The sequence below is a fragment of the Lysinibacillus fusiformis genome (assembly GCF_016925635.1).
GTDB classification, from domain to species: domain Bacteria; phylum Bacillota; class Bacilli; order Bacillales_A; family Planococcaceae; genus Lysinibacillus; species Lysinibacillus fusiformis_F.
Genome location: NZ_CP070490.1, coordinates 3114257 through 3170970 on the forward strand (window position 1 = coordinate 3114257; position 56714 = coordinate 3170970).

Below are 56714 nucleotides of genomic sequence, written 5' to 3' on the forward strand. Positions count from 1 at the left end.
TCTCTAATAATACGTGCAATCGTCTCTTCATAGCCTCGATGACACCGATTGGATAATGACTTTTGAAAATTGGTTATTGCTTTAAAGATAATAACGAAAGCTTCTTCATTAAGTTCATTATGTTGAAGGAAATCATCATTCAAATTAACTAACAAAACTTCTGATAATACCTTCTCTAACAAATCATATATATCTTCGAAATGATAATAAAAAGTCGCACGATTAATCATGGCCTCTGTCGTAATATCCTTAACCGTAATATCCTTGAATTCTTTTTTACTAGAAAGTTCAATGAAAGAATCCATAATTAATTTACGCGTACGTATAACGCGAAGGTCTGTCTTAGGTGAGGTCATTTTATTGTCACTCCTTTTTTAAACAATTTCTTAAATGTGTTGTATAAACAACGCATCAAATAGATTATTGGTTTCTTGATGATTTTATTATGAATAAAATACAAGTGTAAGGCAAATGAGAGAGTAATAATTCTATGCTTAATTCAAGTAAGAAAAGAGGAAAATAAAATGAAGAACAATCCTATGATTTGTGATTTAGAGACAGGTGTATGTGGAGTAGCTGGAGAGGAGGAATTCGGAATGATTGATTTTAATCAACCAAAGAAATCCGTTGAAGTATATTATGTAACTGATCCGATTTGCTCTCATTGTTGGGCGCTTGAGCCTGTTCTTCGCCGTTTTATCGAGCAGTACGGCCACTATTTTAACTTTCATACGATAATGGGAGGATTACTAGAAAAATGGGGTGATGGTCCAGTTGATCCTGCAAATGGAATATCAGGACCTGCCGATGTTGTGGGACACTGGAGAGAAGTTGGTGCATATTACCGCATGCCAATTGATGGAACAGTCATGATTGACAATCCAGTTCAATCATCCTACCCACCATCTCGGGTATTTAAAGTGATTCAAAAAAATCATCATGATGCTATAGCCTATGAATATTTGCGCAGAGCAAGAGAAGCGCTATTCATATTCAATCAAAATATTGCAGAAAAATCCGTTATGATTGACATTGTAAATAAACTTGGTCTTGATGGAGAGGCCATTGTAAACGAATCACAACAAACAATCGGACAGCAGTTATTAAATGAAGATTTTGACCGTGCAAGAAACCTAGGTGTTAGAGGGTTTCCAACTATTATTATGATGAATGAGGACAATAAAGGCTTAAAAATTGTTGGTGGGCGTCCATTTGTAAACTATGTGGATGGACTAAAACAGGTTCTTAATATCGAGGAACTGCAACCAAGACAACAGCCATCTCTTTTAAGCTTGCTCGAAAAAGAAAAACTTCTATTTTCGAAAGAAATTGAAGTCATGTATGATCTGGAAAAGTTAGAGGTTACGTCTTATGTGAAAAAAGAGCTTTCATCAGATCAATATGAAATGAAGGAAATGCTTGGTGAATGTTATATTACGACTAAATAATAAGGAGAATGGCAATGACATACGTATTACAGGTGGATTTTAAAATGGATGGACCATTTGGAGAAGACATGGCGGACGCATTTTTGGATCTAGCAAGAAGTATTAAGGAAGAGAAAGGACTTTTGTGGAAAATTTGGACGGAGAGCCCTGAAACAAACGAAGCAGGCGGAATCTACATGTTCGAAACAAAACACACTGCTGAACAATATATAGAAATGCATTCAAAAAGATTAGCTGAATTTGGAATCACAAATATCAACGCAAAGATCTTTGCTATCAATTCAAAACTGACTGAAATCACGAAAGGTCCAGTAAAACATTAAAAAATCGTTGATGCAATAATTGAATTGCTATCTAAATCAAGGAGTCTAATTTCTTATAAAGAAGTTAGGCTTTTATATATTATGGATGGTCAGTAAATGTAAAAACAATGGATGTATAAATATTCATAATATTGCGAGGTTGAACCAACTAGCGTGTAGCGTTTACAATAGTTTTATAACAGATTTATGTTATAAAAACATGAATAATTTGAGTGTTTTTCTGTTTAATGCTCCATACTTCAAAGCTTTTAAAAACGTTCTATAACAGAAGGAGGAATGAGGTAGTGAATGAAAACAACATATATTTGTTTGTATAGTAGTACAACGATGGACAAATAAATGCTTCTTATAAACACTATTCGAATTGTTGTAATGAAAAATACATAAATTATTGAGATTAATAGAGATGAGGCTTTATAAAAAATGAAAAAATATTCTGTTTCTACATATTTTTATTTCATTATTCCTTCTTTAATTGGTATCTTCCTATTTATGACCCCCATTTTAACGGTAGAGGGCTGGAAAGTGCCTATTGCCATTTTAGCCAATATTTTAGCGGGTAATGTGGCTCCAGTCATTAGTTATTTTACAATTATAATGTTTGCAATATCTGCAATTGGTGCACTTATAGCGAAATTTATACCTCGTAAAAATGCGAAAGAACCTAGTATTTTAGATACATTGTTTTATGTTAATTGGTTTTGGACAATTACTCGTTTTATCGGTTTAGTCTTTGCTTCAATGGTGGTCTTCAATTTTGGACCTTCTGCCATCAATAATGAAAATACGGGTGGACTCCTAATGGATCCAAATGGGGGACTTGTGACGTTTTTGTTTACCATTTTTTTGTTTGCAGGTTTTCTTTTACCATTTTTAACAAACTTCGGTTTACTTGAATTTTTCGGGACAATGATGGTGAAAATTATGCGACCTCTTTTTAAAAGTCCAGGACGTTCATCAATTGATGCTCTTACGTCATGGGTTGGCGATGGCACAATAGGTGTGTTAATGACAAGTAAACAATATGAGATGGGGAACTACACAAAAAAAGAAGCTGCGATTATTGCTACAAGTTTCTCGGTAGTGTCTATCACATTCTGTATCGTTGTATTGGATACGGTACATTTGGCACGCTATTTTATTCCTTATTATTTGACAGTAGTCCTTTGTGGAATTGTATTAGCCATTATTATGCCTCGAATCTATCCACTTGCGAAGAAGGAGGATACGTATATAGATGGGACACCAGTAGATTATTCACGTGAGAAATTACCTGAGGGCTATAATTCCGTCTCACATGGCTTAGAAAATGCACTTGCTATTGCGCATGCAAATCGTGATCCTCGAAAATTTTTAAAAGATGGCTCTAGAAACGTAATTGATTTATGGGTAGGTGTTGCGCCTATCGTTATGGCTTTTGGGACAATTGCCTTAATGCTTGCTGAATTTACAAGTATTTTTGCGATTTTAGGAAAGCCGTTTGAGCCAATTTTAACCGTACTTGGCTTGCCTGAAGCCGCTGAAGCAGCGCAAACAATGGTCGTTGGCTTTGCCGATATGTTTCTACCTTCTATTTTAGGTGCGGGCATTGAATCGGATGTTACTAGATTTGTCATTGCTGTTGTTTCTGTGTCACAGCTGATCTATATGTCTGAGGTAGGTGGACTTATTTTAGGTACAAAAATTCCATTGAAGTTTTTCGATTTAGTCGTCTTATTTATACTACGTACGCTCATTTCTCTTCCAATTGCCGCATTGGTTGGTCATTTACTTTTCTAACTAAAATGCCAAGTCTTAAATGGACTTGGCATTTTTCGTAAACGGATTGTGATTGGTTTTCTTTACACGTTTCCATAACAGAAGCATATAGATAAAGAGCACAAAAATGATAAGATAGGCACTTAACATGGAGCCTTCCATATTCCCCATAAAATTGAAAAAATTATTCAAGCCATGGAAAAGAATCGTCACGATAATCGACTGACCATCTAATACAAGCAATGCTAGAACAAGGCCAACTAAAAGGGCATAGATGATTTGAACAATCGTATCTTCTAGAGATTGACCACCTAGTAATTGTAGCGCATGTGTGATGCCAAACAATATACTAGAAACCCAGACAGCAGTGAATGTTCCTTTTGTTAATAGCATTCGTAGCATAATGCCTCTAAATACAGTCTCCTCTATAAACGCTACAATGAAGATTTGCATGATAAACATGACAATGAAATCACTAATAGATGTCATATTCAATCCTTTTGTACTCACTAAAATGATACATAAAATAATAAGGAGCGGTAAGGTGATGAAGAAATGATTCTTTTTAATAGGAAGAAAGAAATATTTTTGCCAGTTCTTTTTCATTCCTGTATAGATGAAGAGACCCAATGCGAATGGGATTAACAGTGCAAACTGTAGAAAAGGGCTTGTAGGTTGTTTAATGGAAACAAAGGCACCGTTTAAAACATAGAAAAATATGAGCAGAAACTCTAAGGCAATTATTTTCATCAGCACATTTTTATTCATTCTATTACCTTCTTCCTTTTCTGTATTTATACAGGATTCACAGAAATCTTTCGCATGTTAGCTGCAATAACTAAATAGAGTAAGATACTAAAAATAAACAGGCTACCTAAAATGCCTAATATGGATGATTGGGCTAAAAGCTCATACAACGGAGAATACCATTCAAAGATCACCATTAATATAGGAATCAATGCTAGTAAACCAATTAAGCTATAGCCACCAAGTATGCCTAAGCGATAAAAAACAACGTTAAGGAGAAGGCCAGAACTAAGACAAAATAGTAGTAAGACCGTATCCAATACTACGGTTTGTAAAAATGAATGGGTGATATCAAAAAATAGGATAGGGTGGATAATTATAATATCCTTGATATTGAATAGCGTAGAAACATAGGAAATGATTTGATGTGCACTCGCAATAATGAAGGCACCGATTAGACTCCAGCTAATGAAAAATAGTCCGACATATAACATATATTGCTGGCGACTTAATCCTAGCTTTAAAAAATAGGGTAAGGTTTTATTTAGAAGCTTTGTTGCCATCGTACTGTAAAAAATATAGACTGGAATCGAAATAGTCATAGCAAAAGATACATATTGACCAAAAAATGCATCTAAGAAAAATGACAAAAGCACGATAGAAAATAAAATGCTCCAAAAAATAATATTTTGCTTCTTATAGCTTTGAAATAAGATATAAAAACTGCCGCTCATTGTGTTCATCGTCCAGACCTCACTTTCTGTTTACTTAAATAGACAAGCATATCTTGAAGAGAAACCGATTCAATCGTGATGTTTTGACCTTCTATGGATTGACCATTTGCAAAAACAACAACTGTCATTTCTTGCATAAATGTATGCTGATAGATTACTTGTAAGTCGCCAATTGCTACAGCAACATCTGAGGCATTGCCTTTTACAGCCACAATATGCTCTCGCCATTCATCAGTGGTCTTTTGGAGCAAAAGCTCGCCCTCATGTAGAATAAAAATTTCCTCAAATAGCTCGCTCGCCTCATCAATTAAATGTGTGGATAAAATAAATAATCGCGGATTTTCTGTTTGCTGCTCAATTAACAAATCATAAAACATATTACGTGCAGCTACATCTAAACCAATATACGGTTCATCAAAGATAGTAATGGATGCACAACTCGCAAAGCCCGTAATAATTCCAAGTGCAGATACCATTCCTTTTGAAAGATTCCGCACTTTATCTTTTGGATTCAGGGCAAAAACTTGTAGCAGTTCATGAGCTAGCTCTTCATCCCATTTTGGATAAAAGAAGCGATTGGCCTTTAATGTTTGGGCAATGGTCATTTCTTCTTGAAAATTACCACTTTCAGCGATAAAGCAAATATCACGTAATGTAGAAGGGGCATTGAAAACATTTTCTCCGTTAACTAAAATTTCACCACTTGTTGTAGTGATGAGTCCTGATAATAGATTTAAAAAAGTCGTTTTGCCAGCTCCGTTATGGCCTAAAAAGCCAATAATTTTTGGACCCTCCATAGTGAAAGAGACATTTTTCAAGGCTGATTTATGCTTATAGGATTTCGTGACATTGTTCACATTGATTTTCATTCATGATCCCCCTTGTAGTAGTTGTTGTAACTCTTCATCTGAAATGCCTAGACGTCTCGCTTCTTTTTTCAATGGTTCAATGTGTTGCTGGAAGAAGCTTGCTTTACGCTCAGTAATTAAAATATCTTTGGCGCCCTCATGTACAAACATGCCGACACCCCTCTTTTTATAAATGACACCCTTATCCACTAATTCATTCACGCCTTTCCCAGCAGTTGCAGGATTAATCTGATATTCTTTGGCAAAGTCATTCGTAGATGGAATGCGATCTTCAGGCTGTAGCTGTCCATCTAGAATGGCATCTTCTATTCTTTCGCGAATTTGTTGGAAAATGGGCTTTTCGTTATTTAAAGAATGAATCACAATCCACCTCACTTGTTAGTTGGTTAATTACTTGTGTAACTAACCATATAACTTATGGCGTCAACTGTCAATCACTTGGCAAAAAAATTCTGTACACAATCATCAAAAAAGCCTTCTCATTCTTGAGAGGGCTTTTGATGAGATTTTCCTATCAGATAGGCACTGAAAGGAATAAAAGAAATGATTTTGATGAGCAACATACAGACAAGTAAACTGGATAAAAAAAGAGAAGTGACTTGAAGGAAGGGAGTGGGTAGTAATGCGCTATAGGGTGCTATATATTCTTGAATTAGCCAGTGAATTAAAAAGATCCCAAAGGAATAGCGACTTAAAATAGGGATAAAAGGGAGTTTGGGCAAAACTTGTGCAAACGCTAGGATGCAAAATGTCATCGCCAATACGAATAGCATCATATCAATTCTTCTTGATGTAATCTGTTGGGCACCTAAATAATAATTTGTATATAAAATAGCCATTGCAAGTAGGACAGCTAGCACTGTGAAAAATTTATATCGGACGAGATAGTGGGCGATTTTTTCATAATGACTGCCCATCATATAGGCTAGTGCAAAATAAGGGAGCCAGCCCACAAAAAGTAGGCGCATAAAATGTTCATTCTGGATGAAATAATCTATCTTTACATTTGCCAGTGTCATATAGAAAATACCAAGCAAAAACATAATAGGCGTGAACCAGATACTAGATAGCTGAAATTTTTTGACTAAAAAAAAGAGTATATAGAGCTGAAAGATAGTCATGACAAACCAACCCGAAAAATCTCCTAACACAATATGACGATATAATGCATCCCAAAAGCTTTCATCATAATGAAAGGCTGCGTTAGCGGCATATAAAATGCCAGCTGCTACAAACGGTATGACAATAAACTGAAAACGACGCCATAAAAAATGGGGAGGAAGCTGGTGTTGATAGCGTTTCGCTAAAATTAAAATGGATAATAAGATAAAAGTCGGTGTAGCGAAACATAACAATAATCTAAAAAACTGGTAGTATGGCTGTTCTATATAGCCATTCATAATTTCAATATTGGTTGTAGCATGTAATAACACAATACTTAAGCAAGCCATTACCCTTACTGCGTTCCACTCATACACCATCTCCATCACCCTCATTTTCAGTAAATTGGTGGACATCTCGCTACAGCGATGCAACCTAACTAAATATATGAACATGTCATTCATGATAAAACCTGTCTTTCTTTCAACGTCTGAAAATAGTTTGCATCACAAAATATTATTAAAAAATCCTAGTAACATGGCGAGAGTTCCATTTTTGCATATGTGTCACATAACCATTATGCATATACTGTGGCAAGAGGGGGGGAGGTGAGCTTTTATGAGAATCAATTGGAAGGTTCGTCTTCAACATATTCCATTTTTACTAGGGCTATTTTCATTGTTACTCCTACTCGCACAACAAGTAGCAGCGATTTTTGGCTATGATTTTACAGGGGTGATGAGTGAGCAAATGTCATCTATTTTAAATACAGTTTTATCGATTCTTGTGTTAATGGGTGTCATTGTAGATCCAACCACACGGGGCACCAGTGATAGTGAGCGTGCCTTAATGTATCGGAGACCGAGATAAAATAAACGAAAAGTGTAATTTTACAATAAGGATAAATATGTTATACTGTTAGAAAATTGATAAAGTGGGGAGGATGATTGAATGTCTGTTGAATTGGAGCGAAGAATTGCTAAGCTTGAGGAGGAAATGGCAGATTTACGTCAGGAGTTGTCTTTATTAAAAGGCTCACAAAGCGCTGAAAAAATAAATACTCTTGATGCCAGACAGTCGATGATCAAGCAATCAGAACCAATAAAACCAAAACCAGTACTGGAGTCGAAGCCTATCCCGACTAAAGTAACGGAAAAAGAAGTGCAACCACAGCCATCGATGGAGGAACGTGTTATGTGGGCACTTCCAAAAGTATTCATGGTTATTTTAGTAATGGGCGTACTTTGGGGTCTAAAACTTGTAAGTGATTATGGTTATTTATCGAATGGCGTGAAAATCATCCTTGCCTATGCACTATCGGTAGGGTTAGCGGTTATAGCCTATGCACTAGAACGTAGAAAAGTAGGCTCAACGGCGATAACGATTTCTTTATACGGTGGGGCATTTATTGTTGGTATTTTAACAACTGCAGCGAGTGCCATTTTATACGAAATCATTGGTCTTACCCCAGCACTAGGCATTACGCTACTTTATATAGCCTATGGTATCGCCATTAGCTATTTGAAGAAAAATGAAGCACTAACTGTTTTTGTTGCCTTTACATCATTATTACTGCCTTATTTACTAGAATATATGGATTTTAGTGCCGTCATTATCTTACTATTTGTGATTGTCTTGTTTGCTGCATTGCAATGGGTCATTTATCAGCACAAGCAAAAGCTAGCCCTTTATATTGCCACATTCTTTTCGGTGCTAGCGGTGAGCGTTGTAGCGTTTATGAATAGTGATCAGCAAGTAGTTTTCGCACTTGGTTTGATTGCGATTTTGGCAATCTATTACGCAATTTGGTGCCTACTGTATAATGCACAATCAAAATGGAAGCCGCTTCACATCGGTGTCCAATTTTCTTTAGGCTCATTTAGTTTATTACTGCTGAATCTGATCATTCGTTCTCTTGAAAATGGAGAAATGCTACTCCTTATCTTAATAGTTTTATTTGGAGCACTAGCGTTTTATAGCTATCGTCAAAAATGGCAGGAAGTATTGGATAGTGCTGTGACACTTGCGTTTATCACCTTCTGCAATATGATACTTCTATTGAACATACCGAATAAAGTGGATGATTTATTGTATCCACTGATTGCATTTGCAGGTGTGATGATGAGTTTACGAATACGTGCAAGTATAATGAAGGTCGTCACTTCGCTTTCTCTTGTGATGACATTTACACTAAACTTTTTCTTTCATGAACCGAGTCCGTTTTTCAGCATAGATCATTTAAGCTTATTTATGCCAATCATCTATTTCATCATTATTTATTTATATGCAAGACGTCCAAAAGAGACACTCTCACCTTTTGAAAAGGTCATGAAGGATTTGTATGTAATCGATATTTTAGCAGTGGTCACAACTGGCTATTTCTTAGCCTATATTAGCAAACTAGATACCGTTTATTTTGCAGCAACAAATGACATTCCATACATGGTGTGTATCGTATTAGCTGCCTTATTTACTGGCTCTCTATTTGTAGAGGAAACCTATAAAGGACGTGCTTTAACGCCAGTTCTCGGCGCATTTTTCCTACTAGTCTCCTTGATGATTGGCACGAGACTGTCAATGCTGGAAAGTTTCAATAGTATTACTAGATTAATTTATATAGCAGTCATTGTAGCAATCATCGTGGATGTGCTTGTAAAAGGAATTATTTATCGATTGTACGAGGAGCGTCTAGGGAAATATGTGGACGCCATTGTAAGCGGTGGTATCGTGCTCACGATGATTTCAATATGGGGGCTAATCCATCAATTCACGTATAATAACGTGCTTGATTGGAAGCTAAGCATCGCCCTTGCAACCATTACATTATTCTTAACAGCCAGTGTCTCACTATGGATTAGTTCCACACATCATTTAAAAACACTGCGCACAACAGGCTTTATTATTTTAGTCATCGCATTTATTAAGCTAATTTTCTTTGACTTATCTGCCCTTGATTTATTGATTAGAGCTATTCTGTTTATTACCATTGGTGGTATTGGGATGCTGCTGTCGGGTAGGTTGTTGAGGAAAAAGGAATAAAATAAGAGGATATGGTTATCAGTAAAAGGTAGCCATCAAATACAAAATACCAAAGCGTATACCTTTTATTGTAACGATGTCAATAGGAAAGATGAAAAAACAGCCAAATGAGAGTTGAATTTCTCATTGGCTGTTTTCAATTGTCTAGAAAATCATAAAGATTCGCATTATGAATTATTTTCGTTGTTGTATATCAAATTATTAGTTTTCTATAATAGAGCCTTCTTCAAGAGGTAATCTTCTACCATCAGGATTAGGTAATTCTTCGAAATCATCAGATGGTCCTACACCCGGTGGGAGAGGAGGTAAATTAGAGCCCTTGTAAATTCTACCATTACCAATGAAATTAATGGAGTCAGCTACAACTGAACCTCTAATAGAAGCACTCCCGTCAATAATGAACTCAGCATTTGGTGCAATAACATATTGACCTGTAGAAGGTGTATTCCCAGAAAAAGTGATTTTGCTTCCTCCTGAAATAATATTACCATATACTTTAGAGCTCGCACCCAACGACATATTAGCACTTTGGTTAAATAATGTTGCATAAAATGGTGTAATACTATTTAAAGTGAATTGTGATGAGCCTACGTAATAGAAATTTACTTTTGAAGGGTCTGCTGTATTTGCGTTAAAGCCAATATCAGATTTAAGCGCAGTGAATTTTTTTACATATAAATTCAACTTTCCATTCCCTGTAACATTTATAGTTCCTTGTTCCATATCAAAATCATCTACTAATAAATTTGCTTCACTGTTTACGTTAATAGTAATTGTTCGATTGGAAGTAATTCTAATTTTAGATAGATGTGTATCTGATGTTAAATTGAATGTTGCATTATTTTTCAAATCGCCATTAGGATTTTCAGTTGATAATAGACCATTAGAAACTAGATCTACTTTATTAGGTAATGTATACTTTGGTAATAATGGAAGTATTGATAACTGGTTTAATTTATCCGTTGTACTTTTCCAAAAATCATTCGGTAAAAAGCTTTTTGGGTCAATGGCGAGTGGTGGTAATATTGTTTTAGGGTAATGCCATTCTTTCTTTTGTTGTTGATTATAAGGGGTAATTGATTGCTTTGTACTATCTATATTGATATTTCCACCAGTTGAACCATTTTCAGTAAGAATCTTGCCTGAATAGTTATTAAAAATAATATTCCCATATTTTAAAGATGTGTCCCCATGAATTTCGCCACTACTAGTAAATACAATATCTCCAGATGTTAAAACGGTATGATTTTCCCAACCTCCAGGTACAGTAGGTGGAGTAACATTACCGTTGCCATCTTCCTCATCATCACCGTCATCTAAATTAATATATAGGGAAGGTATAAGTTTGATTTCTTGATCAACTACACGCTTCCTAGCAGAATCAATGGCCCCAGATGAAATGATTTTGACTTTAAAATCTACACTTGTTGGTTGTAGCTTAATAGATGCTACTTTATCTGTAGAGATAGTAAACGATGTGTCAGAAAAATATCCCTCATCAATTGCCTTATCAAATTCCTTTTTTAGAACAACATCTACATAATGCTGCATTGCCATTTGCTTTGTTAACTTTGGTAATTTATTAGCTTTACGATAAATATTTTGATCAGTAATCCAGTTCGTCATTTCTTGAATTGCGTCATCCTCAATTTTTCTTAATTTAAATTTTACTTCCTCTTTAGCTAAATTAACCCCAGCCTCAGCAATATAAAACACCGCCTGATCTTTTCGCTCATAGTCTACTTGTTTTAGACTGTTAGAAGAGACACTGAGTAAAGAAATACCAAGGATTGAGATAATCACAACTAAAAATAACGCAAGCGCAAGCGCTGAACCTCGTTGATTTTTAATTTGTTTACTCATTATTTTCCTCTCCTTTGAGTAATATCTGTTGTAGCTGTTCGACCATCTTCACTTATAATTTCAATTTTACCTCCGCGGATCGTAAAGTCGGAAATTTTATAAGCAATGACTTCTTCACTACCATTTGAATTTCGAATAATTTGATTATTTTCTAATCTATAAGTTGATACAATTTCTTCACCTAACCGTAATATGTGTAATTCTGTCGGAGGGTCTGTTGTTTCATCAGGTTCTGTTTTAAGGTCATCACTCTTCCGAAAATCCTTCGTAATTATTTTTAATGCAAAAGATAAATCCTTAATATCACGATTATGTGTACTTTGCTCGAGTTGTTGTTTTGTAGCAGTTGTTACAATACTAATACTCAGCATTGATACGATAGCAAGAATAACAACGACTGTAAGCACTTCGAATAATGTAAGGCCTTTGCTATTTCGGAGCCACTTCATCTTTTGCACCCCCTAGTATATACACATTTTCCATAGTTGCTTTGCTATTTGTACTGTTTTCAATAACTTCTAGATGCACATAAACCGCATTTTTATAAGTGTCACCTGCAGGGAATGTTTCTAATGTTAAATAGTAAGTAAAACGATCTTCTTCATGTGGTAGATATTTATACACTTGGTTAGTCGGTAGAGAAGACAAGGATGTTCCAGGGTTCTCTTCATCCAATGTATAGCCCCCTGCTAATTCTTTATAAGAAATAGCTCCACCAGACACATTATAAATCTCCTCCATCTTTTCTTGTGCCGCATAAGTAGCATCCATAATATCATTTGATTTATGCGTTGTTTTATTTGACTGAACGAGTAAGCCAAAAAATGAAATTAACACAATGCCTATTATTAAAAGGGCTGCGACAACTTCAATCAAAGACATGCCTTGATTGTTTTTAAGGTATTTTTTCAAATGATTTCCCTCCCTATACAACTAGTGATATATCAATAGTTTGATCTATTTTGAGTATCCGAAAAATATTTTTTACATCTATATCTTATTCTATTTTGTTTTATTGATTTCTTTGCCCATTCCTATATAATGAGGACTTCTCAGAGCAATGCTTTATCAGCCGTTTGAAAACTAACAAATCTTTCGTCATTTGGTGTTCATAAACATAGATTTCATGTAAGGTATGAAAAACCTCCTAAATGTCATGATTATTGTTAATGCTAAAGATATAGTTAACTTCAATTTATTATAAAATAAAATTTTCTGCCTATGTAAGTAAATTCATAAAGATGATGAATTATAAGTAGTTGATTAAGGCTATTATAACAAATTCCAAATATATATTGAATGAATTTTAAGGTTATGTATAGTTCTTTATGACTAATAGTTGAATTATTTTTGAATTTTCGCGTGAATTATCTAATCAAAATCGGAACAAAGTTGCATTTTGGTAGTGTCAGAATACCATAGTTGTAGTATCATTTGTATATAAATAGAAAAACCACTAAGTAAAATAAAGGATGATGTGGATGAAAACATACATAAAAATAATTAGCTTGTTTTTGGTAATTGTTCTAATTGTGGGATTTTTTGTTCCATCATTTGTGCTAAATGACACAGTTTTTGCTAAAGAAGGTCCCGAATCTTCAACCATTGGAGGGATTGAGATCAATGATGTGAAAACATCAGATTTAGCCACAACTTTACAAAATGCAATCTCAGAATGGCAAGGTGAGGAAATAGAAATTGTTAGTGATGGTATTTCCAAAACCATAGACCCAAAACAATTTGTTTTTGACACATCAGCAGCTATTGCTCAGTACGAAATGCTGACAAAAAAGCCTTGGTATGCATTTTGGCAAAAAGAGAAAATTGTTCATATTCCCATTCCTGTTACCGTTAATGAAGTAATTACACAGCAAATAGATGAAGCAGGTATTTGGGATACAGATAAAACACTTCAGAAATTAATCTTACAGGCCAGCTATTTGAAGGAGCATAAGGTTGAAGCCGTGATCAATGAAGATTCCATGCAAACCGAGGAAAGGATTGCCTTTCAGATTGCCGAGCTACCAGCAAATAGTCAAGGGGTAGCGAAAATCATTCCGTTATTAAATGATGTTAATCTTGTTCCAAATCAATCAATCTCGTTGCTTACACTTTTAGGTGAACAGGCTGGGGTTGTCAATGATGCAGGTTTAGATTTTGTCGCGTCTATCCTATATAGTGTCATTCTTCAAACGGATTACGAAATTCTTGAAAGACATTCTCAGGAAATCAATCCAAGCTATTTACAGCAGGGAATTGAAGCGGATATCAATGCAGCATTAGTAAAAGACTTACAATTTATTAATCGTTCCGAACAGCTTGGTAAAATGAAAGCATCTATGGAAGGTAATCAATTAAAGATAGAAGTTTTTGCAGCAGCGAAAGACAAGGACATTACAGTTCGCGTCAGCAAGGATAAAATCGTGAAGCCACGAATTATTTATCGCTATTCGGAGGATTTAAAAGCTGGACAAGAACGAGTGGAGCAAGAGGGTAAAGAGGGTTCAAGAGTGGAAGTGTATCGTTCCATTGTAGAGAACGGAGCAACAGAAGAACAATTCATTAGTAGAGATTATTATGCACCTCAAAATCGAATTGTTACGCGTTCATCGCAGGAGCCTGTTACGATCACAACACCTACTCAAAACGTAGGGGCAGGAACATCAGATCCTGATTTAGAAGTGGATTTAGATGGGAATGGCTTGCCTGACGTGAAACCTTCAACACCAGAGGAAACAAAGCAAGAAGATGGACCAGAAATTGTCTATGGCTACTATGACAAGGGTGGCAATTTTGTACAAACAAGTCCATAACGATTGGAGGTATGTTTATGGCAATGAAGCCAGGGCGTAAACGTTTAGGGGATTTACTGGTTGAATCAGGTGTTATCACAGCTGACCAGCTAGAGTACGCATTAACTACTAAGATGAAAAATGAGAAGCTTGGAGATTTCCTTATTAAAGAAAACTTCCTAACAGAGCAGCAGCTTATTGAGGTCTTAGAATTCCAGCTGGGTATTCCTCATATAAGCTTGAATCAGTTTTCAATTAGTCCCGAATTATTACAGCTAATTCCTGCGGAGCTGGCAAAGCGGACAAATATTATGCCGATTCGCAAAGAAAAAAATAAATTGTTTATTGCAATGGAAGACCCGATGGATTATTTCGCCATTGAGGAAGTTCGTATGACGACGGGCTGCCAAATCGAGACAAGTATTGCAGCAAAAGATGATTTATATCGGACGATAACAAAATACTATGATTTGCAGGAATCAATGGATGCGGCCATGTTGGATTTGGCTGCCACAAGTACGGAAACACAAGACGAAATTGAGAATGAGGATTCACCTATTGTTCGTTTAGTGAATCAAATAATTGCCAATGGTGTCGCACAGCGCGCAAGTGATATCCATTTTGATCCACAAGAGACAGAGCTACGTGTCCGCTATCGAGTAGATGGTGTGCTTCGTACTGAACGATCCTTGCCCAAGCATATGCAAAATGTCGTATTGGCTCGTATTAAAATTATGGGTAATTTAAATATTACAGAAAATCGTATCCCACAGGATGGACGTATTAAAACCAATGTTAATTTTAGACCTGTCGATATACGTTTAGCCACATTACCAACAGTCTATGGTGAAAAGGTTGTTATGCGTATTTTAGATTTAACCAATTCAGCCAATGATATTGATAAATTAGGCTTTAGTGCAAGTAATGAGGCACTTTTTAGGAAAATGATAGCCCATCCAAACGGTATGATGTTGATTACTGGTCCAACAGGCTCAGGGAAGTCCTCTACGTTATATGCGGCACTTTCTCATTTAAATGAAGAAGGCGTCAATATTATTACGGTTGAGGACCCAGTGGAATATCAATTAGATGGTATCAACCAGATACAAGTAAAAGAGGAAGTCGGCTTAACATTTGCGGTAGGTTTACGATCGATTTTACGACAGGATCCTGACATTGTGATGGTGGGGGAAATTCGTGACCTTGAAACAGCTCAAATTGCTATTCGTGCTTCACTAACAGGCCATCTAGTGTTAAGTACGCTGCACACTAATAGTGCCATAGAATCTATTTCAAGACTACATGATATGGGAATTGAGCCATTTCTACTATCCTCTTCCCTTGTAGGAATCATGGCGCAACGTCTTGTACGTAAAGTTTGTCGTGATTGTGCTGAGCCATATGTATTCACTTCTCGTGAACTTGAAATACTTGAAGAAAATGGGGTGGAGGGCGTAACGCATGGAAAAAAAGGTCGTGGATGTCCTGCCTGCAACCATACAGGCTACCGAGGGCGTATGGCGATTCATGAAATCCTCCCTGTTGATCGCCAAATAAAGGATATGATTTTAAATCGTGTTGGTGATAGCGTTCTACGTGATTATATGAATGAGAAAGGCTTCCATACCTTATTAGTAGATGGATTACTAAAGGTTGTAGCTGGCAAAACAACCACATCAGAAATATTACGTGTTGCAAGTGCAGACTAGGGGTGAAAGAAATGACAGCATATTCAATCGTTGAATTATTAACACGTGCATTTGAAGAGAAAGCATCGGATCTACATCTAACAAAAGATATTCCACCAGTATATCGTATTCATGGGCAACTGGAGCATTATGGCACAGTGCCGCTAGAAACAGAAGATTTAAAGGAAATGGTAAAGGTCATTCTCCCTGTCCATAAACAACAGGAGTTTGAGGACAAAGGTGAAACTGACTTTAACTTTTCATTGCCTGGGAAATGTCGATTCCGTGTCAACGCATATCATCAGCGAAATGAAGTAACGATTGCGGCTCGTTTAATTGAGGCTAAAATTCCTTCTATTGAAGCGCTCAATATGCCACAAGTGTTATATAAGCTTGCGGAAAAACCACAAGGCTTAATTTTAGTGACTGGCCCAACAGGCTCAGGGAAATCAACTACCTTGGCAGCAATGATTGATCATATTAATGAAACGAGATCAAAACATATTATTACGTTAGAGGATCCAATCGAATACTTGCATACACATAAGAAATCTGTCATCAATCAGCGTGAGATTGGTGTCGATACGATGAGCTTTGCAAATGGTTTACGTGCATCACTACGTCAGGACCCAGATATTATTTTAGTCGGGGAGATGCGAGATTACGAAACCATTTCAACGGCTATTACGGCTGCTGAAACAGGGCATTTAGTCATGGCTACACTTCATACAAGTAGTGCACCAACAACGATCGACCGTATTATAGACGTATTTCCACCACATCAGCAAAGTCAAATTCGTGTGCAGCTTGCGAATGTACTGCAAGGTATTGTTTCTCAGCGTTTATTTGTACGTAAGGATGTAAAAGGGCGTATTGCTGCGACAGAAATTTTAGTACAGGCACCTGCCATCTCGAATTTAATTCGTAATGAAAAAATCCATCAAATTCCAAGTGTGATGCAGACAAGTAAAGCATTAGGTATGCACACATTGGAATATTCGATGCAACACCTAATTACGACGGGTAAGATTTCACTAGAGGATGCACGACCATATATGAACGCTGGTGATTATAGTTGACGATATTTCGTTATAGTGGTCGTACCAAAACAGGAGCACCTAAAAAGGGCATTATCGAGGCACCGAATAAAAAGGTAGCCATGGAAAAGCTTCGAGCACAAGGAATTAATGCACGAGAACTTCAGGAATCAAATAGCATTTTACATAAAGATATTGCTTTTGGGACAAAAGTGAAGCACCAGGAATTTGTTATTTATTGTCGGCAATATGCGACATTAATTCGTGCGGGCGTTCCTGTCGTTGAAGCAACCCATATTTTGGGTGAGCAAACGCGGAGTAAACCACTGAAACGAGCATTGATGCAGGTTGAAGAGGATATTCGAAATGGGATGGCATTTTCAGATGCAGCAGGTAAACATCCAAAAGTGTTTCCATTGCTATTTGTCAATATGATGCGTGCTGGTGAGGCTACAGGAAACGTCGATGATACATTAGATCGTCTTGCAAGCACACTAGAGAAGCAATATAACATCAAGAAAAAAATTCAATCTGCCATGACCTATCCAGCGATTTTATCACTTTTAACACTGGTGGTTGGTATGTTTTTAATGGTGTTCATTGTGCCAACCTTTATGGATGCATTTAAAGAAATGAATTTGGAAATGCCGTTAATAACGGTCATTGTAGTAGGTATTAGTGATTGGCTCATTCAATTTTGGTACCTTGTGATTTTGGGACTATTGGTGTTAGTAGTGGGCTTACACTATTTCTATAAAAATAATAAAGAGTTTCATTATGCCGTCAATGTATTTTTACTGCGTATGCCAATCTTTGGACAGCTGTTGCAAAAGGATATTATCGCGAGAATGACAAGAACCTTGTCAACACTCTTTAGCAGCTCCGTGCCAATTCTACAAGCCTTAACAATTGTAGAAAAGGTTGGTGGTAATCCAGTAATGGGTAAAGTAGTACTGGAAGCCCGCGATAATTTAGAAAAGGGTGGCACATTATCAGAACCACTTGAAAAAAGCTGGCTATTTCCACCACTTGTTACACAAATGACATCAATTGGTGAGAAAACAGGGTCCTTGGATTACATGCTTGAAAAGATAGCTGACTTTTATGAAGAAGAGGTAAATCGTGCCGTCGATACAATGAAGTCACTTATCGAGCCTTTAATGATTGTGGTATTGGCCTTAGTTGTAGGAGTCATTGTAGCGGCTATATTCTTACCAATGTTCCAACTATATGAAAATATGTAATATTTATATGGATGCCCGTTTGTTCCGCTTAATGGAAAATATCTACTTAGATTTGCTAACAAAAGAAGCGGAAAGTAGGTATCTTCACGTTTAAGTATTAAAGGAGAGACTGGACATGGGAAATAGGCTAAAGAACGAAAAGGGTTTGACATTAGTCGAGCTTTTGGCAGTCATTGTTATTCTAGCTATCGTTGCTGCCATTGCAGTTCCTGCTATAGGTAATGTCATTGATAATTCACGTTATAAGGCATTAAAGGCAGATGCTATCAATGTCATTCATGCCGCACAGTTTTATTTTATGGAGCATCCAAGTGCCGATCCATGGCAAGAGGTCAAAGTGAGAAAATTAGTATCCGAGGGTTATTTAGATAGTGCAGGTAAAATATTAGAGGCAGATAAAGAAAATCAATATGCTAATGTCCAATTTATGAATGGGGTCTATTACTTTAGTGCTCATGCAATTTATTACAGCAGTGGAAAATATATTAATTTTGATAATGCCACCTTACAGCATATTGCAGACGATATTCGCAAGGGCAGCAAGGGAACTGGTGGCAAATGTATTGGGCGAGATTGTGCAGCTTCGCCATAATGTTCAGAAGTTCGTGTATACACACTTCATATAAAACTTTTAAGGAGGAATTCTCTATGTTTAAAAAATGGAAAAATAAAAAACTATTGAAAAATGAGAAAGGTTTAACATTAGTTGAACTATTAGCTGTAATTGTTATCCTAGCAATTATCGCAGCAATCGCAGTACCGGCAATTGGTAATATTATTGATAAGTCGAAGGACCGTGCGATTCTTGCAGAAGCGTCAAATATTCTTTCAGGGGCGAAGATTGCTTATATTGATGGGGCATGTGACAACAATGGTACATGTGGAGAAACAGCATTAGATCCGTTTGTAGATGGAATTAATTTAGCAGGCACTTCAGTTACTTTTGCTAATGATACATGGACAATTGAGTATCCTAGGTTTAATGATATGAAAACTGATCTCAAATTAGATAAAACAGAAGTAACTGAATCAGAACTAAATGAAAAATTATCAAATGCAGGAGAAAAACCGGTTGGAGGAAATCCTAAAGATCCAACGCAGTAATCAGTCCTCCCCACCCACTCAGAAACGCAAATTTTCTTGCGTTTCTGGCTGGGAAATGGATGACTAATTGAAAAAATCATTTATACTGAATAGGGTAAGGAGGTCTTTTCACATGTTTAAGAGAAAAAGAAAGTCGCATGTTTCGATTGAACTGAAGGATTATGTGCTGCGTGCGATTGTGGCGAAAGGACCAGAGCCTAATCAGTGGCAAGGCTATGAATACCCTTTAACAGCTGGAATCGTTGAAAATGGGACAATCGTCGATGAGGTAGCTCTTTTTGAGATTATTAAAGAGCAAGTGATGAAATGGACAGGGAAAAAACAGGCTGTCCGTATGTTTGTACCTGATACGACGGTTTTATTAAAAAACTTTGAGCACCCTAAAGATGTCAAACCTCAGGAATTACGAGGATATGCTGAAATGGAATTGGGGCATTCCATTCACTTACCATTTCAAGACCCTTTAATTGATGTTTATGATGCAGATGCCGAGGATGGTAAGGCCATTTTATTTGCTGCGCCCTCAGAAGAGATTACGAAAATGGTAGGGATGCTGCTAGATGTTTCATTAGAACCGGAAGCTGCCGATATTCGTGCGCTATGCAATATACGTTTATTAGAGCACATGTCATTATTAATGCCTAATAAAACGTATTTAATTGCGGAATGGTCGATTAATGAGCTCTCTATCAGTATTTTTTCCAATGGCCAAGTGGAGTTTTTGCGCTATCAATCGATTGAAGTGGATATGACGCAATGGCAGGGGAAGAAAGAGAATGAGTTTAACTATCAATTTATCTATAATGGCGAGGCTGAGAATTATCAAATGGTCGTGATGGATCAGGTTTTGGAGATCGATCGAATGATGAATTTCTTTAAGTTTTCTTTACATAAAGGTGAAAAAGCAGTGGATGAAATTATCATGCTTGGGGATAACCCATTATTGAAATCAATAGGAAACTTATTAGCTTCTAATTTAGAACCACCACTGAGGGTTGTCGATGGGAAAAAAATTGAGAAATTGTTTCCTCGCTTTAAGCGAGAATTTTCAACGTTGCTTGGCTTAGCTTTGAAGGAGGTTCATTAATGGTTCCAGATATAAACCTCTTACCACAACTTGAAAAAAGAACGACCTCTCCAAAGCTTTTTTATAGCTTGGTGATAGTCATTGTTGGACTCATTGTGGCTTATTTACTTTTTTTATTTTTTACGTCAAAAAGTGATTTAGCACGATTGACTGCAGAGGAACAGGCATTAACGACACAGCTTGATCAATTACAGCAAGAGTTAGATGCAAGACAAAGTGTCGACCAAGGTTCGTTGGAAGAATCTGTGACATTTATTCAAGGTGTTTCTTATCCTGTAACACCGTTGATTGATGAAACGAGAACTTTATTACCAACTCATTCGTATTTACGTAGCTACGTTTTCGGGGAGAATACGGTAAACATTGAAGTGGATTTTGAAACGATGACAGATATATCAAAATATGTGGAGCGACTTTTAATGAGTAGCTATTTTACAGACGCTCAAATAAACACGGTCTCAAACTTTGATATAGAACTAGGGGAACAAAGGGAATTAACACCCCAACAAAAATTTAAAGAAGTACCGCGCTATTCAGTGTCTATTACAGCGACAATCGACTTTATGTATTTAGCTGGAGGACGACGCTCATGAATAAATTAACAAGTAGTAAAAATTCATCCATCATCTTATTGCTTGCGCTGATAGCTGCTATTTTATTTGCGCTGTATTATTATTTGCTATCACCAAAATTAAATGAAGTGAATGAAAAAGAGCGTAATGTATTGCAGGTGCAGCAAGAATTAGCTAGTGTCAAAGAACAACTCGCTCAATTGGACAAGGAGCAGGGACAGCCTACTACTAATATATTAACGCTAAGACAAAAGCTACCTGCAACAAGAGCCGTTGAAAAGATAATTCTCGATTTAGCTGAGATTGAAGAGGTGACAGGAACTCGTATACAGTCTTTAACTGTCCAAGGTGAGAATGGCACTGTGACACCTTCAGATGTATCGAATGAGCTCAATATGTTAGAACAGGCTGAAGCAGAGGTCAATGGTGATCAGGAGAACAAGGAGACCACTACACCGATTGCATCTCTTTCAAAGGACTCTTTACCAGCTAATTTAAAGCTCATTACTTTTATCTTAGAGGTTGGTGCGCTTGATTTTAATTCTCTTGAAAGCTTTTTACAGGAGGTTGAACAATTAGAGCGCGTGATGAAAACCGATAAGATCGAATTTAAATTACCTGGTGAGCAGGAACAGCTAGAGAAAGATGCAGATCTTACGTTAAAGGCAACAGTGCAAGTGACGACGTTCTATTACGAAGAACAACAATAAACTTTATTGATAGGCGCGCCATACTTCATTTGTATGGGCGCCTATTGGTTTAGGAGGACATAAAATTGGAAATGGCTTATACGATCTTTATTTTTTTATTTGGACTTGTCTTTGGCTCTTTTTATAATGTTGTCGGCTTACGTATACCGCAGAAGGAGTCGATTGTACACCCTCCTTCCCATTGTACGAAATGCCAGAGACGACTAACGGCGCTTGATTTAGTGCCAGTATTGTCCTATGTATTTTTAGGAGGAAAATGTCGGAGTTGTGGCAACAAAATTTCTTGGGTTTACCCAGTCATAGAATTAATGACAGGTGTATTATTTGCCTTTGCTTATTGGCGGCTAGGCTGGAGCATAGAAGTAATAGTAGCGTTCGTTTTTATCTCCTTATTAGTCATCATTGTAGTGTCAGATTTGGCCTATATGCAGATTCCAGATAAGGTGCTATTATTCTTTTTACCCTTGCTTGCTATTGGACGAGTGCTGTCACCATTAACACCTTGGTGGGACTCTCTTGTGGGTGCTGTTGTTGGTTTTGGCATATTATATATAATTGCTGTGCTATCGAACGGTGGCATGGGTGGAGGCGATATTAAATTATTCTTTTTAATTGGACTCGTTCTGGGTACAATTGATACACTGTTAACGCTGTTTTTAGCTGCAGTTATTGGTATGATTGTCGGATTTACTGTGTTATCGAAGAACAAACAGGGGAGAAAAACACCCATTCCGTTTGGGCCTTCTATTGCATTGGCCGCAGTCATTGTTTATTTCTATGGCGATCTATTAATCAATTGGTATTTAGGCTTTTGGTAATTGTTCAATCTTCAAGAATGTGGAGGGAAGCTAGTGAAACCGATTATTGGTATTACAGCCTTTGCGGAGGATGATTTATCCTCTCGATTAAATGCTGCTTACAGCAAAAGCATTATTGAAGCAGGTGGAATTCCACTGATTATTCCGATTGGAGTAGAAGAAGAGGCAGCACAGATTTTAGCCATGACAGATGGTTTAATGTTATCGGGTGGCCATGATGTGCATCCATTTCTGTTCGGGGCCGAGCCTTCATTAAAGCTTGGAAAAATTCATCCAGCGCGAGATACGGTTGAATTAGCCTTAATTGAAGCTGCATTCCAACGGAAAATGCCTATTTTCGGTATTTGTCGAGGGATTCAAATATTAAATGTTGCATTAGGTGGTACTTTATATCAGGACATTGATAGTGACCATTTTAGTACCAAGTTACTCCAACATACGCAGCAATCAGGTCGAGCTGTATCTACTCATTCTGTACAGGTTATTGCTGACAATTTATTAGCGACTATAGTAGAACAAGAGAAACTGGCAGTGAATTCATTTCATCATCAAGCAGTAAATGTTTTAGCGGAAAAATTAAAAGTAGCAGCAAAATCAAATGATGGTATTATCGAAGCGGTAGTTCATGAGGAATTACCATTTTGCTTGGCTGTTCAGTGGCATCCTGAGGAACTGGCCATAGCAGGAGATGAGAGTGCTCAAAGACTATTTTCAGCCTTTGTTGAAGCTAGCTTGAAATTTAAGAAGGAAGCTTAGAAGGGGCATTGTACAAAGAATCCACACATGATTGGATTCTTTTTTTGCGTAAAAAAGAGGATACATGCTCTAAGAAGGAACATAATCCTCGAAACCTACTTTAATGATTAATGTACACGACGGTAAAGACCTACAACTTGTCCTAAAATCGAAACTTGATCGACGATAATGGGTTCCATAGATGAATTTTCAGGCTGTAAACGGAAATGGTTTTTCTCTTTAAAGAAACGTTTTACAGTTGCTTCATCCTCAGCTGTCATAGCTACAACAATATCCCCGTTATTAGCTGTTGCCTTTTGTTTCACAATGACTAAATCCCCATCTAGAATCCCAGCTTCAATCATTGATTCCCCCATAATTTCTAGCATGAACAATTGATCTTCACTTGTGCCGTACGTATCGGGTAATGGGAAGTATTCTTCAATGTTTTCAATAGCTGTAATGGGAGAACCAGCTGTAACCTTCCCGACAAGTGGTACATGAATCACCTGTTGCTTTTGGATGGATTCTTCAGGCTCTAAAATTTCAATTGCACGTGGCTTTGTTGGATCTCGACGAATAAAACCCTTTTGTTCTAATCGAGCTAAATGACCATGAACAGTTGAACTGGAAGCAAGGCCAACTGCTTCACCAATTTCACGTACTGATGGCGGATATCCCTTAGCTCGTACCTCTTCCTTAATGAAAGCTAAAATGTCCTCTTGTCTTTTCGAAACTTTTTTCATGAGTGCTCACCTCTTTTTTCTAATATCATTCTTCTTATTTGATAGTATAACAGAATGCGAACATGTATGCAAACATAGGTTCGAAAAGTGTTTGACAAAAACGTTTGTTCGCTTTATTATGAGAACATACATTCCGAACAAACATTCTTAAAAGGGGTAATGATTATGACATGGTTTAAAAAAAACACACATATCTCAATTTTATTAGGAGCTTGTCTACTATTTGCAGCATATCTTTACATCACTGATCCTGGAAAAGTTAGTTACGCAGAAATCCAAATCGAACATGGGGATAGCTTGTGGTCGTTAGCGGAGCAATATCGTGGTAAAATGAGTACAGATGATTGGATAAAGCTTGTAAAAACTGAAAATGAACTAGCGGATATTAAAATTGTAGCAGGAAAATCTCTAGTCATTCCTGTAGTGAGTGATCAAGCCAGTCCCATCAATACTATCGAAATTGCGAGAAATGAACAATGATAAATAATCAACTGTCGGCTGTTGTCTATTGTCGTGTAAGTACTGAAAAAGAAACACAAAGTTCCTCATTAGAGCGCCAGCAGGAAGAGTTGTTGCACTATGCTAAAGAGCAAGGCTATGCGGTGAAGGGCGTGTTTAAAGATCAGCATAGTGGCTATGATGTAGAACGTGAAGGCTTACTAGAAATGCTTGATTTCATAAAAGATAAGGACATTAATGCCCTTTTTGTACAAGATGAAACTCGTTTAGGACGAGGCAATGCGAGGATGGCAGTATTGCATTTATTACAAAAATCAGCAACTGATGTTTTTTCTATGCGTGATGCAGGCCCAGTCCAATTAAATGAAATGGACACGATGCTGCTTGAAATTTTAGCGATTGTCGAGGAATATCAGCGTAGAATTCATAATGCTAAAATACGCCGTGGTATGCGACGTGCTGTAGAAAACGGTTATCGTCCTGAAAATAATTTATCGAACCGGGGTAATCCGCAAGGTCAGGAGCGTAAAGATCTACCTGTAGATGAAATTGTAAAGCTACGCAAACGTGGATTTACCTTTGAAGAAATTTCTATAACGCTTCGAGGGTTAGGCTTTGAGGTAAGTAAAGCGACTGTACATCGTCGTTTCCAAGAGCACCAAGAAAGATTAGCAGGAAAATAATATTCCTGCTAATCTCATTCTGTTGATAAACTATTTAGTCAATGAAATTTTTTTGAAAAATCGGGTAAAGTCCTTTCAATTCTATGAAATGAGTTGGAGGGATTTTTATGTTCTTTACTATTTCAAGACAGACCATCGAAAAAAATCGGGAGGCTTATTTAGCTATGTATGATAAGAGCCACCTGTTAGTGCAATTGGATCAATTAATTGATTGGCAATCGATTTTAAAAAAGTTGATGTGCTATTATTCAAATACACCTACCGGGCGTCCGTCTAAAGATCCGATTATTTTGGTGAAGATATTATTGATTCAAAGTCTAGAAGGGTTTCGATCTGTCCGTTTGACGTGTAAACAAGTTCAATCAAATGCCACGTATCGTTGGTTTCTAGGGATTCATCTATTTGAAAAAGTACCTCATCATAGTACAATTTCTCGTTTTTTATGGGAACGTCTGAAAGGACCTCCATTTTGGTTAGCGTTGTTTAATGAACAAGTGTGGGCCATTCATCAGGAAGGATTTATTGCGAATAAAACGTGGGCTGCAGATGAAACGGAGTTAAAGGCCAATGCCAATAAACGTTTTCGTCAACGGCTCCTTGTGAAAAAAATGGTTGAAGAGAATGAGAACGATTTAAAACGAATCAATCAATTCCGCGAAAAACAAGGAAAAAAACCATTAAAGCCGGCCCTATCTAAAGTGATATTTCATCCAACCAATTTTAGTCCTGTCGATGAAGATGCGCGCCTATCCGTTAAACATGTGGAGAGAGGGCAATTTGCGTATTATGAACATCGTATTGTCGATACATTACATGGATTTATTATTGCCTCTGAAATCACAGCAGCAAATAGACCTGGACATCAAATTTTACCTCAGCAGCTAAATCAATTGCATCAACTATTTCAGCAGTATGCGAAAGAGATTACATTAGATGCTGGCTATTATAATGCACAATGTGCGAATGAGCTCTTTAAACGAGGCTTTTTTGTCTCCATCCCCTATAAAAGAAGCCAGACAAAAGAACATCCAAGCTGTCGGCGTCATCAATTCAAAAAGATAAACGAAACGACGTATGCTTGTCCAATGGGCGTACCGTTTCGTTATACAACATCAACGCGCAAAGGCTATCACGAATTTTAAGCATCAAAAGGAAGCTGCAAAAACTGCCCGTTCGCTTTAAACGAAAAAGACCGTATTTTAAGGATTTCTATTCATCAAAAAACCTATGATCGTCTAAGAGAAATGAGATTATCATGGAAAGGGAAAATTTTAAAAACTGTCCGACCGCAAACGATTGAACTAAGCTTTGCCCATAGCAAAGAATACCACGGTCTCCGTTATGCCAGATACCGTAGTATACCCAAAGTAAAAACACAAGTTTTGATGATCGCACTCATTCAAAACTTTAAGAAATGGGCCAAGCTCCGTTCACTAAAACAAGTTGGACTCCATCTCACATATAAAATTATAGAAGATTCTTTTGAATAATTCAAAAAATCCCTGTGGAAATTCACAGGGATTTCATTGACAAGGTTGTTTTTCAACAACATGAGATTAGCAGGAAAATAATATTCCTGCTAATCTTTTTTTCTGTAAAGAGACTATTGAAAAGAAGAAAAGCTTTCGATGATAACATGATTAGGCAGTTGGAACGGGTGCTCTTTATTTATTCTATCATAAAACATGATGCCATTTAAATGATCGATTTCATGTTGTACAACGATAGCCCCATAGCCCTGTAACTGAACAATGATTTCATGTCCATCGATGTCGTAAGCTTTGACTTTAATGCGTTCGTATCTCGGTACAAAACCAGAAACAGGTCGATTTACAGATAGACAGCCTTCTCCCTCAGGTAGATAAATCATATTAAGGGAATGACTCATTATTTTAGGGTTAATCAGCATCATTTCTTGGTCATCAAAGAGCACAGCAAACATTCGTTTATCTACGCCAATTTGATTAGCAGAGAGTCCACTTCCAGGGCGAAGCTTATATTTTTTTGCTAGAGTAGGATCTTGGCTATTTTTTAAATATTGTAGCATGGACAAGAGGGTATTTCGGTCCTCTGTGGTCACAGGTATCGCCACTTCTTGAGTGTGTTTTCTTAAAATTGTCGAGTGTTCTTTCACGAAATCCTTCATTGTAATCATATAATTGGGGTGAAATTTAGTCATAGATAAACACCTCATCAATCCGGCTATTGAGAACCTTAGCAATCTTAAAAGCTAATTCAAGGGTCGGATCATATTTATCATTTTCAATACTATTAATGGTCTGCCTCACAACCCCACATTCTTTTGCAAGAGCAGCCTGCATTAAAATGGACAAAGCAACACTCAATTCATATTCACTAAATTGTGGGTATAATAACACCGCAGTTTTCTTCATTTCACACACTCCTTACCTTTAGATTGTTCCATTCTTCCTGTAAAATAGCGTAATAGTATTCATCCCACCAATCATCTCCGTGTGGTATGCATTTTTTAAAAAATCCTTCTTGGCGCATCCCGATCTTTTCCATGACTCGGTATGAAGCTACATTTTCTGGCTGGCATGTGGCGATAATTCGATGAAGTTTCATTTTAGTAAAGCTATAATTTAATAGGGCATGAGCAGCTTCAGAAGCATAGCCATGATTATGATAGACAGGATTCAAAACCCATCCAATTTCATAAGTATGGTCACCGAAGTATTTGTGGAAAACAAGATGACCAATGACTCGCTGTTGTTCACGTAAAACAATGGCGAAATGTTTTGCTTGCTCGTTGTTATTCTCCGTTATAAAGTTTCGAACCTGTTCTTCATTCAACACACCTTCAGGCATATAGTGCATCACTGTTTTATCGGACATATAGCTATAAACAGCCTGCCAATCTTGTGCTTCAAATGTTCGAATAAGTAGCCTCGGTGTTGTGATGTTCACAATATTTCCTCCTATTATCTATTAAATTTTTCCTTTTATAATTAGTTATACACCTCTAACATCTGGAAGTCATGTAAATAATGGCTAAGAAGTGTTTTTAAGGGTTGGTATAACTGCATTTTAAGGGAAACCGTGCTATACTTTGCATACTGAGGTCATTAAGCTAGGTACTGAAAGGTGTGTAACAATGTTATCAAAGGAAAAAATTAACCGAATTAATGAATTATCTGCTAAAGCGAAAAGCGGACAATTAACAGAGGCAGAGGCAAAGGAGCGAACAGCGCTTCGCAAGGAGTACTTAGATACGTTTAGAGCGACTATGCGAGATACGATTGAAAACGTAAAAGTGGTAGATGCAGAAGGAAATGATGTAACCCCAGAGAAGGTAAAACAAGCGAAAAAAAATAAATTTCTAAATTAATGTGACACAATTCAATAAAGTATGTATGAAAACACAAATAGTATAACAAAAGCATTGTTTTCTAAAGCAATGTTGACTAAACTGTAAAAGAACAATATATAGGACGAGAAAGGATGTCACAATATAATGACTCAACACGCGGATCTTTTAGCAATTAATGCTATCCGAACTTTGTCAATCGATGCTATTGAAAAAGCAAATTCTGGTCACCCAGGTTTACCAATGGGGGCAGCGCCAATGGCTTATACGCTTTGGACAAAACAATTACGCCATAATCCAGCAAATCCAAAATGGTTTAACCGTGATCGTTTTGTACTATCAGCAGGCCATGGTTCAATGCTTTTATACAGCTTACTGCACCTTGGAGGCTATGGTTTACCAATGGAAGAAATTCAAAACTTCCGCCAATGGGATTCATTAACACCAGGACATCCTGAATACGGTCATACAGTAGGAGTAGAGGCAACAACTGGTCCTCTTGGACAAGGAATCGCTATGACTGTTGGTATGGCTATGGCTGAGCGTCATTTAGCTGCTACTTACAATAAACCAGGTCATGACATTGTTGACCACTACACATTTGCGCTATGTGGCGATGGTGACTTAATGGAAGGTGTAGCAGCAGAAGCTATTTCATTAGCTGGTCACTTAAAACTTGAAAAATTAATCGTGCTTTACGATTCTAATGATATTTCTTTAGATGGTGACTTAGAAAAGTCATTCTCAGAAAACGTGCAAAAACGCTTCGAATCTTATGGCTGGAATTACTTAAAAGTGGCAGATGGTACAGATGTAGATGCTGTTAATGCTGCTATTGAGGAAGCGAAAAAATCAACTGGCAAACCAACATTAATTGAAGTGAAAACAGTGATTGGTTTTGGTTCTCCAAATAAATCTGGTAAAGCAGATTCACACGGTGCACCACTTGGTACAGATGAAGTTGTCTTAACGAAGGCTGCCTATGAGTGGGCACATGAACCATTCCAAATTCCTGCAGAAGTTTACGATACATTTAATGCGGCTGCTGAAGTGCAAGGAGCACAACCAGAGGAAGCTTGGAATGCTAAATTTGCTGCATACAAAGAAGAATTCCCAGAGTTGGCAGCTCAATTCGAGAAAGCGATGAATGGTGAATTACCAGAGGACTTTGCTTCTGAGTTACCAGTATATGAAGCAGGTAAATCTGTAGCAACGCGTTCTTCTTCAGGCGATGCGATTAATGCTATTGCGAAGAAAACACCTTCATTCTTTGGTGGTTCAGCAGACCTTGCTGGCTCCAATAAAACAACGATGAAGGGTGCTGGAGATTTCTCAGCAGACGACTATGCTGGTCGCAACATCTGGTTTGGTGTTCGTGAATTTGCAATGGGTGCTGCTATGAACGGAATGGCTCTTCACGGTGGTTTAAATGTATTCGGCGGTACATTCTTCGTATTCTCTGATTACGTTCGTCCAGCGATTCGTCTTTCTGCATTAATGGGTCTTCCTGTAACATATGTATTTACACATGATTCGATTGCAGTAGGGGAAGATGGTCCAACACATGAACCAATCGAACACCTTGCATCATTACGTGCAATGCCAAACCTATCTGTTATTCGTCCTGCAGATGCAAATGAATCAGCAGTTGCATGGGAGCTTGCAGTAGCAGCAGAAAAATCACCAACTGTTCTAGTATTGTCTCGTCAAAACTTACCTGTTCTTGACGCTTCTATTGAAACAGTACGTGATGGCGTAGCGAAGGGTGCTTACACAGTGTCTCCAGCTACGAAAGAAGTAGCAGATGCTATTTTAATTGCAACAGGCTCTGAGGTTTCACTTGCTGTCGAAGCACAAAAAGCTTTAAAAGCAGACGGCGTAGATGTAGCAGTTGTTTCAATGCCATCTATGGATCGCTTTGAAAAACAAGATGCAGCTTACAAAGAATCTGTACTACCAAAAGCTGTAACAAAACGTCTTGCAATTGAAATGGGCGCATCATTCGGCTGGCATAAATACACTGGCTTTGAAGGGGACGTTCTTGCTATCGACAAGTTCGGCGCTTCTGCACCAGGTGAATTAGTAATGGAAAAATACGGCTTCACTGTCGAAAACGTAGTAGCAAAAGTGAAAGCACTATAATTTACAACCAATACCGCAACACGCAGCGAAATAAACATGAGCTGCGTGTTGCGGTACTTTTTATAGCGTCAAACACAGTAATGTAAAAACTCAAAAAGAAGGGTGAGCGAATGAAGAATTATAGTGTTGTGTTATTTGACTTAGATGGAACATTATCTGATCCCAAAATAGGAATCACTAAATCAGTGCAATATGCTTTACATAAGGCAGGCATCATGGTGAATGATTTGGATGAACTGGAACCTTTCATCGGACCACCATTACAAGTATCTTTTCGAGAAATCTATGGCTTCAATGATAGACAAATAACGCAAGCAATTAGTGATTACCGCGAACGATTTACGGAAAGGGGAATGTTTGAAAATAAACTCTATGAAGATATTCCAGCTTTGTTAGCTAATTTAAAGCAACAAGGATATATATTGATTATTGCCACTTCAAAACCAACTGTCTTTGCGGAACAAATCGTAAAGTATTTTCAGCTAGAGTCCTATTTCGATTTTGTCGTAGGTAGTCACTTAGATGGTTCACGTTCTGCCAAAGGTGAGATTATTGCTGATGTGCTTCAACAATTTGCTTCCTATCCAAAGGAGCAATTTATTATGATTGGGGATCGAAAATATGATTTGATCGGCGCTCGTGAAAATCAAATTGATGCCATCGGTGTAACATATGGTTTTGGGTCACTAGAAGAATTAAAAAATGAAAAGCCTACATATATTGTGGATCATGCAAATGACATCCTAAAATACCTCTAAAAGCACGAAAAAACTGCATGTCAAAATGCAGTTTTTTATGTAGGATTATTTAGCAAGTCCGTTTTGGAATGCGTAGACGACGGCTTGTGTACGATCTTGAACTTCTAGCTTGGCTAAAATATTACTAACATGTGTTTTCACCGTTTTTAGGGCGATATATAGCTCATCAGCGATTTCCTGATTCGCTTTGCCCTGAGCCATCAGCAATAATACTTCCATTTCACGATCAGTCAGTTGCTCGTAAAGAGGTGTACTATTGCCGTGGCGCATGCGGTGCATCATTTTGGAAGTGACCTCTGGCTCTAGCACCGTTTCGCCACCCATTGTTTTACGAATAGCCTCGGCAATTTGTTTCGCATTTGATGTTTTTAAAATATAGCTTACTGCACCAGCCTCTAAGGCAGGGTAGACTTTATCGTCATCTAAAAAACTAGTCACCATCATGATTTTAGCCTCAGGCCATGCTGCTAATATTTCTACTGTCGCCTCTGCTCCTGTCATAATGGGCATCACATTATCCATTAAAATAATATCAGGCCTTAACGCTAAGGCACGTTCCACAGCCTCTTTGCCGTTCTCAGCCTCACCTACAACCGTAATATCTGGCTGTGCTGAAAGATAGGCGGAAACACCAATCCGTACCATTTCATGATCATCCACTATGAGCACTTGAATCATCGATATGAACCTCCTCCTTATGTAGTGGAATTTTAACCTCCACAATCGTTCCTTCTTCAGGCACGGACACAATTTTATAGGTGCAGCCAATTTCGACAGCTCGTTCAGCTATATTTTGTAAGCCGTACGACGTCGATTTATCAGCCTCCACATCAAAGCCTAACCCATTATCCTGAATTCGTAAAATAGCTAAGTCGTCTCTTGCCACAAGCAGTAATTCGACCTCACTTGCTTTGGCATGACGAAGCGTATTGGAGAGGGCTTCCTGTGCAATACGAAATAAATGATCTTCCTCTGCTTTTGTTAAGGCCATTTCCTCTAGCTCGTATTCAATATGGAAATAAACTTTTTGCTGAAGCTCAATAATCAATTCCTCTAAGCCTTGTGCCAAAGTTTTATTGTGTAGAGCTACAGGTCGTAGATGTAGCAGTAATGCACGCATTTCTAGCTGTGCCTGCTGAACGATTTTCTCCACCTGTTTTAAACTAGTAGCATGTTCGTCATTTTCAGTTAATGCGGAGAGTAACATAGATGCAGCAAATAGTTGCTGTGACACAGAATCATGTAGTTCTCTAGCTAGTCGTTGGCGTTCAGCAATAATACGCTCCTGAATAATTTTATCATTGGCCTCAGCCCGTTCATTGGACAAACGCTGTAAACTTTTACGTTGTGTATCGATTAATTCACTCGTTTGGACAAGTGCTTTTTTTAACGATTTTGGAAGAGCTTGTTTTTGAGGAAAAACAAAATCAGGCTCGATTAATTGTTTCACTATACGGGTTGCCTGCGCTTCTCTTGCCCTTGCAGTCATACTGATCCAGCTGGCAAACAGGAAGCTAAGAATAAACAGACTAACTATAATGATGCCACCTAGAGGGATATTATCGTAATTCTGCTGCCACAAAGGCTCCCATGTTTTTTCATCTGGATTGCCCCATAGTGCAACAAGAAGACCAAAAACAGCACTCATTAAAATAAAAAATAATGTAAATAATCTTGAGATAAAGGCAATCATTTTCGTAGCACCTCCAAATCTCCAAGCCAGGTTGCGACATGAATAATCAATACACGTTTAGCATCCTCAGGGTTGCCGTCAGAGAAAGTAATACTTTCATTTAATATACGTTGTGGCCCGACATGTAAGCAGGTAAGCTCACCAAATAACGTCGTATACTGTAAACGGAATGGAATTTCATAAGGAATATAAATTTGAACTTTACCGATACCTTGTCGAATTGTAATTAGACTAGTGCCAGCAGGTAAAATCGTTTGCGTTGTATCGATGGTAATATCTCCTGCAAGGCGCTGAATTTGTACATCTTGCCATTTATATGCTTCTGTAGGCGCTGGCATTGTGCCAATTAAGTCATTTTTAGTCGCAGGAAGCTTTTCAAAAAGCTCAGCACCAACTACTTTTGGCTCGTTTTCTCTTTGTAAGTATTGATAGAGCATATATAAGAGCATGATGACGATAAATAAACGTAAGCTCCACATCGTGAACAAAGCAATGGCAATAAAGAAAATTCCTGTCCATTTAAAAAATCGAACTTTTTTGGAAAAACTTAAATAAAGAAGTACAGCCCCAATCAATAAACAGAAGGCACCACCGTTATTAAAAATAGTTAGCTCCACGAAGACGAGTAAAAAGAAGCAAAGTACCCAAAATGTGAGCTTATTTGTTGTGAAATTTTGCAAGAGGGTCACCCTTCCTTCTACTAATAGTATAAGAGAGGGAATGGGACCCTCTATTTTTAAACGTGAAAGAATGCGCCTTTTAATGTTGGCGCATTGCTTTCATTATACCATGTTATTTATTTTCAATTAGCAGTGGTGAGCTATCTTCTACTGCTTTTTTTTCTAATTCTGCGAGTCTTGCCTCAAAAGTTGTGAGCTCATGATCTTTATCGATTTGAAAAGCTAATTTATCGATATACGCTTCTAAATCTTCAAAGTTTGTTTTATTGTTTTTTGCTATCATTCCATCCATTTGATGATGGGCACGAGTTACATTTTCTTTCCCCATCAGCTGTAATTGACGCACTTTCATATCTTTAATTTTATGCTTCATTGTTTCAAATTTACGCTCAAGCTCGAAGTATTCACGAGTACTTGCTTCAATGCTAGCTTGTAATGTAAGGTTACGGGCTGAATAAGCTGTTACTTCATCCGTTGCGAAATCAATTAAGTCCTGCTCTCCGCTCGTTTTTGCTAGTGCCAATTGAGATTCACGTTTCGCTAGTAAATCCGCGTTCTCTTTATATTCTTGCTCTAGCTTTTCTTTTAATTGCCCTTGTCGCTCTAATAGTTTGCCTGTTTGTTCCGTTTGCTTTTCTGCTTCACGAATGTATTGATTTAACATCGCAATCGGATTTTTTTGTTCCTTCTTATCAAATAATTGATGTAAGTCTGCCTCTACTGTATATCTAAAACGTTGAAATAAGTTCATTTAAATTCGCTCCTTTTATTTTGTTAAGTTTGACCATTCTTTTTCAAAGTTTGTAAACGGATCTTCTTCTTTTTTTTCTTCAATTGTTGGGATTTTTACATCTTCACCATTCCATTTTTTATAGATAACATAGATAATGGCGATTGCTGCAAGACCAACCATTGCTGGAATGTTGGACACTGCTGATAGGACACCGATTAGACCAACTGTAAACCAGAAAATTTTACCGAATGTTGACTTACTAGCAATGTAGAAGTGCATGCCCAGTGCTACAAATAGTCCGGAGAATAATAATCCTGCCAGTGGTCCGATTAACGCAAGTGCAACACATGCTGCAATGACGCCTCCAGTTAATAAAAGAAATTTTTTCATTTGTTTTAGCTCCTTTCGTTTGTACCTTTATGTTACCTGTTTACAAGATTGTCTAAAACGGACTCGAAATTGATTTTGTACTAGGTCTCGAGGCTGAGATTCATCTAAGCAGCCACAATAGAAGGTTTTTGGCGTGCTAAACAAGCGGTTTTTTCTTATTTTTGGAAAAATATTATTTATTCTTGGATAGAATTACCATTTGTCATAAAGTCATTTATAGATCCGAAACTAGAATTTTTTCGACAAAAATAGAAGAGAGATCCCTCCTTCGTTTGACAAATAAACAAGATTGAATGAGCTATACTTATGGAAAAGAAACTGAGCGAAGGAGGATTTCTGGTGAGAACCTATTCTATATATAAGATAAAAGAAGAGCATTTAACGTTTATTTTTGGCAGAGAGCGGAAGTTGTTAGAGATGATGCAAGGTTGTGAAGATGCCAACGAGAAATCCTTAAAAGAGCTTGCATATATATGTGAATCCGTTCGTTTTGAGGAGATTGCAGCCATGTTAGAGCAACAACTTGATTCCAAATATGCACACCTAGAAAGAGCTCGCAATGCTTTGTTTTTAGAACATCCGATAAAAGGCAAAATGGCTATTTATTTAGTGGATCGTAAAATTTGTGTTTATTGTGAAGGTTCACGAATGCTAGATTTAGATTTATTTCAAATGCTTGCTAAAATGAGTGAACGCTTTATTGCTTTTAATAAACAGGATAATGAGTGTGGGTGGTTAAAGCCGATGAAGTATACAATGCACTAGGAAAATTCACTACAATATATAGTAACACGCTATTATTTCGTGTATAATGGAGCGTGGAGAGTTTTTTCTCGGTATATTGTAGTGGAGGAGGTTGGTTGTATGCCTACATGGGGCTGGATTATTATCGTAATTATCGCATTAGCAGCGGGCGCGGCACTTGGTTTCTATTTCGCTCGTCAAGCTATGATGAAATATTTAAAAGAAAACCCACCTATTAATGAGCAAATGATTCGTATGATGATGGCACAAATGGGTCGTACGCCGTCTGAAAAGCAAGTACGTCAAATGATGGCGCAAATGAATAAATTCCAGAAGTAATTTGGAATGATCAGAGCAACTAGTTCAAACTTAACTAGTTGTTTTTTTTTATTTTTAACAGTATTTAAAAAATTCTTGAAAATCATATAATTCTATCGGGAAACTATGTATAATAGAATTACCATACGGAAGGGAGTTGTATATTTTGCAAAAAGAAAAAACAAATGTAGAAAGTTTTGATCTAGATCATACAAAAGTAAAGGCCCCTTATGTTCGTTTAGCAGGTGTGAAAACGGGCCAAAATGGCGATGAAGTATATAAATACGATATTCGCTTTAAACAGCCAAATAAAGAGCATATGGAAATGCCTGCATTGCATTCTTTAGAGCATTTATCCGCTGACATTATCCGTAATTACTCAGATCATATTGTTGATTTCAGTCCAATGGGTTGTCAAACAGGCTTCTATGTATCATTGATCAATCATAATGATTATGAGGATTTATTAACTATTTTAGAGAAAACCTTTACAGACGTGACAAAGGCAACAGCCGTACCTGCCTGCAATGAAGTGCAATGTGGCTGGGCAGCTAGCCATAGCTTGGAAGGGGCACAAGCATTAGCGCAAGAATTTTTAGCGAAACGTGATGAATGGCATATCGTGTTTGAAGAATAAACAAAATGAAAACCTTGCGATAAAAAATTCCGCAAGGTTTTTATACGCACTAAAAATGGAATGGGATGACATTGGAGGAGGAAGAATCCCGATTGATTTTTTGATAAATAAAATTTTCTAAAAAATCATGAATTAAATCCTCATATTCATCCATATTTTCATTAAAGGACTGTGCATGTGCGCCCGTATCAAAAAGTTTTAAATTTTTTGGGCCTGCTTTTTTATTGTAAAGATCTAGTGACATGGAAGCTGGAATAAATGTATCTGGAATGCTATGGATAAAGAGTACAGGTTTTTCAATATGTGTCACGGCTTCAGCAGGGGTTACACTTTTGAATGAGTAACCATCTCGGAGGCGAACAAAAAAGTCGGCAAAACGAATAGGAATAATGGAGCCATATTTAAATTCAGTTTTCGCAATTTGCTTGAGCAACATAGAAAAATCAGAGAATGCACAATCTGAGATATAAAAATCAGCTCCATCTTCAACCGTTCCTGCATAGAGGAGCATGGTTGCAGCACCCATCGATTCACCATGAATGCCAAGAATAGCATCCTCGCCAATCATGGCTTTTACTGTTTTCACAACGGCATCAAGATCATTCTTCTCATAGTAGCCATAGCTGGTTGTCTTGCCTCCCGATTCACCATGGCGACGGTGGTCAAATATAACGGAATTATAGCCAAGTCTTTCAAATAGGCGAGCATATTTCACGGAATTTATTTTATTTTCGGTAACCCCGTGGCAAATGATGATGGTGTTATTGGTTTGCAAAGGCTGAAACATAATGCCTCGAATTGAGTAGCCATTTGGGGAATCAATATTCAGCTCACATTTCAAGTTTTTATTGTACCAAGCCTCATCAAAGCGCTTTGCAGTCGTTTCTCGTTCCCGAATAAATTCAGGGTCTTTTTGTTGGATATACATTAATTTATTGGAAAGCGCGAAGCCGAACAGACCTGTTGCAGCTGCGGCTAGCGTTGTTGTAATACCAGAGAATAAAAGCATCTTCTTTTTCATCATAAAACACCTCCACATGCTGTTTCTTATTTGTAATGTTCCCAACTAAGATTGTTTAAAACACGTCAACATTTTACAATATCTTTGGCAAAACTGCGATTATTTCTATTATCGAAAATCGTCATAATATTTGTTAAAATATACATATCTGCTAGTAGCATATGCATGCAGTGTTGATTTTTGAACGGGGAAAAGGGGAGAATGATTATGACAAACGAGGTAGTAATCGTGAGTGCGGTGCGTACAGCTATCGGCTCATTTCAGGGGACATTAAAAGACGTACCAGCGACAACGTTAGGTAGCATTGTCATTAAAGAGGCATTAGCACGTGCTGGCGTAGCAGGGGAACACGTCGATGAGGTCATTATGGGGAATGTTTTAGCGGCTGGACTTGGACAAAATCCAGCTCGTCAAGCAGCAATTAAGGCTGGTTTACCACATGAGGTTTCTGCATTAACAATTAATAAAGTATGTGGATCAGGTTTAAAGGCAGTTCATTTAGCAACACAGGCGATTATAGCGGGAGATGCTGAGATTGTTGTTGCAGGTGGATTTGAAAATATGAGTCAGGCTCCATATGTCTTAAAAAATGCACGAGAAGGCTTCCGAATGGGCGATCAAAAGGTAGTAGATACAATGATTCATGATGGCCTATGGTGTGCTTTTAATGATTATCATATGGGGATTACAGCTGAAAATTTATGTGATATGTATCAAATTTCTCGAGAAGAGCAGGATGCTTTTGCAGCTCGTTCTCAGCAACGTGCAGAGGCAGCGATTGCAGCTGGCAAGTTTGAAGATGAAATCGTCGCTGTCGAAATTCCACAGCGTAAGGGAGAGCCACTTCTTTTCAATCAAGATGAATTCCCACGAGCAGGTGTGACAGCGGAGTCCTTAGCTAAGCTACGACCAGCATTTAAAAAGGATGGCTCTGTGACAGCAGCGAACGCGTCTGGTATTAATGATGGTGCGGCAGCGGTAGTGGTGATGTCAAAGGAAAAAGCACAAGAGCTAGGTATTCAACCGATGGTGATTATTACAGCGAATGCTAGTGCTGGTGTAGATCCTGCTATTATGGGGACAGGTCCTGTAAAAGCAGTACAAAAAGCGCTGACAAAGGCCGAGATTACTTTAAACGATATCGATTTAATTGAGGCAAATGAAGCATTTGCAGCACAATCGATTGCTGTAGATCGTGAATTAAGCTTTAATCATGATAAACTAAATGTTAACGGGGGTGCCATTGCTCTTGGTCACCCAATCGGTGCAAGTGGTGCTCGTATTTTGGTAACGCTATTACATGAGATGGAAAAGCGTGATGTGAGAACGGGCTTAGCCACGTTATGTATCGGTGGGGGACAAGGCGTAGCAACAGTAGTGAAGCGCCCTTGATGTCTATAAGAAGGTGAATAGAAATGGGAAAGAAAAGAAAACAGCAACAACATACAGATAATAGCTTAACAGCCAGCCTACCTAAGCAAGAGGCGGTCACATTAGCAGATCAGCTAGGTGGCGATGTGCTAGCAAAATTAAAAGCAGCCAAGCAAGATTTAACTGTTAAAGAGCAGGCAGCAGAAGAAGAACGACAAGCAAAACTAGCTTTTGAACGTAAACAACGTGAAAAAAATAAATCGTTTGAAGAACTACTAAACGAATATGGCGATAAAGGCTCTAAATTTTAAGAAAAAAACAGTGAATTCACACAGGTGGGTTCACTGTTTTGTCTTTTATAGCATTTAAATTATGTCGTTATAGTCGATATACAAAGAGAGATTTTTGAATTTAATGGAACGGGAGACGCTGCCAATAACATATACCTAATTGTAGTTTAGTATCGATTAAATTATGTTAGGAGAACAACATGGTAGAATTACAGACAGAAAGAATAAGATTAATTCCTTTAAACGCCAAGTATCTAAAATTACTAATAGAGCATGAGGAGCAAATGGCGGAGGAGTTGTCATTGAGTAAAGGTGTAGGGAGTTTAGATTGCGAGCTTAAACAAGCGCTGTATTTTAGACTTTCCAAAGTAGTAGAAGATGAGCAAAACTATCTGTGGCATACGAATTGGTTACTTGTGTTAACAGAAAAAAATTGTGCTGTTGGTGGCATAATGCTAAAAGGTATGCCGAATGAGCAAGAGGAAGTTGTGATTGGGTATTATACTTTTCCTTATTATCAGGGGCAGGGCTATATGACAGAATCAATCATCGCTCTAAAAAACTGGTTACTTCATCAGCCAAATGTAAAATACGTTATTGCAGATACCGAAAAAGATAATGTGGCATCCCATCGAGTTTTAGAAAAAGCAGGAGCTGCCTTGTATAAAGAAACAAACTCCCTCTATTTTTGGAGGTTCCAACTTTGAAATAAATGGCTATGACAAAAGGCTATGATTGTACCTTTTGTCTTTATGTTGTTGAAAAAAGGTAATGTCACAAGAAAAAGATTTTTTAGCAAGGCGTGGGGTTGATTTCCGTTCCGCCAGAGATCTTTCCGTGGGGCGTCCGATGAGCCGCTTCACTGTGACGCTAAATCCCCTAGGAGTGATGCTGGCTCCGCTCAATCAACCATGCTGCAAAAGTGCCACTTCATGGTCCTTCATAGTAGCAGTAGTGAATAAAATATTTCTATTTTTAGAGAGTGGAGAAGGGATTCATCACAACGACCATCAATAAAGTGAGTAGTGAACACCTTCATTTTATTTGTGAAACCTTTGTAAAAAATAGCGCTCTTTTGCGGAACGGCAAACCTTTTTTACTTTAATTTCGATGGATTTTTTGTTATTCAACACAATGAAGACAAAAGGCTAGGATAATGCCTTTTGTCTTTTATTTTTGAGTATTTTTCTCAGTGCTACAGCGAGACTAACAAAAACAATGGCTCCAGCTGTATCGACAAGTACATCCTGAGCACTCATTGTACGACCTGGTGTAAAGCTTTGGCGAAATTCATCAAGCGTAGCAATCACAGCTGTTCCACCAATGGCAATACTTGCTGCAAAACGTCGTTTTCCCCAGGCAAAGTATAGGCCAAGTGCGATACAGCCAAATCCCATGAAGTGTGTCAATTTACGAATTAAAAACTCTACAAATGGAAAATAACCACGTTCTTCAACTGAAACGATGGTTCCCCAATAGGGAATTTTTAAAATAGATAGTTGTTTTTCAAAAGGTTTATTGGCAAGCAAATCTTCTAATTCTGGTAGTATGCTCTGTTGCTCATAGGTCATACTAGAGGAGATTACTAGTACAACTAGACAAATGATAAAAATTAGCCATTTTTTCATCGATGTTCTTGATAAATCTCATTTTTTGTTCGCTCATTCGCTAACTTAAAATCTGTTATGGAATTGATTTTCTCGTAGGCAGCAAGTGTTTGAGCTAGCTGTTGTTGTGAGCTTGCGCCAATGACCGTAGAAGCGATTGTCGGCTCTTTCAGATTAAAAGCGATAGCCAATGCATGCAAATCATCATAGTGTGAAGCTAAGTCTGTTAACGTTGTTGTTAACTCCTCAGCTGTATAGGTGTTAAAACCATTAACCTGTTGTAGACGTTGTTGCCAGCTATTCGTTAATAAGCCCTTTGCCACTGTGCCACGTGTTACAACAGATGCACCTTGACTCGCAATAAACTCAAGCCATTCTTCAGGGCGGCGATCTAGAGCACTATATTGCATCATAACGCTTTTAGCTGAGCTTACAGGTAAAAACCGTTGCAAAACATTTGGACGAATAGAGGAAATGCCATATTCACGAATGAGCCCGTCTTTTTTCAATCCCTCAAAAGTGTCAATAATTCCATCCCAATCATCCTCGATTGTGCCACCGTGTAATTGATATACATCAATATAGTCCGTTCCTAAACGTTGTAAGCTAGCATGGACAGCTTCTTTTATATAGGATGGTGATGCATCCCACTGCCAGCCATCTACACCTTCTACCCAACGATTACCTACTTTTGTTGCTAAGATGACATCATGACGACGTTTACCTAACGTTGTGCCAATAATCTCTTCGTTAGCACCATAATCATATAAATCAGCTGTATCTATATAATTAATACCAGCATCTAGTGCCATATCGACAATGGCAGCTGCTTGTGTTTTATCTGTCGAAAGAGACATGCCTCCTAAACTAATCTCTGAAATAAACAATTCGCTTGTACCAAGCTGTCTTTTTTTCATACGAATGACCTCCTTCGATTTCTCTACTTGTAATGGTACAATGAACATATCTGAAGAACAAGCGAGGTAATCGTCAATGAAAAAGTTTGAGGAAAAAACAACGAAATCGACACCAATCTATGACGGAAGAATAATAAAACTACAAATTGATGATGTTACATTACCAAATGGACAGGTTGCAAAACGTGAAATAATTAAGCACCCAGGTGCCGTAGCAGTGATTGCTGTTACGGACAAGGGGAAACTAGTGTTAGTAGAACAATATCGCAAAGCGCTGGAGCGTTCTATTATTGAAATTCCGGCTGGAAAACTTGAGCCTGGTGAGGAACCTGTGGTGACAGCACGCCGAGAATTAGAGGAAGAGACAGGCTATGGAGCGCATAAACTTACTTTTTTACAAACCTTTGCAACATCACCAGGCTTTGCGGATGAAGTCATTCATTTGTTTGTAGCGAGGGAATTATATACAATAGACAATAAAGCAGATTTAGATGAGGATGAATTTGTCGAACTTTTAGAAGTTTCGTTGGAAGAAGCACAATTAATGGTGGCTGACCAGCGTATATATGATGCTAAAACAGCATTTGCAGTACTGTGGCTGGCTGCAAATTTAGAAAAGAATCTTTTAGCATAATAGAGACGGACGAGCATAAGCTGTACAAACCTTGATAGAAAAGGAGCATGTTTATGTCTCGTACGGTGTCTATTTTTTATCACGCTTCCATCATTGCGGTAAGTTTTGTTTGTGGCGTTATTTTCTTTCATATTATTGGTGGACCGAAAGCGGAACCCTTTATTTTATTTATAGAGCCTCGTTTAGCAGATGGGGACAGGCAATCCATTTTTCGTTTAGTGCTGCCTGTCGCTATTTCCATAGGTCTTGTATTATTACTAGCAACACATAGCGTCTTAAAGGTGTTAGTGCGTGTGACTGTAGCCATGCGTGCCACTTTTTTTGGCTTTAGTTCGGTTTTTTTATTACAAAAACTTGAAGCTTTTTGGCTTTATACGATTTGGTGGTTTCCATTTCAGCTCATCTATTGTATATTGTTGCTAGTCCTATGCAATTTACTTGTACCCGCTTGGTCAAAGCGAAAAATCGGGAAACAAGTATCTGGTCGGACAATTTTGTTGAATTTTATCGCATTTTTCATCATAATAGTTGCTGAGTTTATTGTTATTTCATATGTGTTAAAATGATGGATTGAATAGACAAAAATTGTGATCAGATAAAAAAGTAGAAGCAGGTTAGAAATCTATTCACTATCTTGTAATAGGATTTACTCCTTTGGTATAATGGAAAGAGTTTAGGGGGGCGTCACATGGAGAGCCGAATTGATCGTATAAAAAAACAGTTGCATAGTGCTAGTTACAAGCTGACGCCGCAGCGAGAAGCGACAGTTGCTGTCTTGCTTGAGCACGAAGAGGACCACCTAAGTGCTGAAGATGTTTATCTTTTAGTAAAGGAAAAAGCACCAGAGATTGGTCTAGCTACTGTTTATAGAACGTTAGAATTATTAACGGAGCTCAAAATTGTCGACAAAATCAACTTTGGCGATGGCGTATCGCGCTATGACTTACGCCAAGAGGGAGCTGCCCATTTCCACCATCATCTTGTTTGTATCGAATGTGGTGCTGTTGATGAAATTCAAGAAGATTTACTTGAAGATGTGGAAGCCGTTGTTGAAAAACGTTGGAACTTTATCATAAAAGATCACCGACTAACTTTCCACGGCATATGCTGGCGCTGTCATGATAAAAACGACGAATCGAATGAAGAAAAATAACAAAAAACTGTCTGTTTTAATCTTTGGTATAGATTGAATCGGGCAGTTTTTTGTTTTTATAAAAATGAAGTACAAATTCTATTATGGTTGGTGGTTTATGTCGAACGGAGGGTGCTTTAGCACATTTCTTAAGGCCATGCTAAAATAGAGAATAATTGACAGTAAGGGGGCGTTGTGATGAATGAATTTCAATATGCAGTAGAGGACTATATCCATTTTATTCAGGTGGAAAGGCAGTTATCTGTTAATACATTAGCATCCTATCGCCGAGATTTAGAAAGCTATGTGCATTTTTTACAGGAAGCAGAGGGTATGGCTGATTTTAGTCGTGTGGAACGGACAACTATATTACGCCATTTAGAGCAATTGCGGGCACAGGGGAAGACAAGTCGTACAGTTGCCCGTCATATTTCATCTATTCGGAGTTTCCACCAATTTTTACTACGAGAAAAGCGTGCAGAAACCGATCCTACAGTTCATTTGGAAATGCCGACAATTGAGCAAAAATTGCCTAATATCTTATCTATCGAAGAAATTGAAGCATTACTAACAGCTCCGAATCGAAGTAAGCCACAAGGCATACGTGATCTTGCCATGCTGGAGTTATTATATGGGTCTGGTATGCGTATCAGTGAACTCATTGCACTGGATTTAGCTGATATTCATTTAACCATGGGCTTTGTACGTGTATTTGGGAAGGGCGGCAAGGAGCGAATCATTCCACTCGGCAAAAGCGCACTTTCGGCAATAAATGGCTATTTAAACGGTGCTCGTGGTCAATTACAGGGAAAGCACCCCAAAACAGATGCGTTTTTTATTAATCAAAGAGGGAAACGTTTAACAAGGCAGGGTTGTTGGAAATTAATGAAGGAGCATGCATTAAAGGCAGGCATCCAACATGAATTAACACCACATACATTGCGTCATTCCTTTGCCACTCATTTGGTTGAAAATGGAGCCGATTTACGAGCGGTACAGGAGATGCTTGGTCATGCAGATATTTCTACTACGCAGATTTATACACATATTAGCAAAACAAGATTATCTGAGGTCTATAAGCAATTCCATCCACGTGCTTAAAACATCATAGGAAAAAATTATATTTCAGTCGGATGTCTGACCTTTATTTTTCGCATTTTTTTGGTAAAATAGAGTCATGAGATTAGGAGGCAACCATTATGAATAAACCATTTAATAAAATCCATGTCGTTGTCATGGACTCCGTAGGTATTGGTGAAGCACCAGACGCTGCAAATTTCGGTGATGTTGGCGCGCATACACTAGGACATATCGCTGAAAAAATGAATGGGCTTACAATGCCAGTAATGGAGTCATTTGGTTTAGCGAATATTGAACCATTGCATGGAATGCATGCAACTACTGACCCTAAAGCATACTACGGTAAAATGCAAGAAGCATCAGTTGGTAAAGACACGATGACAGGCCATTGGGAAATCATGGGGTTAAATATTGATAAACCATTTAAAGTGTATCCAGATGGGTTTCCAGCGGAGCTAATTGAGGAGCTAGAGAAACGTACAGGTCGTAAAGTACTGTGCAATCAGCCAGCAAGTGGTACACAAGTGATTGAAGACTTCGGGAAGGAGCATATGGAAACAGGAGCGATTATTGTCTATACATCAGCCGATCCTGTTTTACAAATTGCGGCTCATGAGGAAATCATTCCACTAGAAGAGTTATATAAAATTTGCGAAATTGCTCGTGAATTAACATTACAGCCTGACTATTTAGTAGGTCGCGTCATCGCCCGACCATTTGTGGGTACGCCTGGAAACTTTACTCGTACATCCAATCGCCATGATTATGCGTTAAAGCCATTTGGTCGTACAACGATGAACGTTTTGAAGGACGCGGGATTAGATGTGATTGCCATTGGAAAAATCTCAGATATTTTCAATGGTGAAGGTGTGACAGATTCGGTCCGTACAAAAAATAATATGGATGGTATGGATCAATTTGCAGAAGTTGTACGTCGTGACTTCCGCGGACTTAGCTTCTTAAATTTAGTGGACTTTGACGCCAATTTCGGCCATCGTCGTGATCCACTAGGCTATGGACAAGCATTACAAGAATTTGATGCACGCCTACCAGAAATTCTAGAAGCCATGTCAGAAGACGATTTATTAATTATTACAGCAGATCACGGCAATGATCCAACCTTCCCAGGGACAGATCATACACGTGAATATGTACCACTAATTGTCTATTCACCACGTTTTAACGGTGGGGCGGAACTTGCGCTTCGTGAAACTTTTGCAGATATTGCAGCAACAGTTGCTGAAAACTTTCATGTAGAAGCACCACCATTCGGTAAAAGTTTCTTACATGATTTGAAATAAGGGGGTTTTTTCGTATGAATATGGTTCAATTGTTTGAAAAGAAAAAACAAGGATTAGAGCTTTCTCAAGCTGAAATTCAGTATTTTGTTGAAGGCTATACGACAGGCTCAATCCCAGATTATCAAGCAAGTTCTTTATTAATGGCGATACGTTTACTGGGCATGTCTGATGATGAGACATTTTATTTAACAAAGGCAATGATCGAATCAGGCGATGTCATTGATTTAACATCTATTGAAGGCTTTAAAATTGATAAACACTCAACAGGAGGAGTTGGTGACAAGGTCACACTTGTTGTCACACCAATTATTGCTGCTCTAGGAATTCCTGTTGCGAAATTTAGCGGTAAAGGTTTAGGGATTACTGGGGGAACAATCGATAAGCTGGAATCCATTCAGGGCTTTAAAACAGAACTTTCATCACAAGAGTTCATTGATAATGTCAATCAGCATAAAATTGCCGTTGCTGGACAAACAGGTAATCTTGTACCAGCCGACAAAAAATTGTATGCATTGCGTGATGTGACAGGTACTGTCGATTCTATTCCATTAATCGCAGCATCGATTATGAGTAAAAAAATTGCAAGCGGTGCCGATGGTATTGTACTCGATGTAAAATGTGGCTCAGGTGCGTTTATGAAGACGCAGGAAGAAGCACAGCGTTTAGCGGATACAATGACGGCCATTGGAGAAAAACTTGGACGTAAAGTCATCGCACATATTAGTGATATGGATAATCCATTAGGGAAAATGATTGGTAATAAGCTTGAGGTTGTCGAGGCATATGCCTTATTAAGTGGACGTTTAGAAGAAACGCATGAGGATTTGGTGGATGAATGTGTGGTCATCTCTTCCTTAATGTACCAAATCGCTGCTGGCGTGAATGAAGCGGAAGCGACTGCTGCGGTGAAGCGAGTACTTGCAGATGGCTCTGCAGCTGCAAAATTCGAGGAGTTTATTGTGGCGCAAGGTGGAGTAGTCTCTGATATTGTTCAAAATGAAACAGCTCATAAAGTAGCAGTGACAGCGATTACAGGGGGCACTGTGGAAACCATTAATGCCTTATTAGTTGGGGAAGCAAGTGTTAGTCTAGGCGCTGGACGTTTAACGAAGGAATCGAAGCTAGATTATGATGCAGGCATTCAGCTTATTGCTAAAAAAGGTGACCATGTCCATACTGGCGATACGATTGCTTATTTATATTCAAATCAACCAATTGATGAAGAGACAATTAATAAAATTCAGCAAGCTTATACAATTGCATAAAGATCCTTAGCGAGAGCTCTCACTTTAAGAGGGCTCTCGCTTTTTTGTGTTCCATGAATCGCCAAACTTTAGCAATCGATAGCGTTTAGAAATTGTTGATTTATCCCATACTGCACTTAACCTAAAAAGCTATAAGTATGTCGATTAGACACTATTTCGGAAGACTTTGCACTAGTTCTGTCAGCCGCAAGGATTCACCATATTGAATGTGGAATTGCACGAGGAGGAGGCGATGTTCATGCATTATCAATTAGAAATGGTCACAAGAGAGACAGTCGTTATACGTTTGTTTGGGGAGCTCGATCATCATGCAGTAGAACAAATTCGAGCGAAAATTTCTGCAGCAATTTTTCAAGGCACTGTGACGACCATCATTTGGAACTTAGAAGGGCTATCGTTTATGGATAGTTCGGGAGTTGGCTTAGTGCTTGGTCGGATGCGTGAGTTAGAAGCAGTTGCTGGGCGAACTATTTTATTGAATCCATCGCCAACAATGCGAAAAGTATTTCAATTTTCAGGATTAGGGCCATGGATGATGGATGCAACAGAGGAACAAGCGATTGATCGCGTAAGGGGGATTGTAAATGGATAACGAAATGACATTAACTTTTTTGGCAATTAGTGAAAATGAAGCTTTAGCGCGTGTAGCAGTGACAGGCTTTATTGCACAATTAGACCCAACTATTGATGAACTATCAGAATTTAAAACAGTTGTCTCAGAAGCGGTTTCCAATGCCATTATTCATGGCTATGAAGAAGATGGTAAGGGTGTTGTGACAGTTCATGCTAAACGTGAGGATGATATTGTGACAGTATCTGTCATGGATAAAGGGGTAGGAATTGAGGACGTTAGTCGAGCGATGGAGCCGTTATTTACAACGAAAAGTATGATGGAACGTTCAGGTATGGGCTTCACTATTATGGACAGTTTTTCGGATCAGCTGACAGTTATATCAAAATGGCAAGAAGGAACAACTGTAACATTCACGAAGAAATTTTACACAGTTCGCACAGCGGTAATGTGAGGTTAAGCCCGTGAAGCCGTTAGAACAGTCGTCCGATAAGCTTTTGTCTCAGGAGGAAATGCGTGATTTAATTGCACGCGCACAGCAGGGCGATCATGAGGCTCGTAAACGAATGGTAGAAGGCAATACGAGACTTGTGTGGTCCATTGTTCAACGTTTTACAACGAGAGGTGTTGAGCTTGAGGATTTATTCCAGATTGGCTGCATAGGGCTCATGAAATCTGTGGATAAATTCGATTTAACATATGATGTGAAATTTTCAACCTATGCCGTACCGATGATTATTGGAGAAATTCAACGCTTTTTAAGGGATGATGGCATGGTGAAGGTGAGCCGTTCTATTCGTGAGCTCAATTTTAAAATCCGTCATGCTACTGACGAATTTATTAAAAAGAACGAACATCCTCCAACTATTCAAGAACTCGCTCAGGTGCTTGGTGTGACAACCGAGGAAATTGTCACCGCATCCGATGCGCTGAGAGACCCAGCCTCTCTTCATGAACAATTGTATGAAAGTGAGGGGGATTCCATTACATTAATGGATCAAATGAAGGATGAGAAATCAGAGCAACCATTTGATTATATCCCACTGAAAGAAGTACTAACGAGACTTGAGCCGAGAGAGCAGTCTATCATATATCTTCGCTATTTTTCAGATTGCACGCAAACTGAAATTGCAAATAGATTAGGTATATCTCAGGTACAAGTATCCCGATTAGAGAAAAAAATTCTTGCCCAGCTGAAAAGTTGGATGGCAACCAGTGCAACAGTGGAGCAGGAAGTAATAAAAAAAGACATCTAAGAAAATGGTGACAGCATGACAAATAAATTATTTAACAGCTTAGAAGAAGCCGAAGATTTTCTTATAGAACATTTTGGTGACGGCGAATCATTTGACGTTGGGATTAAACACTTATTTGTCAAAGATTTGCCGGTCCTTTGTGCATATATTAGTGGGCTTGTAGATGGAGAAGCTTTAACACAGTTACTTTCTAGTATGCTCCCAGATGAGGACGTTGAGATTGAAGTGGAGGATGAGAAGGAATACTTTGAGTCCTATTTTAATTTCCATGGACGTTCAGAGGAAACAGAGCGTAAAGCCTATTTACTAGCCATTTTAAGTGGACAGGTCACCTTTATTACCAAAAGTGGCTATTGCTACGTTGCAGAGCTTAGAAACTATCCAGGACGTTCTCCAGAAGAGCCAGATAATGAAAAAGTTATCCGTGGCTCAAGGGATGGCTTTACAGAAGGAATTTCTCAAAATACAGCTTTAATACGTAGGCGAATTCGCAATAGTAATTTACGTTTCGAGCTACATAAAATATCCAAAATCGGTCAAACCGACGTGGCGATCGCGTTTATGAAGGATGTTGCCAATGAAGATATGCTCGAAAGTTTACGACAGCGTCTTGGACAAATTAATCATGATGGCTTGACGATGGCCGATAAATCATTAGAAGAATGGCTTTTTAAACAAAAGTTCCATCCAGTGCCATTTGTACGTTATACGGAAAGACCTGATATTGCAGCTGCCCATCTACTTGAAGGGCATATAGCTATATTAGTCGATACCTCTCCATCCGTTATTTTAGTGCCTGTTACCATGTTTCATTTATTACAGCATGCGGAGGAATATCGACAGGCACCGACTGTAGGGACGTTTGTACGTTTAATGCGATATTTTGGCTCCGTTATGGGTTTACTTTTATTGCCATTGTGGTATGTATTTGCAACGAATGAATCCTTACTTCCGGATGCCCTCTCCTTTTTAGGTACGGAGGAGAAATCGCATGTACCATTGTTATTGCAAATACTGATTGCAGATATTGGCATCGAGTTTTTGAGGATGGCCGCCATTCATACTCCGTCACCATTATCGACAGCGATGGGATTGGTTGCGGGGGTAATCATTGGTCAAATTGCGATTGATGTTGGATTATTCTCTTCAGAGGTGGTCCTCTATACAGCAGTTGCAGCTATTCTTATTTTCATTATTCCGTCCTATGAGCTCAGTATCTCCATTAAAATTTTTAGGTTACTGTTACTGCTGATGACGGGTCTCTGGGGTGTCAATGGGTTATTTATTGGTTTATTTTTATTGTTTACCTATTTATGTTCATTGCGACCAATGCAGGCACCTTATTTATGGCCGCTTGTTCCATTCTTTCCAACGGCAATGCTTCGTGTCATCATTCGTTTCCCAATGACTTCTGATGCATTAAGACCTTATGTAGTCGCTTCCAAACAGCGAAAAAGATCATAGGAGCCGTTGCACTCGTTTTTTTCATGTGATAAAGTTCACATATAGTATTTTGTGATTTTTGCAAAAATTATTTTCATTCAAGAAAAAGCAAGTATTATACATTTGTTTTTTTATGTTTGATGGAAATAATTTCTTGATGGGATGGCTTTAAATGGTAAAGAATGATTCCACTATCAAGCCGTAAAAATAACAAGATGGAACGATGTGAAAAGGGAGAGATGCACATGCATTTATATGGAACACAAGCGATTTCTGAAGATGGTCATTTAACAATTGGACAGGTAGACACACTAGAGCTAGCAAAAGAGTATGGTACACCACTTTTCGTGTATGATACTGCACTTATTCGTAAGCGTGCACGCAGCTTTATCGATACGTTTAAAAAACTAGGCGTAAAAGCAGAAGTAGCTTATGCTTCAAAAGCATTTGCATGTGTAGCGGTGTATCAATTAGCAGCAGAAGAAAATTTATCATTGGATGTTGTATCTGGTGGGGAGTTATTTACTGCATTAAAGGCAGGTTTCCCTGCAGAGCGCATTCATTTTCATGGTAACAATAAAAGCATTGCTGAAATAGAGCTAGCTTTTGACTCCAAGATTGGATGTATTGTTGTAGATAATTTCTATGAAATACAGCTTTTAAAAGAAATTTCGGAGCGCCGTCAGCAAAAAATGCGTATATTATTACGTGTTACACCAGGTGTTGAAGCACATACGCATGATTTCATCACGACAGGTCAAGCAGATTCAAAATTCGGCTTTGACTTAAACAATGGTCAAGCGGATGAAGCATTCCAACAAACATTTAGCCATGAATTCCTAGAGTTACTAGGCTTACATTGTCATATTGGCTCACAAATTTTTGACACTGCTGGTTTTGGCTTAGCTGGAGAAAAATTGATTGACAAAATTTCTGATTGGAACAAGACTCACGGATTTACATGTACTGTGTTAAACTTAGGTGGGGGCTTTGGTATTCGTTATACTGAAGAAGATGCACCGCTTGAGCCACAAGTATATGTAGAGGATATGATTACAGTTGTCAAAAATAAAGCAACTGTTCTTGGACTGAAGATGCCGGAAATTTGGATTGAACCAGGTCGATCACTTGTAGGTGATGCAGGAACATCTCTTTATACAATCGGTTCACAAAAAACAGTGCCAGATGTGCGCAAATATATTGCGGTTGATGGCGGTATGAGTGATAATATCCGACCAGCATTATACGACGCTAAGTATGAGGCAGTCATCGCAAGTAAGGCGAATGAGCCGAAAGGTGAACTCTATACAGTTGCTGGTAAATTATGTGAATCTGGCGATAAATTAATTATTGATGCTAAACTACAAGATGCTGCTTCAGGTGATGTGTTAGCCATTTTCTGTACAGGTGCGTATGGTTACTCGATGGCTAGTAACTATAATCGTGTGCCAAGACCTGCTGTTGTATTTGTAGAGGATGGACAGCATCAACTAGCTATTCGCCGCGAAAGTTATGAAGATATTGTGCAAAACGATCTCCCGCTAACTTTAAAAAAGGGTGAGTAAATTTGAGGAAAAATAAGTGGGTATTACTAGCGTCCATTACAACATTTATTTTATTATGGGGCGTAGTCTATTGGGTGTTGGCGTCGAAAGGTATTCTCGGACCTGGTTCGTAAGACAGAAATTGGCTTGCGGTAAAAGTACAAATCGTGTAGGATAGTCAAAGATTATGTACAGCTAGAAAAAGAGGGAATAGACAAATATGTTAATTCGATATAAAAAAGCTTTAGAGAAAATAGCAATGGGGCTACTTTCGTTTATGCCTAACGAAAAAGACGTAAAAAAGCTTACAGAAACCATCCACTCCTATGAAAATGATGATAATTGGGTTTTATACTTATGGAAAAAGAATGATGAATATGTTGGCATAGTAGGGCTTGTTGTTGATGAGCATAATATAGCTACGATCCAGCACGTGTCGGTGATCCCTTCCTATAGGGGCGAGGGTGTAGCAACCGAGATGCTTCAAGAAGTGGCGGAACTTGGCCAATATGAAAGTGTACGTGCTACAGATGAAACACGTAGTTTCGTTCAAAAATGTATTCATTGTACCGATGAAAAAGCAGACGATTAACACCGTCTGCTTTTTCTTTGTTTGCTTTCTTGTCGCTCTGCAAGAATATGTGAGCGATCTCGTAGCATATGTTTATGAAGAAGATAATTTGAGCTGTTCGATGGCAAAAGCTTTATACGTGCTATGGCTAACTCCAGCAAGTGAGGTGAAAGAGGGAGCTGGAAAGTTTGAAAGGACTTGCCCGTTTTTATCGAAGTAAGAGCTATTGTCATTTGTGTTAGGAGTTCATGATAATCAATTTCTTGGAAAAAAATATGCCCTTCATTTACTTGAAAATTATGAAGTGCTTTTTCTAAAATTCGTTTAGCACCAGTATTGTTACCACGTCGCCAATGATAGAAACCTGTTGCCAGCTGTACATAGCCGACAAGTGGATGCATTTTATCACCAGGTGCAATTTCCTTCCAATATTCCTCTAGCACTTCATGGCATTCAAAAAAATCTTGATTGCCATTAAAATAGGCACAGTAATCTATAAATAAAGTATGATGCTGTGGATGCATTTTGGACTCCTTTCCACTATACTAAAAGAACATAGAATCTCAGGGTGGTAAAATAATGTCTTATGAAGTAAAATTAGAAGCCTTTTCAGGGCCTCTTGATTTATTATTGCATTTAATTCACAGATTGGAAATTGATATCTATGATATCCCAATGGCTGAAATTACACAACAATATATCGACCATATACATGCAATGCAAGTACTGGAATTAAATGAAGCAAGTGAATATTTAGTAATGGCAGCAACCTTGCTGGCAATTAAAAGCCGCATGTTATTGCCGATTCACGAAGGAGAGATGGAGGACGCAGAATTAGAAGTGGACGGACCTGACCCTCGTGAAGAACTGGTGCAACGCTTAATCGAATATAAAAAATACAAGGAAGCAGCAAGTAATTTGCAAGAGCTTGAAACAGACAGAGCACAAGTATTTACGAGGCCTCCTGCGGATTTAACAGGATTAGCCTCAGAAGAACAGATGGCTTTATTTGATTTGAATGTGAATATCTATGATATGCTTGGCGCATTTCAAAAATTGATGCGTCGTAAAAAATTAAAGAAACCATTAAAAACAACTGTAGCAAGGCAGGAACGATCAGTAAAAGATCAAATGCGTTCTGTTGTGGATTCTTTACGATTAACAGGTGGACGTGCATCATTTTTCGAGCTTTTTCCCTATGAAGATAAGCCAACACTTATTCTGACGTTTGTATCCCTTCTTGAACTGATGAAACGTCAGATCGTCATCGTAGAGCAAGATGGTAACTTTGAAGAATTAACGGTTACCTTACAGAAGGAGGAATGGGAAGATGACGAAAACATTGATGTTACAGAGTAGAATTGAAGCCTTATTATTTGTTGTGGGAGATGATGGCTTAACGATTAAACAACTATCACAACTTTTAGGTGAGCAGGAAGAGTTTATCCTCCAAACAATGAATACATTGAGAGAAACCTATGAAGAAGATTTAGCAAGAGGAATTACGGTGAAAGAAATTGCAGGCGTCTATCAGCTTATTACAAAATCTGAGTTTGCCGATACAATTCAAAGATTAGTAGAAAATCCAACCGCACAATCCTTATCTCAAGCCTCCCTCGAAGTGTTAGCAATAGTGGCATACAAACAGCCCATTACCCGTGTAGCGATAGAAGATTTGCGTGGTGTCAAGTGTGAACGACCAATCCAAACGTTAGTTTTACGAGGCTTAATTAAAGAGGTAGGACGGTCAGAAGGAACTGGACGTGCCATCTTATATGGGACAACAAAAGAGTTTTTACATTATTTTGGCTTAAATAATATAGAAGAAATGCCTCCTCTACCTGATGAGGACCTTGTTGATACAGAACAAGAAACAGATTTATTTATGACGAAGTTCCAAGAGACATTTAGCGGGGCAAAATAATGGTTAGGTATAATGCGTAGCCTTCAACATAAATATAAATCTATAATTTCCTATCACATTGAATAAGGAGTGGCTCGTTGCTTCGGTTATTTCGTTTAACACTGTTTATGATCATTGTGTTAATGGTAATGCTTCCTCAGACTAGCTTTGCAAGAGGAGGAAGCGGCTATGCTGTCTTGGATGGCGATACAGGTCGACTTTTAATTGGATCCAATAGCGATGAACGATTACCTATTGCTAGCCTCACAAAAATTTGGACAGCACTTGTGGCAATTGAAAATAGTGACTTGCAGGATGAAGTCGTTATATCCCCTAAGGCTGCTATGGCTGAGGGGAGCTCTATTTACCTACAGGCTGGTGAAACGGTGACAGTTGAAACGTTATTGTATGGCTTAATGCTACGTTCTGGCAATGATGCTGCAACAGCTTTAGCCGAACATGTAGGAGGGTCTGTAGAGGGTTTTGTCAAATTAATGAATGAAAGAGCTGTTATTGCAGGTCTTACCAATACCGTCTTTATGAATCCTTCTGGTCTTCATCATGATGAGCATTTATCGTCTGCAAGAGATACTGCTGAGATGTTAAGACTTGCGTTGCAAAATAAAACATTTGAGAAAATCGCTTCAACGGTACTTTATCGGGCAAATACAGTAAACGGAATGTTATGGGAAAATAAACACCGTCTATTAAGAGAGGGTTCAGGAATGGCAGCAGATATAGATGATGAGACAGAACAGCCTGTTAGTTCCTTAAAGTCAGCCACTGGTACTGCTTTCGCTGGAAAAACGGGCTTTACTAAGGTCGCTGGACGAACACTTGCAACGGCCTTTCAAAAGGACGGGCAAATCTGCGTTGTCGTCACATTAAATGAATCAGATGATTGGAATGTACATCGAGGCTTATCCAATAAAGTATGGCAAGATTATAGTCTTGAAACAGTAGTGAAAAAGGGTAAATACAATGTCAATAAAAAGTTGGCTATTCGTTTACAAGAGCCCGTTCGACTACAGTTAAATAAAGAGGAAAAAGAACAAGTGAGGCAAGTATTACATGTTTCAAGGAAACGCCAAGAAGCAGTCTTGTCTATCTTTATAGGCGAAGAACGGATTTATGCAACGCCAGTAAAAGTTGAATCAGCGGATCGTTAAAAACGATTTGCTGATTTTTTACATTATTTGATCAATTGATGTTAAATTTGGTAAAATGATAATGAATTTAAAATTCTTAATTTTCGAAAAAAAGGGGTGAGGAAATTGAGGAAAGCTTCAATGGAAAGTAATGGTAGGCAAATTCAATTTGGGCTAATCATTATCTTATTCTTATCAAGTTTAATTGTGCCTGTCATTCTTCTATATCCAATTCAAGAGATACTATATCGACCTAATGAATTTTATTATTTTGCACCTTATTTTAATGCTTATATTATCTTTATGGTCTCTTTATTTGTCATGGCCCTCGTACTACTAATCAATTATTTGATCATACCTAAAACGAAAAAAAGAAAGAATATAAAACGTGGTCTAGTATCTACTTCCTTATTAATTGCCTTAGGTTTCATCGCATTAAGCTTTAATACTTATAAATGGATAGATTCAAGAGGTATTCATATGAATCCATTTTTTAGTTTAAAAGTAAATTTTGTCGAGTGGGAAGAAATAGTGAAAGTTGAGCAGGTTAATCTAGAAAAAAGTGGTGTGACAAAGCCTGATCATCTGGTTTTTACATTTCAAGATGGTTCCACAATTGAGGAACCTTTGGCAGGCAACATGGTACTGGCTAAAAACTATATAGCCAATGAGTTAAAGCA

66 protein-coding genes and 1 pseudogene (2 of these 67 running past the window's edge) are annotated in these 56714 nt (G+C 38.0%); 45 read left to right on the forward strand and 22 right to left on the reverse strand.

What is annotated here, in order from left to right; translation table 11 throughout:
- On the reverse strand, positions 1-356 hold the 5' portion of the coding sequence (locus JTI58_RS15105; RefSeq protein ID WP_205442074.1) for a TetR/AcrR family transcriptional regulator. It extends 217 nt beyond the left edge of the window; 356 of the gene's 573 nt are visible here — the first part of the coding sequence; the start codon lies at positions 354-356; the stop codon falls past the left edge of the window.
- A gap of 168 nt (positions 357-524) precedes the next feature.
- On the opposite strand from JTI58_RS15105, the gene JTI58_RS15110 reads away from it, so the two are divergent.
- From JTI58_RS15110 to JTI58_RS15120, 3 genes are all read left to right on the forward strand, one after another.
- A complete protein-coding gene (locus JTI58_RS15110; protein WP_205442075.1) occupies positions 525-1448 on the forward strand; it encodes a DsbA family protein in 924 nt (307 codons plus the stop codon).
- A 14-nt stretch (positions 1449-1462) separates the two neighbouring features.
- The gene (locus JTI58_RS15115) at positions 1463-1771 is read left to right on the forward strand and encodes a monooxygenase (protein ID WP_205442076.1); all 309 of its coding nucleotides are present in this window, start codon (positions 1463-1465) and stop codon (positions 1769-1771) included.
- Positions 1772-2194: 423 nt separating this feature from the next.
- Complete coding sequence (locus tag JTI58_RS15120) at positions 2195-3550, forward strand: YjiH family protein (RefSeq protein WP_205442078.1); 1356 nt, start codon at positions 2195-2197, stop codon at positions 3548-3550.
- A 15-nt stretch (positions 3551-3565) separates the two neighbouring features.
- On the opposite strand, the gene JTI58_RS15125 is transcribed toward JTI58_RS15120, so the two are convergent.
- From JTI58_RS15125 to JTI58_RS15145, 5 genes are all read right to left on the reverse strand, one after another.
- On the reverse strand, positions 3566-4297 hold the full coding sequence (locus JTI58_RS15125; protein ID WP_205442079.1) for a CPBP family intramembrane glutamic endopeptidase: 732 nt from the start codon (positions 4295-4297) through the stop codon (positions 3566-3568).
- 26 nt (positions 4298-4323) lie between these two features.
- Complete coding sequence (locus JTI58_RS15130) at positions 4324-5019, reverse strand: hypothetical protein (protein ID WP_205442080.1); 696 nt, start codon at positions 5017-5019, stop codon at positions 4324-4326.
- Positions 5016-5879, reverse strand: a complete 864-nt coding sequence (locus JTI58_RS15135; RefSeq protein WP_205442081.1) for an ABC transporter ATP-binding protein — start codon at positions 5877-5879, stop codon at positions 5016-5018. The genes JTI58_RS15130 and JTI58_RS15135 overlap by 4 nt, the downstream gene beginning before the upstream one ends.
- On the reverse strand, positions 5880-6242 hold the full coding sequence (locus tag JTI58_RS15140; RefSeq protein WP_205442082.1) for a GntR family transcriptional regulator: 363 nt from the start codon (positions 6240-6242) through the stop codon (positions 5880-5882). It lies immediately after the preceding gene.
- Between the two features lie 116 nt (positions 6243-6358).
- Positions 6359-7360 (reverse strand): acyltransferase family protein, encoded by a 1002-nt coding sequence (locus JTI58_RS15145; RefSeq protein ID WP_243456056.1) that lies wholly within the window; start codon positions 7358-7360, stop codon positions 6359-6361.
- Between the two features lie 238 nt (positions 7361-7598).
- On the opposite strand from JTI58_RS15145, the gene JTI58_RS15150 reads away from it, so the two are divergent.
- Positions 7599-7850: a phage holin gene (locus JTI58_RS15150; protein WP_016991985.1), complete on the forward strand. Its 252-nt coding sequence runs from the start codon at positions 7599-7601 to the stop codon at positions 7848-7850.
- A gap of 81 nt (positions 7851-7931) precedes the next feature.
- A complete protein-coding gene (locus JTI58_RS15155) occupies positions 7932-10019 on the forward strand; it encodes a DUF2339 domain-containing protein (protein ID WP_205442083.1) in 2088 nt (695 codons plus the stop codon).
- Positions 10020-10220: 201 nt separating this feature from the next.
- Here the strand turns inward: JTI58_RS15155 and JTI58_RS15160 are convergent, their stop codons facing one another.
- The 3 genes from JTI58_RS15160 to JTI58_RS15170 are packed head-to-tail and all read right to left on the reverse strand — an operon-like array spanning position 10221 to position 12794.
- Complete coding sequence (locus JTI58_RS15160; protein WP_205442084.1) at positions 10221-11882, reverse strand: pilus assembly PilX N-terminal domain-containing protein; 1662 nt, start codon at positions 11880-11882, stop codon at positions 10221-10223.
- Entirely contained in the window at positions 11882-12331 is a 450-nt protein-coding gene (locus JTI58_RS15165) for a PulJ/GspJ family protein (RefSeq protein ID WP_205442085.1), read from the reverse strand. The genes JTI58_RS15160 and JTI58_RS15165 overlap by 1 nt, the downstream gene beginning before the upstream one ends.
- Positions 12312-12794 carry a type IV pilus modification PilV family protein gene (locus JTI58_RS15170; protein ID WP_205442086.1) on the reverse strand — a complete coding sequence of 161 codons (483 nt, stop codon included), beginning with the start codon at positions 12792-12794 and terminating at the stop codon, positions 12312-12314. The genes JTI58_RS15165 and JTI58_RS15170 overlap by 20 nt, the downstream gene beginning before the upstream one ends.
- Before the next feature lie 569 nt (positions 12795-13363).
- On the opposite strand from JTI58_RS15170, the gene JTI58_RS15175 reads away from it, so the two are divergent.
- The 11 genes from JTI58_RS15175 to JTI58_RS15225 all read left to right on the forward strand — a co-directional run bounded on the left by JTI58_RS15175 (position 13364) and on the right by JTI58_RS15225 (position 23690).
- Positions 13364-14695, forward strand: coding sequence for a G5 domain-containing protein (locus tag JTI58_RS15175; RefSeq protein WP_205442087.1), 1332 nt, complete (start codon positions 13364-13366; stop codon positions 14693-14695).
- A 17-nt stretch (positions 14696-14712) separates the two neighbouring features.
- Positions 14713-16383 carry a GspE/PulE family protein gene (locus JTI58_RS15180; RefSeq protein WP_205442088.1) on the forward strand — a complete coding sequence of 557 codons (1671 nt, stop codon included), beginning with the start codon at positions 14713-14715 and terminating at the stop codon, positions 16381-16383.
- A gap of 11 nt (positions 16384-16394) precedes the next feature.
- Positions 16395-17441 carry a type IV pilus twitching motility protein PilT gene (locus JTI58_RS15185; protein ID WP_205442089.1) on the forward strand — a complete coding sequence of 349 codons (1047 nt, stop codon included), beginning with the start codon at positions 16395-16397 and terminating at the stop codon, positions 17439-17441.
- Positions 17438-18643 carry a type II secretion system F family protein gene (locus tag JTI58_RS15190; RefSeq protein ID WP_036080216.1) on the forward strand — a complete coding sequence of 402 codons (1206 nt, stop codon included), beginning with the start codon at positions 17438-17440 and terminating at the stop codon, positions 18641-18643. Before JTI58_RS15185 ends, JTI58_RS15190 begins: the two co-directional genes overlap by 4 nt.
- Positions 18644-18758: 115 nt before the next feature.
- Positions 18759-19235 carry a prepilin-type N-terminal cleavage/methylation domain-containing protein gene (locus tag JTI58_RS15195; protein WP_205442090.1) on the forward strand — a complete coding sequence of 159 codons (477 nt, stop codon included), beginning with the start codon at positions 18759-18761 and terminating at the stop codon, positions 19233-19235.
- Positions 19236-19291: 56 nt separating this feature from the next.
- Complete coding sequence (locus JTI58_RS15200; RefSeq protein ID WP_205442091.1) at positions 19292-19747, forward strand: prepilin-type N-terminal cleavage/methylation domain-containing protein; 456 nt, start codon at positions 19292-19294, stop codon at positions 19745-19747.
- 112 nt (positions 19748-19859) lie between these two features.
- Entirely contained in the window at positions 19860-20834 is a 975-nt protein-coding gene (gene pilM, locus JTI58_RS15205; protein ID WP_205442092.1) for a type IV pilus biogenesis protein PilM, read from the forward strand.
- Positions 20834-21427 carry a PilN domain-containing protein gene (locus JTI58_RS15210; protein ID WP_205442093.1) on the forward strand — a complete coding sequence of 198 codons (594 nt, stop codon included), beginning with the start codon at positions 20834-20836 and terminating at the stop codon, positions 21425-21427. The genes pilM and JTI58_RS15210 overlap by 1 nt, the downstream gene beginning before the upstream one ends.
- Positions 21424-22116 carry a hypothetical protein gene (locus JTI58_RS15215; RefSeq protein ID WP_205442095.1) on the forward strand — a complete coding sequence of 231 codons (693 nt, stop codon included), beginning with the start codon at positions 21424-21426 and terminating at the stop codon, positions 22114-22116. Before JTI58_RS15210 ends, JTI58_RS15215 begins: the two co-directional genes overlap by 4 nt.
- 65 nt (positions 22117-22181) lie before the next feature.
- Positions 22182-22934, forward strand: coding sequence for a prepilin peptidase (locus JTI58_RS15220; RefSeq protein WP_205442096.1), 753 nt, complete (start codon positions 22182-22184; stop codon positions 22932-22934).
- A 33-nt stretch (positions 22935-22967) separates the two neighbouring features.
- Complete coding sequence (locus tag JTI58_RS15225; RefSeq protein WP_205442097.1) at positions 22968-23690, forward strand: gamma-glutamyl-gamma-aminobutyrate hydrolase family protein; 723 nt, start codon at positions 22968-22970, stop codon at positions 23688-23690.
- A 107-nt stretch (positions 23691-23797) separates the two neighbouring features.
- Here the strand turns inward: JTI58_RS15225 and lexA are convergent, their stop codons facing one another.
- Positions 23798-24415, reverse strand: coding sequence for a transcriptional repressor LexA (gene lexA, locus JTI58_RS15230; RefSeq protein ID WP_004232118.1), 618 nt, complete (start codon positions 24413-24415; stop codon positions 23798-23800).
- 165 nt (positions 24416-24580) lie between these two features.
- On the opposite strand from lexA, the gene yneA reads away from it, so the two are divergent.
- From yneA to JTI58_RS24895, 4 genes and pseudogenes are all read left to right on the forward strand, one after another.
- Positions 24581-24895: a cell division suppressor protein YneA gene (yneA, locus tag JTI58_RS15235; protein WP_016992001.1), complete on the forward strand. Its 315-nt coding sequence runs from the start codon at positions 24581-24583 to the stop codon at positions 24893-24895.
- A complete protein-coding gene (locus JTI58_RS15240) occupies positions 24892-25557 on the forward strand; it encodes a YneB family resolvase-like protein (protein WP_205442098.1) in 666 nt (221 codons plus the stop codon). The genes yneA and JTI58_RS15240 overlap by 4 nt, the downstream gene beginning before the upstream one ends.
- Before the next feature lie 107 nt (positions 25558-25664).
- Entirely contained in the window at positions 25665-26699 is a 1035-nt protein-coding gene (locus JTI58_RS15245) for a transposase (RefSeq protein ID WP_243456058.1), read from the forward strand.
- A gap of 24 nt (positions 26700-26723) precedes the next feature.
- Positions 26724-27047, forward strand: a pseudogene (locus JTI58_RS24895) (transposase); the annotation flags it as partial.
- 113 nt (positions 27048-27160) lie between these two features.
- Here JTI58_RS24895 and def read toward each other — a convergent pair.
- The 3 genes from def to JTI58_RS15260 all read right to left on the reverse strand — a co-directional run bounded on the left by def (position 27161) and on the right by JTI58_RS15260 (position 28485).
- Positions 27161-27736 (reverse strand): peptide deformylase, encoded by a 576-nt coding sequence (gene def, locus JTI58_RS15250; RefSeq protein WP_205442099.1) that lies wholly within the window; start codon positions 27734-27736, stop codon positions 27161-27163.
- Complete coding sequence (locus JTI58_RS15255; protein WP_205447325.1) at positions 27729-27878, reverse strand: helix-turn-helix transcriptional regulator; 150 nt, start codon at positions 27876-27878, stop codon at positions 27729-27731. The genes def and JTI58_RS15255 overlap by 8 nt, the downstream gene beginning before the upstream one ends.
- Positions 27879-27951: 73 nt before the next feature.
- Positions 27952-28485 carry a GNAT family N-acetyltransferase gene (locus tag JTI58_RS15260; protein WP_205442100.1) on the reverse strand — a complete coding sequence of 178 codons (534 nt, stop codon included), beginning with the start codon at positions 28483-28485 and terminating at the stop codon, positions 27952-27954.
- A gap of 187 nt (positions 28486-28672) precedes the next feature.
- On the opposite strand from JTI58_RS15260, the gene JTI58_RS15265 reads away from it, so the two are divergent.
- The 3 genes from JTI58_RS15265 to JTI58_RS15275 all read left to right on the forward strand — a co-directional run bounded on the left by JTI58_RS15265 (position 28673) and on the right by JTI58_RS15275 (position 31785).
- Positions 28673-28906: a DUF896 domain-containing protein gene (locus JTI58_RS15265; RefSeq protein ID WP_205442101.1), complete on the forward strand. Its 234-nt coding sequence runs from the start codon at positions 28673-28675 to the stop codon at positions 28904-28906.
- Between the two features lie 126 nt (positions 28907-29032).
- A complete protein-coding gene (tkt, locus tag JTI58_RS15270) occupies positions 29033-31027 on the forward strand; it encodes a transketolase (protein ID WP_205442102.1) in 1995 nt (664 codons plus the stop codon).
- A gap of 110 nt (positions 31028-31137) precedes the next feature.
- Positions 31138-31785 (forward strand): HAD family hydrolase, encoded by a 648-nt coding sequence (locus JTI58_RS15275; RefSeq protein WP_205442103.1) that lies wholly within the window; start codon positions 31138-31140, stop codon positions 31783-31785.
- Between the two features lie 45 nt (positions 31786-31830).
- Here the strand turns inward: JTI58_RS15275 and JTI58_RS15280 are convergent, their stop codons facing one another.
- The 5 genes from JTI58_RS15280 to JTI58_RS15300 all read right to left on the reverse strand — a co-directional run bounded on the left by JTI58_RS15280 (position 31831) and on the right by JTI58_RS15300 (position 35281).
- A complete protein-coding gene (locus tag JTI58_RS15280) occupies positions 31831-32463 on the reverse strand; it encodes a response regulator transcription factor (protein WP_205442104.1) in 633 nt (210 codons plus the stop codon).
- Positions 32438-33478, reverse strand: a complete 1041-nt coding sequence (locus JTI58_RS15285) for a sensor histidine kinase (RefSeq protein WP_205442105.1) — start codon at positions 33476-33478, stop codon at positions 32438-32440. Before JTI58_RS15285 ends, JTI58_RS15280 begins: the two co-directional genes overlap by 26 nt.
- The gene (gene liaF, locus JTI58_RS15290) at positions 33475-34158 is read right to left on the reverse strand and encodes a cell wall-active antibiotics response protein LiaF (protein WP_243456060.1); all 684 of its coding nucleotides are present in this window, start codon (positions 34156-34158) and stop codon (positions 33475-33477) included. The genes JTI58_RS15285 and liaF overlap by 4 nt, the downstream gene beginning before the upstream one ends.
- 112 nt (positions 34159-34270) lie before the next feature.
- Positions 34271-34909, reverse strand: a complete 639-nt coding sequence (locus JTI58_RS15295; protein WP_205442106.1) for a PspA/IM30 family protein — start codon at positions 34907-34909, stop codon at positions 34271-34273.
- Between the two features lie 15 nt (positions 34910-34924).
- Positions 34925-35281: a lmo0954 family membrane protein gene (locus tag JTI58_RS15300; RefSeq protein ID WP_205442107.1), complete on the reverse strand. Its 357-nt coding sequence runs from the start codon at positions 35279-35281 to the stop codon at positions 34925-34927.
- A gap of 339 nt (positions 35282-35620) precedes the next feature.
- Here JTI58_RS15300 and sirA point away from each other — a divergent pair, with 339 nt between their 5' ends.
- From sirA to JTI58_RS15315, 3 genes are all read left to right on the forward strand, one after another.
- Entirely contained in the window at positions 35621-36046 is a 426-nt protein-coding gene (sirA, locus tag JTI58_RS15305; protein ID WP_243456062.1) for a sporulation inhibitor of replication protein SirA, read from the forward strand.
- A 99-nt stretch (positions 36047-36145) separates the two neighbouring features.
- Positions 36146-36364, forward strand: coding sequence for a YneF family protein (locus JTI58_RS15310; protein WP_004232154.1), 219 nt, complete (start codon positions 36146-36148; stop codon positions 36362-36364).
- A gap of 145 nt (positions 36365-36509) precedes the next feature.
- Positions 36510-36980 carry an S-ribosylhomocysteine lyase gene (locus JTI58_RS15315; protein WP_205442109.1) on the forward strand — a complete coding sequence of 157 codons (471 nt, stop codon included), beginning with the start codon at positions 36510-36512 and terminating at the stop codon, positions 36978-36980.
- A gap of 49 nt (positions 36981-37029) precedes the next feature.
- On the opposite strand, the gene JTI58_RS15320 is transcribed toward JTI58_RS15315, so the two are convergent.
- Positions 37030-38001, reverse strand: coding sequence for an alpha/beta hydrolase (locus JTI58_RS15320; RefSeq protein WP_205447329.1), 972 nt, complete (start codon positions 37999-38001; stop codon positions 37030-37032).
- 207 nt (positions 38002-38208) lie between these two features.
- Here JTI58_RS15320 and JTI58_RS15325 point away from each other — a divergent pair, with 207 nt between their 5' ends.
- From JTI58_RS15325 to JTI58_RS15335, 3 genes are all read left to right on the forward strand, one after another.
- Positions 38209-39393: an acetyl-CoA C-acetyltransferase gene (locus JTI58_RS15325; protein ID WP_205442110.1), complete on the forward strand. Its 1185-nt coding sequence runs from the start codon at positions 38209-38211 to the stop codon at positions 39391-39393.
- Between the two features lie 23 nt (positions 39394-39416).
- Positions 39417-39683 carry a YqkE family protein gene (locus JTI58_RS15330; protein ID WP_205442111.1) on the forward strand — a complete coding sequence of 89 codons (267 nt, stop codon included), beginning with the start codon at positions 39417-39419 and terminating at the stop codon, positions 39681-39683.
- Between the two features lie 179 nt (positions 39684-39862).
- Entirely contained in the window at positions 39863-40369 is a 507-nt protein-coding gene (locus tag JTI58_RS15335) for a GNAT family N-acetyltransferase (RefSeq protein WP_205442112.1), read from the forward strand.
- A gap of 441 nt (positions 40370-40810) precedes the next feature.
- On the opposite strand, the gene JTI58_RS15340 is transcribed toward JTI58_RS15335, so the two are convergent.
- Positions 40811-41290 (reverse strand): VanZ family protein, encoded by a 480-nt coding sequence (locus tag JTI58_RS15340; protein WP_205442113.1) that lies wholly within the window; start codon positions 41288-41290, stop codon positions 40811-40813.
- A complete protein-coding gene (locus JTI58_RS15345) occupies positions 41287-42186 on the reverse strand; it encodes an aldo/keto reductase (RefSeq protein WP_205442114.1) in 900 nt (299 codons plus the stop codon). Before JTI58_RS15345 ends, JTI58_RS15340 begins: the two co-directional genes overlap by 4 nt.
- 76 nt (positions 42187-42262) lie before the next feature.
- On the opposite strand from JTI58_RS15345, the gene JTI58_RS15350 reads away from it, so the two are divergent.
- From JTI58_RS15350 to JTI58_RS15405, 12 genes are all read left to right on the forward strand, one after another.
- On the forward strand, positions 42263-42820 hold the full coding sequence (locus JTI58_RS15350) for an NUDIX domain-containing protein (protein ID WP_205442115.1): 558 nt from the start codon (positions 42263-42265) through the stop codon (positions 42818-42820).
- Positions 42821-42873: 53 nt separating this feature from the next.
- Positions 42874-43386, forward strand: coding sequence for a hypothetical protein (locus tag JTI58_RS15355; protein WP_205442117.1), 513 nt, complete (start codon positions 42874-42876; stop codon positions 43384-43386).
- Positions 43387-43508: 122 nt separating this feature from the next.
- The gene (locus JTI58_RS15360) at positions 43509-43973 is read left to right on the forward strand and encodes a ferric iron uptake transcriptional regulator (protein WP_004232171.1); all 465 of its coding nucleotides are present in this window, start codon (positions 43509-43511) and stop codon (positions 43971-43973) included.
- Between the two features lie 177 nt (positions 43974-44150).
- Positions 44151-45053 (forward strand): site-specific tyrosine recombinase XerD, encoded by a 903-nt coding sequence (gene xerD, locus JTI58_RS15365; RefSeq protein WP_205442118.1) that lies wholly within the window; start codon positions 44151-44153, stop codon positions 45051-45053.
- 98 nt (positions 45054-45151) lie between these two features.
- A complete protein-coding gene (gene deoB / locus JTI58_RS15370; protein ID WP_205442119.1) occupies positions 45152-46333 on the forward strand; it encodes a phosphopentomutase in 1182 nt (393 codons plus the stop codon).
- A gap of 14 nt (positions 46334-46347) precedes the next feature.
- Positions 46348-47598, forward strand: coding sequence for a thymidine phosphorylase (locus JTI58_RS15375; protein ID WP_205442120.1), 1251 nt, complete (start codon positions 46348-46350; stop codon positions 47596-47598).
- A 238-nt stretch (positions 47599-47836) separates the two neighbouring features.
- The gene (spoIIAA, locus tag JTI58_RS15380) at positions 47837-48190 is read left to right on the forward strand and encodes an anti-sigma F factor antagonist (RefSeq protein ID WP_004232181.1); all 354 of its coding nucleotides are present in this window, start codon (positions 47837-47839) and stop codon (positions 48188-48190) included.
- Positions 48183-48623, forward strand: coding sequence for an anti-sigma F factor (spoIIAB, locus tag JTI58_RS15385; protein ID WP_205442121.1), 441 nt, complete (start codon positions 48183-48185; stop codon positions 48621-48623). Before spoIIAA ends, spoIIAB begins: the two co-directional genes overlap by 8 nt.
- 10 nt (positions 48624-48633) lie before the next feature.
- Positions 48634-49425, forward strand: a complete 792-nt coding sequence (gene sigF / locus JTI58_RS15390; protein WP_009370709.1) for an RNA polymerase sporulation sigma factor SigF — start codon at positions 48634-48636, stop codon at positions 49423-49425.
- A gap of 15 nt (positions 49426-49440) precedes the next feature.
- A complete protein-coding gene (locus JTI58_RS15395) occupies positions 49441-50889 on the forward strand; it encodes a spore germination protein (RefSeq protein ID WP_205442122.1) in 1449 nt (482 codons plus the stop codon).
- A 224-nt stretch (positions 50890-51113) separates the two neighbouring features.
- The gene (gene lysA, locus JTI58_RS15400; RefSeq protein WP_205442123.1) at positions 51114-52433 is read left to right on the forward strand and encodes a diaminopimelate decarboxylase; all 1320 of its coding nucleotides are present in this window, start codon (positions 51114-51116) and stop codon (positions 52431-52433) included.
- 199 nt (positions 52434-52632) lie between these two features.
- Complete coding sequence (locus JTI58_RS15405; RefSeq protein WP_205442124.1) at positions 52633-53004, forward strand: GNAT family N-acetyltransferase; 372 nt, start codon at positions 52633-52635, stop codon at positions 53002-53004.
- Here JTI58_RS15405 and JTI58_RS15410 read toward each other — a convergent pair.
- Positions 53001-53507 carry a DUF309 domain-containing protein gene (locus JTI58_RS15410; protein ID WP_205442125.1) on the reverse strand — a complete coding sequence of 169 codons (507 nt, stop codon included), beginning with the start codon at positions 53505-53507 and terminating at the stop codon, positions 53001-53003. The genes JTI58_RS15405 and JTI58_RS15410 overlap by 4 nt on opposite strands.
- 55 nt (positions 53508-53562) lie before the next feature.
- Between JTI58_RS15410 and JTI58_RS15415 the strand changes: the two genes are divergently transcribed.
- The 4 genes from JTI58_RS15415 to JTI58_RS15430 form a co-directional block, all read left to right on the forward strand.
- Positions 53563-54342 (forward strand): segregation/condensation protein A, encoded by a 780-nt coding sequence (locus JTI58_RS15415; protein WP_205442126.1) that lies wholly within the window; start codon positions 53563-53565, stop codon positions 54340-54342.
- Positions 54314-54907, forward strand: coding sequence for an SMC-Scp complex subunit ScpB (scpB, locus tag JTI58_RS15420; RefSeq protein WP_205442128.1), 594 nt, complete (start codon positions 54314-54316; stop codon positions 54905-54907). The genes JTI58_RS15415 and scpB overlap by 29 nt, the downstream gene beginning before the upstream one ends.
- A gap of 77 nt (positions 54908-54984) precedes the next feature.
- The gene (locus JTI58_RS15425) at positions 54985-56055 is read left to right on the forward strand and encodes a D-alanyl-D-alanine carboxypeptidase family protein (RefSeq protein WP_054550607.1); all 1071 of its coding nucleotides are present in this window, start codon (positions 54985-54987) and stop codon (positions 56053-56055) included.
- A 105-nt stretch (positions 56056-56160) separates the two neighbouring features.
- Positions 56161-56714, forward strand: the 5' portion of a protein-coding gene (locus JTI58_RS15430) for an alkaline shock response membrane anchor protein AmaP (protein ID WP_243456064.1). It continues 34 nt past the right edge of the window; the window shows 554 of its 588 coding nt (coding positions 1-554); its start codon is at positions 56161-56163; its stop codon lies beyond the right edge, outside the window.

Excerpts from the sequence above, each read along its gene's own strand:
- JTI58_RS15415 (WP_205442126.1), top strand. The coding sequence starts at position 53,563 with ATGTCTTATGAAGTAAAATTAGAAGCCTTTTCAGGGCCTCTTGATTTA.
- JTI58_RS15240 (WP_205442098.1), top strand. The coding sequence starts at position 24,892 with ATGATAAATAATCAACTGTCGGCTGTTGTCTATTGTCGTGTAAGTACT.
- JTI58_RS15320 (WP_205447329.1), bottom strand. The coding sequence starts at position 38,001 with ATGAAAAAGAAGATGCTTTTATTCTCTGGTATTACAACAACGCTAGCC.
- JTI58_RS15125 (WP_205442079.1), bottom strand. The coding sequence starts at position 4,297 with ATGAATAAAAATGTGCTGATGAAAATAATTGCCTTAGAGTTTCTGCTC.
- JTI58_RS15110 (WP_205442075.1), top strand. The coding sequence starts at position 525 with ATGAAGAACAATCCTATGATTTGTGATTTAGAGACAGGTGTATGTGGA.
- pilM (WP_205442092.1), top strand. The coding sequence starts at position 19,860 with ATGTTTAAGAGAAAAAGAAAGTCGCATGTTTCGATTGAACTGAAGGAT.
- def (WP_205442099.1), bottom strand. The coding sequence starts at position 27,736 with ATGACTAAATTTCACCCCAATTATATGATTACAATGAAGGATTTCGTG.
- JTI58_RS15280 (WP_205442104.1), bottom strand. The coding sequence starts at position 32,463 with ATGATTCAAGTGCTCATAGTGGATGATCATGAAATGGTACGGATTGGT.
- JTI58_RS15180 (WP_205442088.1), top strand. The coding sequence starts at position 14,713 with ATGGCAATGAAGCCAGGGCGTAAACGTTTAGGGGATTTACTGGTTGAA.
- JTI58_RS15255 (WP_205447325.1), bottom strand. The coding sequence starts at position 27,878 with ATGCAGGCTGCTCTTGCAAAAGAATGTGGGGTTGTGAGGCAGACCATT.
- JTI58_RS15405 (WP_205442124.1), top strand. The coding sequence starts at position 52,633 with ATGTTAATTCGATATAAAAAAGCTTTAGAGAAAATAGCAATGGGGCTA.
- JTI58_RS15300 (WP_205442107.1), bottom strand. The coding sequence starts at position 35,281 with ATGAAAAAATTTCTTTTATTAACTGGAGGCGTCATTGCAGCATGTGTT.
- spoIIAB (WP_205442121.1), top strand. The coding sequence starts at position 48,183 with ATGGATAACGAAATGACATTAACTTTTTTGGCAATTAGTGAAAATGAA.
- tkt (WP_205442102.1), top strand. The coding sequence starts at position 29,033 with ATGACTCAACACGCGGATCTTTTAGCAATTAATGCTATCCGAACTTTG.
- JTI58_RS15345 (WP_205442114.1), bottom strand. The coding sequence starts at position 42,186 with ATGAAAAAAAGACAGCTTGGTACAAGCGAATTGTTTATTTCAGAGATT.
- JTI58_RS15135 (WP_205442081.1), bottom strand. The coding sequence starts at position 5,879 with ATGAAAATCAATGTGAACAATGTCACGAAATCCTATAAGCATAAATCA.
- JTI58_RS15210 (WP_205442093.1), top strand. The coding sequence starts at position 20,834 with ATGGTTCCAGATATAAACCTCTTACCACAACTTGAAAAAAGAACGACC.
- JTI58_RS15265 (WP_205442101.1), top strand. The coding sequence starts at position 28,673 with ATGTTATCAAAGGAAAAAATTAACCGAATTAATGAATTATCTGCTAAA.
- JTI58_RS15395 (WP_205442122.1), top strand. The coding sequence starts at position 49,441 with ATGACAAATAAATTATTTAACAGCTTAGAAGAAGCCGAAGATTTTCTT.
- JTI58_RS15325 (WP_205442110.1), top strand. The coding sequence starts at position 38,209 with ATGACAAACGAGGTAGTAATCGTGAGTGCGGTGCGTACAGCTATCGGC.
- JTI58_RS15160 (WP_205442084.1), bottom strand. The coding sequence starts at position 11,882 with ATGAGTAAACAAATTAAAAATCAACGAGGTTCAGCGCTTGCGCTTGCG.
- JTI58_RS15375 (WP_205442120.1), top strand. The coding sequence starts at position 46,348 with ATGAATATGGTTCAATTGTTTGAAAAGAAAAAACAAGGATTAGAGCTT.
- xerD (WP_205442118.1), top strand. The coding sequence starts at position 44,151 with ATGAATGAATTTCAATATGCAGTAGAGGACTATATCCATTTTATTCAG.
- JTI58_RS15285 (WP_205442105.1), bottom strand. The coding sequence starts at position 33,478 with ATGATTGCCTTTATCTCAAGATTATTTACATTATTTTTTATTTTAATG.
- JTI58_RS15175 (WP_205442087.1), top strand. The coding sequence starts at position 13,364 with ATGAAAACATACATAAAAATAATTAGCTTGTTTTTGGTAATTGTTCTA.
- lexA (WP_004232118.1), bottom strand. The coding sequence starts at position 24,415 with ATGAAAAAAGTTTCGAAAAGACAAGAGGACATTTTAGCTTTCATTAAG.
- JTI58_RS15165 (WP_205442085.1), bottom strand. The coding sequence starts at position 12,331 with ATGAAGTGGCTCCGAAATAGCAAAGGCCTTACATTATTCGAAGTGCTT.
- JTI58_RS15185 (WP_205442089.1), top strand. The coding sequence starts at position 16,395 with ATGACAGCATATTCAATCGTTGAATTATTAACACGTGCATTTGAAGAG.
- JTI58_RS15245 (WP_243456058.1), top strand. The coding sequence starts at position 25,665 with ATGTTCTTTACTATTTCAAGACAGACCATCGAAAAAAATCGGGAGGCT.
- JTI58_RS15355 (WP_205442117.1), top strand. The coding sequence starts at position 42,874 with ATGTCTCGTACGGTGTCTATTTTTTATCACGCTTCCATCATTGCGGTA.
- spoIIAA (WP_004232181.1), top strand. The coding sequence starts at position 47,837 with ATGCATTATCAATTAGAAATGGTCACAAGAGAGACAGTCGTTATACGT.
- deoB (WP_205442119.1), top strand. The coding sequence starts at position 45,152 with ATGAATAAACCATTTAATAAAATCCATGTCGTTGTCATGGACTCCGTA.
- JTI58_RS15130 (WP_205442080.1), bottom strand. The coding sequence starts at position 5,019 with ATGAACACAATGAGCGGCAGTTTTTATATCTTATTTCAAAGCTATAAG.
- scpB (WP_205442128.1), top strand. The coding sequence starts at position 54,314 with ATGACGAAAACATTGATGTTACAGAGTAGAATTGAAGCCTTATTATTT.
- JTI58_RS15335 (WP_205442112.1), top strand. The coding sequence starts at position 39,863 with ATGGTAGAATTACAGACAGAAAGAATAAGATTAATTCCTTTAAACGCC.
- JTI58_RS15215 (WP_205442095.1), top strand. The coding sequence starts at position 21,424 with ATGAATAAATTAACAAGTAGTAAAAATTCATCCATCATCTTATTGCTT.
- JTI58_RS15295 (WP_205442106.1), bottom strand. The coding sequence starts at position 34,909 with ATGAACTTATTTCAACGTTTTAGATATACAGTAGAGGCAGACTTACAT.
- JTI58_RS15330 (WP_205442111.1), top strand. The coding sequence starts at position 39,417 with ATGGGAAAGAAAAGAAAACAGCAACAACATACAGATAATAGCTTAACA.
- JTI58_RS15195 (WP_205442090.1), top strand. The coding sequence starts at position 18,759 with ATGGGAAATAGGCTAAAGAACGAAAAGGGTTTGACATTAGTCGAGCTT.
- JTI58_RS15200 (WP_205442091.1), top strand. The coding sequence starts at position 19,292 with ATGTTTAAAAAATGGAAAAATAAAAAACTATTGAAAAATGAGAAAGGT.
- JTI58_RS15340 (WP_205442113.1), bottom strand. The coding sequence starts at position 41,290 with ATGAAAAAATGGCTAATTTTTATCATTTGTCTAGTTGTACTAGTAATC.
- lysA (WP_205442123.1), top strand. The coding sequence starts at position 51,114 with ATGCATTTATATGGAACACAAGCGATTTCTGAAGATGGTCATTTAACA.
- JTI58_RS15145 (WP_243456056.1), bottom strand. The coding sequence starts at position 7,360 with ATGGTGTATGAGTGGAACGCAGTAAGGGTAATGGCTTGCTTAAGTATT.
- JTI58_RS15155 (WP_205442083.1), top strand. The coding sequence starts at position 7,932 with ATGTCTGTTGAATTGGAGCGAAGAATTGCTAAGCTTGAGGAGGAAATG.
- JTI58_RS15310 (WP_004232154.1), top strand. The coding sequence starts at position 36,146 with ATGCCTACATGGGGCTGGATTATTATCGTAATTATCGCATTAGCAGCG.
- JTI58_RS15360 (WP_004232171.1), top strand. The coding sequence starts at position 43,509 with ATGGAGAGCCGAATTGATCGTATAAAAAAACAGTTGCATAGTGCTAGT.
- JTI58_RS15275 (WP_205442103.1), top strand. The coding sequence starts at position 31,138 with ATGAAGAATTATAGTGTTGTGTTATTTGACTTAGATGGAACATTATCT.
- JTI58_RS15115 (WP_205442076.1), top strand. The coding sequence starts at position 1,463 with ATGACATACGTATTACAGGTGGATTTTAAAATGGATGGACCATTTGGA.
- JTI58_RS15120 (WP_205442078.1), top strand. The coding sequence starts at position 2,195 with ATGAAAAAATATTCTGTTTCTACATATTTTTATTTCATTATTCCTTCT.
- JTI58_RS15350 (WP_205442115.1), top strand. The coding sequence starts at position 42,263 with ATGAAAAAGTTTGAGGAAAAAACAACGAAATCGACACCAATCTATGAC.
- yneA (WP_016992001.1), top strand. The coding sequence starts at position 24,581 with ATGACATGGTTTAAAAAAAACACACATATCTCAATTTTATTAGGAGCT.
- JTI58_RS15150 (WP_016991985.1), top strand. The coding sequence starts at position 7,599 with ATGAGAATCAATTGGAAGGTTCGTCTTCAACATATTCCATTTTTACTA.
- JTI58_RS15410 (WP_205442125.1), bottom strand. The coding sequence starts at position 53,507 with ATGCATCCACAGCATCATACTTTATTTATAGATTACTGTGCCTATTTT.